This window comes from Capnocytophaga catalasegens (genome assembly GCF_026005215.1).
Lineage (GTDB): Bacteria > Bacteroidota > Bacteroidia > Flavobacteriales > Flavobacteriaceae > Capnocytophaga > Capnocytophaga catalasegens.
In genome coordinates, this window is sequence record NZ_BPMA01000016.1 from 102,242 (window position 1) to 159,912 (window position 57,671).

Annotated in this window: 49 protein-coding genes and 1 pseudogene (1 of these 50 cut by a window edge); 25 read left to right on the top strand and 25 right to left on the bottom strand. The window is 34.2% G+C overall.

Annotated elements, in window-relative coordinates; genetic code table 11:
* Positions 1 to 277: 277 nt before the first annotated feature.
* Positions 278 to 3,001 (bottom strand): sodium-translocating pyrophosphatase, encoded by a 2,724-nt coding sequence (locus OO775_RS04885; RefSeq protein ID WP_264845912.1) that lies wholly within the window; start codon positions 2,999 to 3,001, stop codon positions 278 to 280.
* A gap of 161 nt (positions 3,002 to 3,162) precedes the next feature.
* Here OO775_RS04885 and OO775_RS04890 point away from each other — a divergent pair, with 161 nt between their 5' ends.
* The 3 genes from OO775_RS04890 (at position 3,163) to recG (ending at position 6,843) form a co-directional block, all read left to right on the top strand.
* Complete coding sequence (locus OO775_RS04890; RefSeq protein WP_264845913.1) at positions 3,163 to 3,900, top strand: MlaE family ABC transporter permease; 738 nt, start codon at positions 3,163 to 3,165, stop codon at positions 3,898 to 3,900.
* Positions 3,901 to 4,668 (top strand): ABC transporter ATP-binding protein, encoded by a 768-nt coding sequence (locus OO775_RS04895; protein ID WP_264845914.1) that lies wholly within the window; start codon positions 3,901 to 3,903, stop codon positions 4,666 to 4,668.
* Positions 4,669 to 4,731: 63 nt separating this feature from the next.
* Entirely contained in the window at positions 4,732 to 6,843 is a 2,112-nt protein-coding gene (gene recG / locus OO775_RS04900; RefSeq protein ID WP_264845915.1) for an ATP-dependent DNA helicase RecG, read from the top strand.
* A gap of 81 nt (positions 6,844 to 6,924) precedes the next feature.
* On the opposite strand, the gene rpsU is transcribed toward recG, so the two are convergent.
* From rpsU to OO775_RS04940, 8 genes and pseudogenes are all read right to left on the bottom strand, one after another.
* Entirely contained in the window at positions 6,925 to 7,119 is a 195-nt protein-coding gene (rpsU, locus tag OO775_RS04905) for a 30S ribosomal protein S21 (protein ID WP_264845916.1), read from the bottom strand.
* A 229-nt stretch (positions 7,120 to 7,348) separates the two neighbouring features.
* Positions 7,349 to 7,726 (bottom strand): hypothetical protein, encoded by a 378-nt coding sequence (locus tag OO775_RS04910; RefSeq protein ID WP_264845918.1) that lies wholly within the window; start codon positions 7,724 to 7,726, stop codon positions 7,349 to 7,351.
* A gap of 115 nt (positions 7,727 to 7,841) precedes the next feature.
* Positions 7,842 to 8,675 carry an alpha/beta fold hydrolase gene (locus tag OO775_RS04915; protein ID WP_264845919.1) on the bottom strand — a complete coding sequence of 278 codons (834 nt, stop codon included), beginning with the start codon at positions 8,673 to 8,675 and terminating at the stop codon, positions 7,842 to 7,844.
* A gap of 18 nt (positions 8,676 to 8,693) precedes the next feature.
* Positions 8,694 to 8,921, bottom strand: a pseudogene (locus OO775_RS04920) (elongation factor 4); the annotation flags it as partial.
* A 136-nt stretch (positions 8,922 to 9,057) separates the two neighbouring features.
* Entirely contained in the window at positions 9,058 to 9,531 is a 474-nt protein-coding gene (locus OO775_RS04925; RefSeq protein ID WP_264845920.1) for a hypothetical protein, read from the bottom strand.
* 262 nt (positions 9,532 to 9,793) lie between these two features.
* Positions 9,794 to 10,432 (bottom strand): DUF7829 domain-containing protein, encoded by a 639-nt coding sequence (locus OO775_RS04930; protein ID WP_264845921.1) that lies wholly within the window; start codon positions 10,430 to 10,432, stop codon positions 9,794 to 9,796.
* A 257-nt stretch (positions 10,433 to 10,689) separates the two neighbouring features.
* The gene (locus OO775_RS04935) at positions 10,690 to 11,079 is read right to left on the bottom strand and encodes an HU family DNA-binding protein (RefSeq protein ID WP_264845922.1); all 390 of its coding nucleotides are present in this window, start codon (positions 11,077 to 11,079) and stop codon (positions 10,690 to 10,692) included.
* Positions 11,080 to 11,124: 45 nt separating this feature from the next.
* Positions 11,125 to 11,877: a DNA-methyltransferase gene (locus tag OO775_RS04940; protein ID WP_264845923.1), complete on the bottom strand. Its 753-nt coding sequence runs from the start codon at positions 11,875 to 11,877 to the stop codon at positions 11,125 to 11,127.
* An 87-nt stretch (positions 11,878 to 11,964) separates the two neighbouring features.
* Between OO775_RS04940 and OO775_RS04945 the strand changes: the two genes are divergently transcribed.
* Both OO775_RS04945 and OO775_RS04950 read left to right on the top strand, forming a co-directional pair.
* The gene (locus tag OO775_RS04945; protein WP_264845924.1) at positions 11,965 to 12,192 is read left to right on the top strand and encodes a helix-turn-helix domain-containing protein; all 228 of its coding nucleotides are present in this window, start codon (positions 11,965 to 11,967) and stop codon (positions 12,190 to 12,192) included.
* A complete protein-coding gene (locus OO775_RS04950) occupies positions 12,189 to 12,935 on the top strand; it encodes an MvaI/BcnI family restriction endonuclease (RefSeq protein WP_264845925.1) in 747 nt (248 codons plus the stop codon). The genes OO775_RS04945 and OO775_RS04950 overlap by 4 nt, the downstream gene beginning before the upstream one ends.
* 127 nt (positions 12,936 to 13,062) lie before the next feature.
* Here OO775_RS04950 and OO775_RS04955 read toward each other — a convergent pair whose 3' ends face one another.
* The 3 genes from OO775_RS04955 to lepA form a co-directional block, all read right to left on the bottom strand.
* The gene (locus tag OO775_RS04955; RefSeq protein ID WP_264845926.1) at positions 13,063 to 13,407 is read right to left on the bottom strand and encodes a hypothetical protein; all 345 of its coding nucleotides are present in this window, start codon (positions 13,405 to 13,407) and stop codon (positions 13,063 to 13,065) included.
* Positions 13,408 to 13,568: 161 nt separating this feature from the next.
* Positions 13,569 to 14,450 carry a hypothetical protein gene (locus tag OO775_RS04960; protein ID WP_264845927.1) on the bottom strand — a complete coding sequence of 294 codons (882 nt, stop codon included), beginning with the start codon at positions 14,448 to 14,450 and terminating at the stop codon, positions 13,569 to 13,571.
* A gap of 14 nt (positions 14,451 to 14,464) precedes the next feature.
* Positions 14,465 to 16,261: a translation elongation factor 4 gene (gene lepA / locus OO775_RS04965; protein WP_264845929.1), complete on the bottom strand. Its 1,797-nt coding sequence runs from the start codon at positions 16,259 to 16,261 to the stop codon at positions 14,465 to 14,467.
* Positions 16,262 to 16,397: 136 nt separating this feature from the next.
* Between lepA and OO775_RS04970 the strand changes: the two genes are divergently transcribed.
* From OO775_RS04970 to OO775_RS04995, 6 genes are all read left to right on the top strand, one after another.
* Positions 16,398 to 16,826, top strand: a complete 429-nt coding sequence (locus tag OO775_RS04970; RefSeq protein WP_264845931.1) for a SufE family protein — start codon at positions 16,398 to 16,400, stop codon at positions 16,824 to 16,826.
* Position 16,827: 1 nt separating this feature from the next.
* Positions 16,828 to 17,154, top strand: coding sequence for an SUF system Fe-S cluster assembly protein (locus OO775_RS04975; protein ID WP_264845932.1), 327 nt, complete (start codon positions 16,828 to 16,830; stop codon positions 17,152 to 17,154).
* 239 nt (positions 17,155 to 17,393) lie between these two features.
* Complete coding sequence (pdhA, locus tag OO775_RS04980; RefSeq protein WP_264845933.1) at positions 17,394 to 18,392, top strand: pyruvate dehydrogenase (acetyl-transferring) E1 component subunit alpha; 999 nt, start codon at positions 17,394 to 17,396, stop codon at positions 18,390 to 18,392.
* A 5-nt stretch (positions 18,393 to 18,397) separates the two neighbouring features.
* Positions 18,398 to 19,996 (top strand): dihydrolipoyl dehydrogenase family protein, encoded by a 1,599-nt coding sequence (locus tag OO775_RS14175; protein WP_264845934.1) that lies wholly within the window; start codon positions 18,398 to 18,400, stop codon positions 19,994 to 19,996.
* Between the two features lie 109 nt (positions 19,997 to 20,105).
* Positions 20,106 to 20,789: an SDR family NAD(P)-dependent oxidoreductase gene (locus OO775_RS04990; protein WP_264845935.1), complete on the top strand. Its 684-nt coding sequence runs from the start codon at positions 20,106 to 20,108 to the stop codon at positions 20,787 to 20,789.
* A gap of 26 nt (positions 20,790 to 20,815) precedes the next feature.
* Entirely contained in the window at positions 20,816 to 21,637 is an 822-nt protein-coding gene (locus tag OO775_RS04995; RefSeq protein WP_264845936.1) for an endonuclease/exonuclease/phosphatase family protein, read from the top strand.
* Positions 21,638 to 21,639: 2 nt separating this feature from the next.
* Here the strand turns inward: OO775_RS04995 and OO775_RS05000 are convergent, their stop codons facing one another.
* From OO775_RS05000 to OO775_RS05010, 3 genes are read right to left on the bottom strand one after another with little or no spacing between them, the layout of a single operon-like run.
* Positions 21,640 to 22,185 carry an RsmD family RNA methyltransferase gene (locus OO775_RS05000; protein WP_264845937.1) on the bottom strand — a complete coding sequence of 182 codons (546 nt, stop codon included), beginning with the start codon at positions 22,183 to 22,185 and terminating at the stop codon, positions 21,640 to 21,642.
* Between the two features lie 7 nt (positions 22,186 to 22,192).
* Positions 22,193 to 23,053, bottom strand: coding sequence for a DUF3822 family protein (locus OO775_RS05005; RefSeq protein WP_309297242.1), 861 nt, complete (start codon positions 23,051 to 23,053; stop codon positions 22,193 to 22,195).
* The gene (locus OO775_RS05010) at positions 22,998 to 23,663 is read right to left on the bottom strand and encodes a hypothetical protein (protein WP_264845938.1); all 666 of its coding nucleotides are present in this window, start codon (positions 23,661 to 23,663) and stop codon (positions 22,998 to 23,000) included. Before OO775_RS05010 ends, OO775_RS05005 begins: the two co-directional genes overlap by 56 nt.
* Positions 23,664 to 23,775: 112 nt before the next feature.
* On the opposite strand from OO775_RS05010, the gene OO775_RS05015 reads away from it, so the two are divergent.
* Positions 23,776 to 25,197 (top strand): ATP-dependent DNA helicase, encoded by a 1,422-nt coding sequence (locus tag OO775_RS05015; RefSeq protein WP_264845939.1) that lies wholly within the window; start codon positions 23,776 to 23,778, stop codon positions 25,195 to 25,197.
* 204 nt (positions 25,198 to 25,401) lie between these two features.
* Here OO775_RS05015 and OO775_RS05020 read toward each other — a convergent pair whose 3' ends face one another.
* Positions 25,402 to 26,538 carry a glycosyl hydrolase gene (locus OO775_RS05020; RefSeq protein ID WP_264845940.1) on the bottom strand — a complete coding sequence of 379 codons (1,137 nt, stop codon included), beginning with the start codon at positions 26,536 to 26,538 and terminating at the stop codon, positions 25,402 to 25,404.
* 330 nt (positions 26,539 to 26,868) lie between these two features.
* On the opposite strand from OO775_RS05020, the gene OO775_RS05025 reads away from it, so the two are divergent.
* On the top strand, positions 26,869 to 27,078 hold the full coding sequence (locus OO775_RS05025) for a hypothetical protein (RefSeq protein ID WP_264845941.1): 210 nt from the start codon (positions 26,869 to 26,871) through the stop codon (positions 27,076 to 27,078).
* Between the two features lie 170 nt (positions 27,079 to 27,248).
* On the opposite strand, the gene OO775_RS05030 is transcribed toward OO775_RS05025, so the two are convergent.
* The 8 genes from OO775_RS05030 to metG form a co-directional block, all read right to left on the bottom strand.
* The gene (locus OO775_RS05030) at positions 27,249 to 28,406 is read right to left on the bottom strand and encodes a hypothetical protein (protein ID WP_264845942.1); all 1,158 of its coding nucleotides are present in this window, start codon (positions 28,404 to 28,406) and stop codon (positions 27,249 to 27,251) included.
* A gap of 187 nt (positions 28,407 to 28,593) precedes the next feature.
* Positions 28,594 to 29,217 carry a WbqC family protein gene (locus tag OO775_RS05035; protein ID WP_264845943.1) on the bottom strand — a complete coding sequence of 208 codons (624 nt, stop codon included), beginning with the start codon at positions 29,215 to 29,217 and terminating at the stop codon, positions 28,594 to 28,596.
* A gap of 197 nt (positions 29,218 to 29,414) precedes the next feature.
* A complete protein-coding gene (locus tag OO775_RS05040) occupies positions 29,415 to 29,804 on the bottom strand; it encodes an HU family DNA-binding protein (protein ID WP_264845944.1) in 390 nt (129 codons plus the stop codon).
* A 211-nt stretch (positions 29,805 to 30,015) separates the two neighbouring features.
* A complete protein-coding gene (locus OO775_RS05045) occupies positions 30,016 to 30,465 on the bottom strand; it encodes a hypothetical protein (RefSeq protein ID WP_264845945.1) in 450 nt (149 codons plus the stop codon).
* A gap of 36 nt (positions 30,466 to 30,501) precedes the next feature.
* The gene (locus OO775_RS05050; protein WP_264845946.1) at positions 30,502 to 31,374 is read right to left on the bottom strand and encodes a GAG-binding domain-containing protein; all 873 of its coding nucleotides are present in this window, start codon (positions 31,372 to 31,374) and stop codon (positions 30,502 to 30,504) included.
* A 76-nt stretch (positions 31,375 to 31,450) separates the two neighbouring features.
* Positions 31,451 to 33,004 carry a signal peptidase I gene (lepB, locus tag OO775_RS05055; protein WP_264845948.1) on the bottom strand — a complete coding sequence of 518 codons (1,554 nt, stop codon included), beginning with the start codon at positions 33,002 to 33,004 and terminating at the stop codon, positions 31,451 to 31,453.
* 160 nt (positions 33,005 to 33,164) lie between these two features.
* Positions 33,165 to 33,581, bottom strand: a complete 417-nt coding sequence (locus OO775_RS05060; RefSeq protein ID WP_264845949.1) for a hypothetical protein — start codon at positions 33,579 to 33,581, stop codon at positions 33,165 to 33,167.
* 69 nt (positions 33,582 to 33,650) lie between these two features.
* Complete coding sequence (metG, locus tag OO775_RS05065) at positions 33,651 to 35,705, bottom strand: methionine--tRNA ligase (protein ID WP_264845950.1); 2,055 nt, start codon at positions 35,703 to 35,705, stop codon at positions 33,651 to 33,653.
* A gap of 282 nt (positions 35,706 to 35,987) precedes the next feature.
* Between metG and OO775_RS05070 the strand changes: the two genes are divergently transcribed.
* The 10 genes from OO775_RS05070 to OO775_RS05115 all read left to right on the top strand — a co-directional run bounded on the left by OO775_RS05070 (position 35,988) and on the right by OO775_RS05115 (position 54,280).
* Positions 35,988 to 36,521 (top strand): PAS domain-containing protein, encoded by a 534-nt coding sequence (locus OO775_RS05070; RefSeq protein WP_264845951.1) that lies wholly within the window; start codon positions 35,988 to 35,990, stop codon positions 36,519 to 36,521.
* 126 nt (positions 36,522 to 36,647) lie between these two features.
* Positions 36,648 to 37,163 (top strand): PAS domain-containing protein, encoded by a 516-nt coding sequence (locus tag OO775_RS05075; RefSeq protein ID WP_264845953.1) that lies wholly within the window; start codon positions 36,648 to 36,650, stop codon positions 37,161 to 37,163.
* Between the two features lie 144 nt (positions 37,164 to 37,307).
* Positions 37,308 to 38,591, top strand: coding sequence for a citrate synthase (locus OO775_RS05080; protein WP_264845954.1), 1,284 nt, complete (start codon positions 37,308 to 37,310; stop codon positions 38,589 to 38,591).
* Between the two features lie 146 nt (positions 38,592 to 38,737).
* The gene (topA, locus tag OO775_RS05085; RefSeq protein WP_264845955.1) at positions 38,738 to 41,242 is read left to right on the top strand and encodes a type I DNA topoisomerase; all 2,505 of its coding nucleotides are present in this window, start codon (positions 38,738 to 38,740) and stop codon (positions 41,240 to 41,242) included.
* 361 nt (positions 41,243 to 41,603) lie between these two features.
* Complete coding sequence (locus tag OO775_RS05090; RefSeq protein ID WP_264845957.1) at positions 41,604 to 42,566, top strand: HEAT repeat domain-containing protein; 963 nt, start codon at positions 41,604 to 41,606, stop codon at positions 42,564 to 42,566.
* A 1-nt stretch (position 42,567) separates the two neighbouring features.
* Positions 42,568 to 44,007: a glycosyltransferase family 2 protein gene (locus OO775_RS05095; protein WP_264845958.1), complete on the top strand. Its 1,440-nt coding sequence runs from the start codon at positions 42,568 to 42,570 to the stop codon at positions 44,005 to 44,007.
* Positions 44,008 to 44,019: 12 nt separating this feature from the next.
* Entirely contained in the window at positions 44,020 to 46,770 is a 2,751-nt protein-coding gene (locus OO775_RS05100; protein ID WP_264845959.1) for a tetratricopeptide repeat protein, read from the top strand.
* 31 nt (positions 46,771 to 46,801) lie between these two features.
* Positions 46,802 to 48,886, top strand: a complete 2,085-nt coding sequence (locus OO775_RS05105; protein WP_264845960.1) for a DUF4838 domain-containing protein — start codon at positions 46,802 to 46,804, stop codon at positions 48,884 to 48,886.
* An 11-nt stretch (positions 48,887 to 48,897) separates the two neighbouring features.
* On the top strand, positions 48,898 to 49,395 hold the full coding sequence (locus OO775_RS05110) for a DUF1573 domain-containing protein (RefSeq protein ID WP_264845961.1): 498 nt from the start codon (positions 48,898 to 48,900) through the stop codon (positions 49,393 to 49,395).
* Between the two features lie 244 nt (positions 49,396 to 49,639).
* Positions 49,640 to 54,280 (top strand): alpha-amylase family glycosyl hydrolase, encoded by a 4,641-nt coding sequence (locus OO775_RS05115; RefSeq protein ID WP_264845963.1) that lies wholly within the window; start codon positions 49,640 to 49,642, stop codon positions 54,278 to 54,280.
* Between the two features lie 236 nt (positions 54,281 to 54,516).
* Here the strand turns inward: OO775_RS05115 and OO775_RS05120 are convergent, their stop codons facing one another.
* Positions 54,517 to 54,909, bottom strand: coding sequence for a hypothetical protein (locus tag OO775_RS05120; RefSeq protein WP_264845964.1), 393 nt, complete (start codon positions 54,907 to 54,909; stop codon positions 54,517 to 54,519).
* A gap of 12 nt (positions 54,910 to 54,921) precedes the next feature.
* On the opposite strand from OO775_RS05120, the gene OO775_RS05125 reads away from it, so the two are divergent.
* Together OO775_RS05125 and OO775_RS05130 are read left to right on the top strand one after the other, a co-directional pair.
* Positions 54,922 to 55,596, top strand: coding sequence for a DUF6261 family protein (locus OO775_RS05125; RefSeq protein WP_264845965.1), 675 nt, complete (start codon positions 54,922 to 54,924; stop codon positions 55,594 to 55,596).
* Between the two features lie 88 nt (positions 55,597 to 55,684).
* On the top strand, positions 55,685 to 57,671 hold the 5' portion of the coding sequence (locus OO775_RS05130) for a glycoside hydrolase family 97 protein (protein ID WP_264845966.1). The gene runs 119 nt beyond the window's last position; 1,987 of the gene's 2,106 nt are visible here — the first part of the coding sequence; it begins with the start codon at positions 55,685 to 55,687; the stop codon falls past the right edge of the window.

Consider the following 57,671-nt stretch of genomic DNA (forward strand, 5'->3'; position numbering starts at 1 on the left):
ATTTGATAAATTGAGTATAAAACACCCAAGATACAGGTGTGAATTTGATAAACTAAGTATAAAACACCTAAGATACAGGTGTAAATTTGATAAACTGAGTATAAAACACTCAAGATACAGATGTCAATTTCTTCTTTTTATTAAAAAAATAAATAAAAATGTATAGAGATTTTTTAAGATAATTCTCTAATAATTCATAATATTCAAGAAAATAAAAAAATACGAGAGGATATTAAAATCCTCTCGTACATTATATCACAATAAAATCTATAAAAAGCTATTCGAATAAGCGAACATCTACACGGCGGTTTTTGGCACGGCATTCAGGTGTGTCATTCGCTTTACAAACTGGAAATTCTGCACCAAATCCTTCTGCTTTCAACCGCGAAGCATCAATTCCTAAGCTTATTAACTTGTTCATTACCGATTCGGCGCGTTGTTGCGACAAGGTTTTGTTGATTTCTTGCGAACCCGTGTTATCGGTATAGCCTCCCATTTTGAGTTTTACCTCTGGGAAGGCTTTCATTATCGATGCAATGTTCAAAAGTTGTTGTTCAGATTTTTCGGTAAGTTCATCGTTACCTGTTTTGAAATATACCCGATCAAGGGTTGTCCAAGTTGAGAACTTAGTCTCGGTATCTGTATTTCCGATAAGGCTAAGGATTTTCTTTTCCGAAGAAAATTCACCTACATTGAGTTTTTCTCCATTAGGAAGTATATATTCTGCCCATTCGCCCAAATCATAAACATAATTACCATCGGCATCCAATACTATTTTCTCTTCAATGAAAGTATTGGCTTTTTGGTCTTCTAAGAAAACTTGCTCTTCTACTTGTTGAATTTCTTTGGTATGTCCGCCTAAGATAGGCGCAATAACCAAACCAACCAAGCAAGTAAGTTTAATTAAGATATTCATAGAAGGACCTGAGGTGTCTTTAAAAGGGTCGCCCACCGTATCACCTGTAACAGCAGCTTTGTGAGCATCAGAACCTTTGTATGTCATTTGCCCGTTAATTTCAACACCTGCCTCGAACGATTTTTTGGCATTATCCCAAGCGCCTCCGGCATTGTTTTGGAAAATTGCCCAAAGTACTCCCGAAACAGCCACACCAGCCATATAAGCTCCGAGTGCTTCTGCACCCATTACAAACCCAATGATTATCGGAGTAATAATGGTTATTGCCCCAGGAAGCATCATCTCACGGAGTGCAGCTTTGGTCGATATATCTACGCATTTTCCGTACTCGGGCGTACCTGTTCCGTCCATAATTCCAGGTATTTCACGAAATTGACGACGAACCTCATTTACCATATCCATAGCTGCTTTCCCTACTGATTGCATAGCCAATGCCGAGAATACCACAGGAATCATTCCCCCAATGAAAAGAGCTGCCAGTACATCAGCTTTGAAAATATTGATTCCGTCAATTCCCGTGAAGGTTACATACGCCGCAAACAATGCCAAAGCCGTGAGCGCTGCCGAAGCAATAGCAAAACCTTTTCCTACGGCAGCAGTTGTATTGCCCACAGAGTCTAAAATATCAGTGCGTCCGCGTACTTCTTTGGGTAATTCACTCATTTCGGCAATACCCCCAGCATTATCCGAAATAGGACCAAAGGCATCAATAGCCAACTGCATTGCCGTAGTTGCCATCATTGCCGATGCAGCGATAGCAACTCCATAGAAACCTGCCAACACGTAAGAACCCCAAATAGCCACAGCAAACAAAAGTACTGATGAGAAAGTTGATTTCATACCCGTTGCCAATCCTGCGATGATATTGGTCGCCGCACCAGTTGATGAGTTGCGAACAATATTAAGCACCGGTTTTTTACCCAAAGCAGTGTAAAATTCTGTAAAAGCCGAAATTAAAAGCCCCACAGACAGCCCAACTACTGTTGCCCAGAATACATTGGTGTTTGAAATTTCTTTAACTCCTTCGCCAAAGAAATTCATTTGAAGTGTTGCTGGCAACATATAGTGAATTAAGAACCAAGATGCTACCAAAGTAAGCCCCAAAGCTACATAATTACCCAAGTTCAAAGAGGCTTGTACTTGCGCTTCTTTGGCGTCATTATTTTTTATTTTTACAAAGAAAGTCCCAACAATTGAGGCAATAATACCGATACCAGCAATCACCAAAGGAAGGAGAATGGGACCCATATTGCCAAAATTATCAGTAAAAGAACCATTAGCTTGTACCATATCTTTAATGATGTAATTCCCCAACACCATTGATGCTAATACCGTAGCTACATACGACCCGAAAAGGTCTGCTCCCATACCGGCTACATCTCCAACATTGTCTCCTACATTATCTGCAATTGTTGCCGGATTGCGAGGGTCGTCTTCGGGGATACCTGCTTCAACTTTTCCTACCAAATCAGCTCCCACATCAGCAGCTTTCGTATAAATACCACCGCCCACACGCGCAAATAATGCTATAGACTCTGCACCCAAAGAAAAACCTGCCAAAGCCTCTAAAACAATGGTCATTTCAGCATAAAAATCACTTTTGCCTGTAATGAACATCGTAACAAAAATAAGAAAGAATAAGCTCAATCCTAGTACAGCCAAGCCAGCAACACCCAGTCCCATAACTGTTCCTCCTCCAAAAGAAACTTTCAAAGCCTGTGGTAAGCTTGTTCGAGCTGCTTCAGTAGTACGAACGTTTGCTTTGGTAGCTATTCGCATACCAATATTTCCTGCCAAAGCAGAGAAAAATGCTCCACAAACAAAAGCAACAACAATGAGCCAGTGTGTAGTTTCAACAAACTGAGAAATAACAAAAAGAGCCACCGAAGCCAAAAGTACAAAAATAGCTAAGATGCGATATTCTGCGCTTAAAAAAGCCATCGCACCTTCTTGAATTTTGTCAGAAATACTTTGCATTCGCTCGTTTCCTGCATTTTGTTTTCCTATCCAAACGGATTTGCTAACCATTACTATTAGCCCAATAAGAGCTAATGCAATAGGTAAATAAATGAATATTTGTTCCATAAAAAATTATGATTAAATAATATGTTATAAATTAAAGGCGTAAAATTACAAAATTTAGACAAAAAAACATATCTTTTTTGCAGAAAATTGAAAAAATATTTTAATCAAAGATGTTCTTTCAGCAGAAAAGTTCTATCTTTGCCCCGAAAAAAAGCAGTTATATGAAACATATCGAAGCTATCGGAAGGTATTTTTTGATGATATATGAAGTGTTCCGAAAGCGTACAAAATGGTCAATGACCAAGAAGCTAATACTCAAAGAAATAGATGACCTTATGTATGGGTCATTAGGGATTGTGGCGTTTATTTCGATATTTGTTGGCGCAGTTATTGCGATTCAAATGGCACTTAATATTGATAATCCGCTTATTCCCAAGAGTTTAATCGGGTTTGCAACACGTCAAACGATTGTTTTGGAGTTTGCTCCTACATTTACCTCTATTATTGTCGCAGGGAAGGTCGGTTCGTTCATTACATCAAGCATCGGGACAATGCGAGTTACTGAGCAAATAGATGCATTAGATATTATGGGAGTCAATTCACTTAATTACCTGATTTTCCCTAAAATAATAGCTTTGCTTTTGTATCCATTCCTGATTTCAATGGCAATGGCTTTGGGTGTTTATGGAGGATATATAGCGGCAACGCTTGGCGGATATGCGACTTCGGCAGAGTTTCTGGAAGGACTTACACTAAATTTCCGAGCGTTTGATGTTTTTTATGCTTTTTTCAAAAGTTTAATATTTGCTTTTATTTTGGCAACAATTCCTTCGTATCATGGATATTATATGAAAGGCGGGGCGCTTGATGTGGGTAAAGCCAGTACGGTTTCGTTCGTTTGGACAAGTGTTGTTGTGATTATAATTGATTTTTTCATCACTCAAATAATGCTTACATAGATGATAGAAGTTCAAGACATAAAAAAATCATTTGATGGAACAGAGGTACTCAAAGGTATTTCAGCAACTTTTCATACAGGAAAAACCAATTTGATTATAGGGCAAAGTGGTTCGGGTAAAACAGTTTTCTTAAAAACACTTTTGGGATTACATATTCCCGATAGTGGAAATATTGTTTATGATGGAATTAAATATGCCGATATGACCAAAGACCAACGCCGTAGTTTGCGACAAGAAATGGGTATGGTTTTTCAAGGAAGCGCGCTATTTGATTCGATGACTGTTGAAGAAAATGTAATGTTTCCCTTGCAGATGTTTTCAAATCTGACGCAAGGTGAGATGAAAGATCGCGTTGATTTTGTTCTCGAAAAAGTAAATCTGGTAAATGCTCACAGCAAGAAACCTTCTGAAATATCAGGAGGCATGCAAAAACGTGTTGCCATTGCTCGTGCAGTGGTTAATTCGCCCAAGTATCTTTTCTGCGATGAACCCAACTCGGGACTTGACCCTAAAACGGCTATTGTAATTGATAATCTGATACATACTGTAACGCAAGACTTCAACATAACGACCATTGTCAATACGCACGATATGAATTCGGTAATGGAAATAGGGGAGCAGATTATCTTTTTGAAGAATGGTTATAAAGAATGGGAAGGCTCTAAAGAAACGATATTCAAAACGGATAATGAGGCGGTTACCGATTTTGTATATTCGTCCGAATTGTTCAAGAAAGTTCGACAAATGTATATTGAAGAGAGAGATTAGTTTGCCAAAATGCTGTAAATTATAATCAAATTTTTGTACTTTTGTCTCCAAAAGCAATTTTTGATGAATCCTGAAATATTACATACTCCCATTGAATATCTGAAAGGTGTAGGGACTCAGCGTGCCGAGTTGCTTAGGAATGAATTAGGAATTAACAATTTTCAAGATTTAATTCACTTATTTCCCAATCGATATATTGACCGAACAAAGTATTACAAAATAAATGAATTGCAACAAAGTAATTCTGATGTTCAAATTGTAGGTAAAATCATTCATTTGCGTACAGTTGAAGGTAAGAATAAAACTCAAAATCGGTTGGTAGCCACATTTGTTGATGAAACAGGACAAATGGAGCTTGTTTGGTTTCGGGGAGCTAAGTGGTTCAAAGACAATCTACAACTGAATGTTCCGTATGTGATTTTTGGTAAATGTAATTATTTTAATGGTGTATTTTCAATGCCACACCCCGAAATGGAAACCCAACAAGAGCATTCGCAAAATACCCAATCGGCAATTCAGCCTGTATATCCTTCAACTGAAAAACTTACCAAACGGGGAATTTCAAATCGTGTAATTCGCAAACTTGTACAAACGCTCTTTGCTGAGGTTGGCAAATCTTTTTACGAAACACTTCCCGAACATATTATATCGCACTTGCGTTTGATTTCCAAAGCCGATGCTTTACTTAATATTCATTTTCCACAATCGCAAGAGCTTTTAGCAAAAGCACAATTTCGATTGAAGTTTGAGGAACTTTTCTACATACAACTCCAATTAGTTCAGAAAAATTTGCTAAATAAACAACGAATAAAAGGTTTTTGTTTTAGCAAAGTAGGGAATTATTTTTCTGATTTTTATAATAATCATTTGCCTTTTGCTCTTACCGAAGCTCAAAAACGAGTTATTAAAGAAATTCGTACCGATATGGGGTCACATGCCCAAATGAATCGACTTCTACAAGGTGATGTAGGATCTGGAAAAACTATTGTAGCACTTATCAGTATGCTTTTGGCTTTGGATAATCAATATCAAGCCTGTTTGGTTGCTCCTACAGAAATTCTTGCTATTCAGCACTTTAACGGAATATCCGAATTGATAAAAGATATGAATATCAAAATAGCACTTCTGACAGGTTCTTCAAAAACTTCTGAACGAAAACAGATTCATGCAGATTTGGAAAATGGTGATTTGCAAATACTTATTGGAACACATGCGATTTTAGAAGATAAAGTTCAATTTAAAAATTTGGGACTTGCCATTATAGATGAGCAACATCGGTTTGGAGTAGCACAACGTTCTAAACTTTGGCATAAAAATCATATTCCACCTCATATTTTGATAATGTCGGCAACGCCGATTCCACGCACATTGGCTATGAGTTTGTATGGTGATTTGGATATTTCAGTAATTGATGAGCTACCTCCAGGACGCAAACCTATCCAAACGATACATCAATACGAAAACAAACGCTCACAAGTATATGATTTTCTTTATAAAGAAATAAAAAAAGGTCGTCAGGTATATGTAGTTTATCCTTTGATAGAGGAATCAGAAACGCTTGATTATAAAAATCTTACAGAAGGATTTAATCAGTTGGCAGCTTGTTTTCCTACACCGGAGTTTCATATTTCGATGGTTCATGGGCAAATGAAACCAGCTGAGAAAGAAATTGAAATGCAACGATTTGTAGAAGGGAAAACCCAGATTATGGTTGCTACAACAGTTATTGAAGTAGGTGTTAATGTTCCAAATGCTTCTGTTATGGTTATTGAGAGTGCTGAGCGCTTTGGTTTATCTCAATTGCATCAGTTGCGTGGGCGTGTTGGGCGAGGAGCAGAGCAGAGTTATTGTATTCTGATAACGGGAGTAAAACTTGGGTCGGATAGTCGTACGCGAATGGAGACGATGGTCGCTGCTAATGATGGTTTCCGGATTGCTGAAGTTGATTTGAGATTGAGAGGACCTGGTGATATGACAGGAACTCAACAAAGTGGAGTATTGACTCTTAAAATAGCTGATATTGTTAAGGATAGTGATATTCTGAAAACAGCACGTGCCTTTGCTATTGAATTGTTGAAAATAGACCCAAATCTTGTTCAAGAACAGTTTCGCAACGTAGCATACACACTTGCTCAACTGAGGAAACATAAAAATATTTGGAATTATATAAGTTAAGATAAAAGATAAATGAAACAAAAAAGGTTTCTTTATAAGAAACCCTTTTCCATAAAAATATGATAATCTCAAATGTAAAATTTATATTTCTTCTTGGTCTTTCAATCTTTGAATAAATTGAGCTCGTTGTACAACATTTCTTTTCACAACAGAAGGTTTTGTAAAATGTTGTTTGCTACGAAGTTGGCGTATAATGCCCACACGATCAAACTTTCGTTTGTAACGTTTGAGTGCTCTATCTATATTTTCTCCGTCTTTTACTGGTATTATTAGCATAATCTTACACCTCCTTTCATTTAGCGGGTGCAAAGATAACAATATATTTTTATTTTTGCAAATACTTTTCTAATTATTTTTCTGTAAAAATCGAAAAAGAGTGAAATGTTAAGTTCATAGGCTACTCTGATTTCATTGTCTATAAATGTTTGATGAAATAAATAAAGTTTTGTTATAATCAAAAAAAATAAAAAGCCTTAATATACATTAAGGCTTTTATGTTTTACATTTATCGCTTACAGTTTGCTTTCCAAGTGGCTCCTTCTTTTATAAAAAGAATAGTAAGATCACTTTTACTTATTGTAATGATACTTTGACTATCTCCACCGATAAGGTCAATTTTGTAAGCTTTTCCATCTTTAATTTCAACTCCTGTAATACTAGGAATATCATCAGAGAAAATAAAATTGTATTTATCGCCTACTTTTGCTATTGTAACTTTTCCATTGTCGTTACTTTTGCTGTCATTTCCTTTAATATAAGAAACAGAACCCTCATACGTTCCTACAAATAGGTCATTGTCGGTAGGGTCATCATTTTTGCTACATGCAATTAGTGTAAATACAACTAATGATAAAAAACTCAAAAATTTGATTGTTCGTTTCATATAAAATAAAATTTAAATTAATACTGCATATTTAATAACAAGAATTATGCCAAAAAAATATTTTTCACAAATAAAATATGATTATTAGCTATTTTTTTATGAATATTTTAGCTTTTTATTGATGGTTTATAAAATTTTCAATTTCATTTATATACCAATCGAAATTATCATACATTATATAATGAGTGCTTTTGGGTACATATACTAAAGTAGCTTGTTGGATATTTTTGTATTGTGAGTTCAGAATAGATTTGGCATATTTGAAATTGGTTTGTAAAAGAACAATTGTAGGAATTTTGATATTTTTTATTTTTTCACGAAGGTCGCTATTGGTTAATTCGCAATAGAGTTTAGCGAAAGTTTCTCTATCGGAAGCTAAGCTCCATTGTAGAATTTCGTTTATTTTCTCATTGTTTGAAGTCATTTTACAAATGGCTTTATATTGCTGATTTTCAAATTGTTTTTCTGGAATAGAAATAAATTTTTTGGTAAAAGACGAACAATTTTTTATTCGTTTGGAAGTAAAACTAAATATAGAAAATCCCGAAAAATAAGGAACAGCATCAATGATGATGAGTTTTTGAAACAATTCAGGATAATCAGAAGCTAAATTCATTGCTATAACGCCTCCAAGGCTATGCCCTACAAGGATTGGTTTTTGAATATTTTGTTCTTGTATATAGCGAGCTATTTGGTCTGTCCAAAACGAAATAGATGAATTAGGATTGGGTTTTTCTGTTGCAAAACCAGCCATTGTCAAAGAATAACAAGTGTAAGAATCGTGCAAATGTTCAATAGTTTCCCTCCATATATCAGCGGAATTGGCCAGTCCTGGGATAAAAACAATAGACTGCTGAGTGACACCAGCCTTACTGACACTAAAAGGAAAATTTTGCCCAATACTATTTTGAAAACAAATTAAAAAACAAAAGAAAAGCGTTTTTTTCATTTTATTTTATAAGAATTATCAATCATTCAACTTCAACACCGCCATAAACGCACTTTGTGGTACTTCTACGTTTCCGATTTGTCGCATACGTTTTTTCCCTTTTTTCTGTTTTTCAAGGAGTTTACGCTTACGCGAGATGTCTCCTCCGTAACATTTGGCGGTAACATCTTTACGGAGTGCTTTGATGGTCTCACAAGCGATGATTTTCGTCCCCATAGCCGCCTGAATAGGAATGTCAAACTGCCTTGCATGGGATTAGTTCAATACCGTTTTTGCACTTGCATAACACTTGGGCACCTTTTCGGGCTTTTGTGGGATTTCATAGCAAAGTCCTGTATTATCTTTTTCTTCATAGTGTGTTTTAAATTGACTTTTTTGTTTATTAATTTCGTCTATTGAAATGAAATAAGGGAATATCTTTCTTAAGATTATCTCCATCTCTTTGATAAACGGCAATTATAATAGGAGAATTGGTCAGTTTCTGCATATTGAGATGTTTGTCCACATCTTTGCATCTAAAACGAAAAATCAATTGTTCATTTATGTTATGAAAACTTCTACATTTTACATCAATCTCTATATTTCCGAAGTTTCGCACCAAAAAATCTCCTTGCTTTATAGCAAAATATTTATTTGTTAATAAGTATTGCTGAAAACTGCTTTTATCTTGATATAATTCCTCCAAAATAAATCCATTTTCTTTGGCTTGAATTTTAAAATATTCTTGAGCTTTCAATCCAGCACGAAAATAATCCTTACAATAGTTTTTGAATTCTGATTTTCCTACTTGTACAGGTGTCCAATGTTGTTCTCCTTGATAGATGATTGTATCTTCCGTAATGGTGCTAATATTCATTAAGTCTTTTGCAGTTGGAACATATTGGCTTTTGATACCTTCTTTATGTAATATTGATGATATGATACCCCATAATTTATACTATTTTAACTCAGGAAATATGATTTTTATAATTGAAGCAAGTTCTTCATTTTGAACAGGTTTATTATCTTGGTATTCTCGTGAAAACCTTTGAAATACCCCTTTTCTACTATTAAGTTTCAAAATTTCTTTTTCTCTATCATATACATCTATTGCCTTAAAAATGATATCAATAGAATTCTTAATAGTAAGAAAAAGCATTGTTCAACACTCCTAACAAGTTAGGAAATTTATAACCTATTGGTTTTCCTTTCTTTAAAGATAAAATAATAAATAACACTTTCCGGTTTTGCAAAGCTAAATTTATTTTTTCTTTGTCTTTCAATTTTTCTATAAATCTTAATAGAGACCATCTTTCAAAACCTTCTGTATTTTCATTGGCATAGATTTTATAGCTTTCCGTAATAAATGCTCTATCTTCTTCTTTCACAACATACCCATCATTGAATAATTTCTGGAATTGAACAGAAATTTCTGGCATATCAGCATCTTCATTTAAAAATGTTCTTGCCAGTCTGATAAAATCGGTGGTTTTTCTATCATCATATAATTCGTTAATATCGTAGAAGGCTATCTCATTGTTGTTCATAAACTTGAGTAGTTCTCTATAATCATTCAAGAATAGAGCTCTATTTCCCCATTCACTCTCTTCATTTTCTACTTTCGGATTTAAGAAATTTCCATTTTCAGAAATAAAGGACTTCAAATTTTCTAAACAAAGCTTGGAATGTTCCCAATCTTCCTCAAAAATAAGTTGAGTGCTATACATAAACCTATTAACAAGTTTCTCAAATAACTCTAAATCATATTTTTCCTTCATTGTATGAGTATTTAATATTATTTTAGATTTTTAGAAAAAATTACTTGAATATGGTAGCTCTCCGCTAATCATTCAGCTTCAACACCGCCATAAACACACTTTTGCATCGCTACCACCAGCTTGCTCAAAAAGCACTTTCAACGCAAGCGTACGCGTGAACCAATGGGAGCGCTCCCGTGCTTGAATGCGACCGCTCCCGTTCGTTCACCGAAGCGTACCTATGCAAATCCCCGTAAAATCAGGTGTTTCCAAAGGGGTTACTTGCTGTACTTTTCGTACTTAACGGTTGCCAACATTTCTCTTAAATCGGCACCGGGTCGAAACTGAATTTTGTTGCCTGTGATGTTTGCTGCCGTGAATTTCTTTTCGTCGTCCACGCCTTCGCTACTTAGCGTGATTTGGAAATTTCCAAAGTCGCCAAACTTCACGATTTTGCCTTCCGACAGGTGTTTGATAAGAATTTTAGTAAACTCATTGAGCGTTGCCAACACATCGGTATCGGACACGGTGGTCGAGCCTCCCGCGATTTCTTTGGCAATGGTTTTTAGGTTGATTTCGCCATCGGCTTTGGCATTGGCGTAAAACTTGGGTGCTTCCGTAGGTTTTTGCGGATTTTTTCTACCTACTACATTGTACTTTACTGGCATAACGTAAAAAATTAAATGGTTAATTATTCGGTTTATTTTATTAATCTATGAATGAAAAACTATCTGATATTTAATTTCAGAGAGTCTTTTATTAGCAATATCAAAGTATTTAGGTGTCAATTCACTTCCTAAATAATTTCGATTTAGTTTTTTTGCAACAAGGGCAGTTGTCCCTGTTCCCATAAAAGGATCATATATAATATCTCCTTCATCAGAAAAATTTTCTATAATTGTTTTTACTAATTCCTCAGGAAATACAGCAGAATGTGTATCAGTTACTTTTTTACCTCGTTTGATAAGCCATAAATCATCTAATCGTCCTCTTTGAAAATTTGCTTTTTTAAATTGTCTGCTAATAGCATCATTAGCATCAAATATAAGTATTAGTTCTGTTCTTCGATTAAATACTTTTTGAGCCATTGCAGGTTGTGCGTAACCTTTATCCCATACAATAATATCTTTCAAATAATCTGATAAATCTCCTATTATTTTAAATATGGCTCTTTTGCTACCAGTTACTATTTGAATATTATAAAAGATAATACTTGACGTTCTTAAAAGCTCTTTCAATACTTTTAAATGAAATTCATAATATTTCTCAATAGGTAAATTATCATCAAAACCTTCATATTTAGTACTAAATTCTTTCACTATTTGTCGTGAACAGTATTTACCATTTCGGATTCTCAAATTCATATTGTAGGGAGGAGAGGTAATGACTAAATCAATTGAGTTATCAGGAATACGACTGAGTGTATCTAAACAATCCTCATTATATATTTTATTAATTTCTATCATAAATATAAAAAAAAACTTACCTATAAGTAGGTGTGCAAAAGTACAAAATTTTGGACTTTTGTACAAATTTATTTTTTACGATACAATATGCTTACTGAAATTGAACGCTTTGTAATTGATCGAGTGAGAAAATTACGCGTAGAAAAAAATATCTCACAGGCTGAATTAGCTTTATCTATTGGTGTATCTATTGGATTTATAGGTAAAGTAGAGAGCCTAAAATATAATTCCAAATACAATTTGAATCATATTAATAATATAGCGAAAGCTCTAAACATAAGCCCAAAACAATTATTACCTGACAAAAGTCTATGAAAAACATTGAAAAATTAAAAAATGAATTTAGTCGAATAAAGGCTATGGGATTTACCCCAAATACAAGACCTAATAATAAAGACGGAGGTATTGGAAATACTTTTGAAGATTTATTAGGAGTTGAAGAAAATAATAAAAAAGAGGCTGATTTTGAAGGAATCGAAATCAAAACTCAAAGATTTTTAACAGGATCTTCGGTGTCTCTTTTTTCAAAATCACCTGATTTTCCTAAAAAAGCGAACAACTATCTAAGAGACACGTATGGTGAGATACGTCAAGAGGAACATTCTGATAAAAAAATTTTGTTTGCTTCTGTATATGGAAATAGAGAAGGAGAAGTTTATTCAAAGTATAAAATGAAATTAAATGTTAATAGAGAAGCTCAGAGGATAGAGTTACTTATAAAAAACCTTGAAGGAAATTTATTAGAAACTATTTATTGGAATTTCTCTACAATTAAAAAGGCCTCTCATAAGTTAGATACTCTATTTTTAGTTTTTGCTGACACTAAGATAGTTGATGGAAAGAAATTTTGTCATTTTACTAAAGGAGAACTTTATCATAAATTTGACTTTGAAAAATTCTTAATTGAAGTAGAAAAAGGAACTATACAATTTGATATAAGAATAGGTGTTTATAATTCTGGTAAAAACTATGGCAAGACACACGATCACGGAAGTGGCTTCAGAATAAAACCACAACATTTTAGTGCGTTGTATACTTCTTTTGAAAAAATACAGTAAGTAGTAAAGGAGAGTTATTTTAAACAAAACTCTCCTTTTTATTTTCTCAATCATTCAACTTTAACACTGCCATAAACGCACTTTGTGGTACTTCCACATTTCCGATTTCGCGCATACGTTTTTAGCTTTAAAAAAAACTAAAATATAAAAAAGATATATTTCTTATATTTAAAAACATTATATGTAAAACAAGATATACTATGAACAAACCTAAACATAAAACAATACACGTATCAAATAATTCCCCTATTGGAAGTAAATATCCAAAAAGGCAAAAAATAATTACAAAAAAAGCTATAAGGATAGAATATGATATGTATATATAAAGTTCTTGGTATAAACTAATTTTCTTTCCTCCTATTTCTTTTTTTGTAGAAATTTCTTTTAATTTATCTATATTTTTATTTGAAGCAGAAATCAAAATAGATATAGCTGTGGTATTAAATCCTGCTAAAATACTTAATAAAATCATTATTTGTCCTAAAAAAGTGTCATTAAATACAATATAACTTTTTGAGTAACAAATAAATATAAAAGATATTATGAAAGGTAAAATAATATCGAAAAATCTATATTTTTTCGATATTACATAATAATCAGATATCAAAATAAAAAATTCTCTAAAAAACATTTTTATATTAAATTAATCATTTCTTTTTTAATATCGTCTCTAACAATAGCTCCAGAATTTGGGTCTATTGTTACTTCTATATAATTTGATTTGATAATTTTTTCAATAAAAAATTTAGTTTCATTATTATTATTATCTTTTCCTCTAACCCAGATTCTAAAAATTCTGGTATCTTGAGTTAAATTTTGAAGAACATCGCGAACATATTCTCTAATACTTTGATTAAATTCAGCCTTTGCTCCAATGATAAGTTCATTTTTTACGTTCAAAGTTCTTTGGGAAAGATTTAGGAATTCCGAACCTAATACTTCCTTATCCATATAAACCTTACATTCAACTATTCTGTGTATTCGATCTATAATTTCTTCTGGATTATTTATAATAATATCTCCTATTTCGGTATCGAATGATTGTTCAACATTTAATGATAACATATATTTATATATCATTTTATCAAGATAATCTTTAAATTGATGTGCATTTATTCCTAAATGTACATTTTGGTATATTATTTCAAATTCAGAATTCCTGTTAAATGCTAAAATAAAATAATTTTGTTCTTTTTCTCCTTCAGTCAATAATTTAGGATTATTTCTTTCACTATTTGTTGTATGATCCAATAAATTTTTTCTTGTACCAAAAGGAGCAGACTTGATACAGCCAAAAAAACACTTTTGTCTACCTTGAAAGTTTCGTTGATGCAAGGTACTTATAAATTCTACTGAGCAAAATTTTGATTCATTTATGTAATATTTCTTTTCATTTTCATTCAATCCATTTAAATAATTTACAAAATTATCAAAATCAAAATCTTCAAAATTATTATCTGTGTTTCTCTGATAAAATCTGAATATGTGATATGTTACTTTTCTTTTATTTCTCATAGAAAAAATATTTATTAGTCATTCAACTTCAACACTGCCATAAACGCACTTTGTGGTACTTCCACATTTCCGATTTGGCGCATACGTTTTTTTCCTTTTTTCTGTTTTTCAAGGAGTTTACGCTTACGGGAAATATCGCCTCCGTAACATTTGGCGGTAACATCTTTGCGGAGGGCTTTAATGGTTTCGCGGGCAATAATTTTCGCTCCAATCGCTGCCTGAATCGGAATGTCAAACTGCTGACGCGGAATGAGTTCACGCAGTTTTTCGCACATTTTCTTTCCGATGTTATACGCATTGTCGGCGTGGATAAGAGCCGAAAGTGCGTCAACCGAATTGGCGTTGATAAGCACATCGACTTTCACCAAATTCGAGGCTCGCATTCCGATAGGCGAATAATCAAACGAAGCGTATCCTTTTGACACGGTTTTCAATCGGTCGTAAAAATCAAACACGATTTCCGCTAGTGGCATATCAAAATTCAGTTCCACACGCTCGGGAGTAAGGTACGTCTGATTGGTAATTTGTCCACGTTTTTCGATACAAAGCGACATCACTTGTCCCACAAAATCCGCTTTGGTAATTACCGATGCTTTGATGTATGGCTCTTCCACTCGGTCCAATTTCGATAGGTCAGGAAGGTCAGACGGATTATTTACAACGATAGGCGTTTCAGGGTCTTTCTTCGTGTACGCCAGATAACTAACGTTCGGAACAGTAGTAATTACTGTCATATCGAACTCGCGTTCCAATCGCTCTTGAATGATTTCCAAGTGCAACATTCCGAGGAAACCACAACGGAAGCCAAAGCCCAATGCCGCTGAACTTTCAGGAGTGAAAACCAGCGAAGCATCGTTCAGTTGAAGTTTTTCCATTGAAGCCCGAAGTTCTTCATAATCCTCTGTGTCAACGGGATAGATTCCAGCGAAAACCATTGGCTTTACATCTTCAAATCCATCGATGATTTCGGTACAGCCATTCACTGCCGAAGTAATGGTATCGCCCACTTTCACCTCACGAGCATCTTTAATTCCTGTGATGAGATAGCCCACATCGCCCGTTTTTACGGACTGTTTGGCTACTTGATTGAGTTTAAGCGTCCCCACTTCGTCAGCATCGTAGATTTTTCCAGTGGACATAAATTTGATTTTCTGTCCTTTGGTAATTTCGCCATTCATCACACGGAAATACGTTTCTACTCCACGGAACGGATTGTAAACCGAGTCGAAAATCAACGCCTGTAAAGGAGCGTCGGGGTCGCCTTTTGGGGCAGGAATACGCTCCACGATGGCTTCCAAAATTTTATCCACACCCAGTCCTGTTTTTCCAGAAGCAGGGATAATATCATCGGGAGAGCAACCCAGCAAATCGACGATATCGTCTTTCACTTCTTCGGGATTTGCCGAAGGAAGGTCGATTTTATTGAGGATTGGAATAATTTCCAAATCGTTTTCCAAAGCCAAATAAAGGTTGGAAATAGTCTGAGCCTGAATGCTTTGAGCCGCATCGATAATCAGCAAAGCTCCCTCACACGCAGCAATGGAACGCGACACTTCGTACGAGAAATCCACGTGACCAGGCGTGTCGATAAGGTTTAAGATGTATTTTTCACCCTTGTATTCGTATTCCATCTGAATGGCGTGCGATTTGATGGTGATACCGCGTTCGCGTTCCAAGTCCATATTGTCAAGGAGTTGGTCTTGTTTTTCGCGTTCGGTAACGGTTTTGGTAAAGTCCAAAAGTCTATCGGCAAGCGTACTTTTGCCGTGGTCTATGTGTGCGATAATGCAGAAATTGCGTATGTTTTTCATTATCTTTTTCAAATTGATGTAAAAATGCAAAGATACAATCTATTCGAAGAAAATATACAAATTATAAAAAATATTTTATAAAAAAAACTTTTTTTTCAATAGAAGTGCTTATTTTTGTCCTCAAAATAAATCATAAATGACCATACAAGAAATTCAAAATGAAATTGTAGCCGATTTTTCTCTGTTTGACAATTGGGAAGAACGCTACAATTATATGATTGATTTAGGTAAATCATTACCTCTGATTGACTCCAAATACAAAGACGAACAACATCTTATAAAAGGTTGTCAAAGCCAGGTTTGGCTACATGCTGAACTTAAAGATACAAAAGTGATACTTACTGCCGATAGTGATGCTATTATTACCAAAGGAATTATCGCTATTCTAATACGGATATTTTCAGGACAAACTCCCGAAGATATTCTCTCTGTTGATATGCAATTCATTGATACCATTGGACTAAAAGAACATCTCTCACCCACACGAGCCAACGGACTTGTCAGTATGATTCAGCAAATAAAACTCTATGCGAAAGCCTTTCAAACACTTAATAATTCAAAATAATATGCAAGAAAATACTATTGATACAGAACAAATTGGAGAAAAAATAGTCGAAGTACTACGTACTATTTATGACCCTGAAATTCCTGTTGATATATACGAATTAGGGCTTATATATGATGTTTTTATCAACGAAAATTATGATGTAAAAATACTAATGACTCTCACAACACCTAATTGTCCAGTGGCAGAGGTGCTTCCGCAAGAGGTTCAAGAGAAAGTTCGTAGCATTGACCAAATTAATAATGTGGAAATAGAGCTAACCTTCGATCCGCCCTGGAATCAAGATATGATGAGTGAAGAAGCAAAATTAGAATTAGGATTTTTGTAATCTACTCAAAAGCCCAATTATATCAACTCATACCTTTTCTATAATGAAATTGTTATAGTTTCATTGTCAAAACAAAAAGATATTTAATTCTCAATATTATCAAACTTTGTTTTAATGTCTAATTTTTTATACGATGACTTACAAAAATATTCAATTAAAGTTTTTTTGTATAAATAAAAATCCGTACCTTAGCGCCCTCAAACACAAAAAGAATAATTATCATTTTATAATATAAAGAAATGAAAAAAATTGATAAGAAAGTGTACCTAAAATGGTACGAAGATATGCTCTTTTGGAGAAAGTTTGAAGATAAATTGGCAGCAGTTTATATTCAACAAAAAGTCAGAGGTTTTTTGCATTTGTACAACGGACAAGAAGCAATAGTTGCGGGTTGTATGCATGTTATTGACCCGACCAAAGACAAAATGATTACTGCGTACAGAAATCACGTACATCCAATTGCTTTGGGGGTTGACCCACGAAGAATTATGGCAGAATTGTACGGAAAACAAACAGGAACTTCACACGGATTGGGTGGTTCGATGCATATTTTCTCCAAAGAACACAATTTCTATGGAGGACACGGAATAGTTGGAGGACAAATACCGTTGGGTGCAGGACTTGCTTTTGCAGACAAATATTTTGGCAGAGATGCAGTAACGCTTACTTTTATGGGAGATGGTGCTACACGTCAAGGGTCTTTACATGAAACATTCAATATGGCTATGAACTGGAAACTTCCTGTAGTTTTCATTTGTGAGAATAACCATTATGCTATGGGAACTTCTGTTGAAAGAACTGCTAATCACCCTGATATTTGGAAACTTGGATTAGGTTACGAAATGCCTTGTGCTCCTGTCGATGGAATGAATCCTGCAAGTGTTGCAGAAGCTGTTTTTGAAGCTGTTGAAAGAGCTCGAAGAGGTGATGGTCCTACGTTTCTTGATATTCGTACTTATCGATATAGAGGACATTCTATGTCCGATGCTCAGCATTATCGTACCAAAGAAGAAGTAGAAGAATACAAAAAAATAGATCCAATTACACAAGTTCTTGATGTGATTAAAGCTAAAAAATATGCTACAGATGCTGAAATTGAAGCTATTGACGAGCGTGTGAAAGAGAGAGTGGCAGAATGTGAAAAATTTGCCGAAGAGTCACCTTTCCCTACCAAAGAAGTAATGTACGATGTAGTGTATCAACAAAATAATTATCCTTTTTTACCTCATAAATTATAATAAAAATGGCAGAAATTGTTAATATGCCGCGACTAAGCGACACAATGGAAGAAGGAGTCGTTGCCAAATGGCTCAAAAAAGTAGGAGACAAAGTAAATGAAGGCGATATTTTGGCAGAAATTGAAACTGACAAAGCCACAATGGAATTTGAATCTTTCCATTCAGGAATATTATTATATATAGGGCTAAAAGAAGGAGAAACTGCTCCTGTAGATTCACTTTTAGCAATTATCGGAAAAGAAGGAGAAGATATTTCGGCTCTAATAGGAGGTTCTGCATCTTCTGCACCAAAAGTTGAAACTTTACCAACAGAAACACTCGCAAAAGAAGAAAAATTGGATCAATCTGTTGCTGCTCCTGCTGGCGTTGAAATAGTTACAATGCCACGATTAAGCGATACAATGACCGAAGGAACTGTAGCTACTTGGCTTAAAAAAGTAGGAGACAAAGTAAATGAAGGTGATATTCTGGCAGAAATTGAAACTGACAAAGCCACAATGGAATTTGAATCATTTCATTCAGGAACATTGTTATATATAGGTATCAAAGAAGGAGAATCGGCTCCTGTTGATTCGCTTTTGGCTATTATAGGTCCTGCAGGAACTGATGTAAGTGCATTGGTAGCTGGTGGGGCAAAACCAGTTGCTACACCTGTTTCTTCCGAAGTAAAAACGGAAACTAAGCAAGAATCTACATCTGTTGCTACCCCAATAAATGATGTGAACGGACGTGTTTTTGCTTCGCCTTTGGCAAAAAAAATAGCCCAAGATAAAGGTATAAATCTATCACAAATAAAAGGAACAGGCGAAAACGGACGTATTACTAAAAAAGATGTTGAAGGCTTTACCCCTTCTGTAAGTGCTTCTGTATCAGTAGAGAGTAAAACTTCCGCAGTAGTAACTCCTTTTGTACCTACTGGACAAGAGGCTATTCAAGAAGTGAAAAATTCGCAAATGCGTAAAACGATTGCTAAACGCCTTTCGGAATCCAAATTTACAGCACCACATTATTATCTTACTATTGAAATTGATATGGACAACGCAATGGCATCACGTACTCAAATTAACAATTTGCCCGATACCAAAATTTCGTTCAATGATATGGTTGTGAAGGCTTGTGCAATGGCTTTGAAAAAACATCCGCAAGTGAATACTTCTTGGAAAGGAGATATTACTCTTTACAATCAGCACGTACATATTGGAGTGGCTGTGGCAGTAGAAGATGGCTTAGTAGTGCCTGTGTTACGTTTTACGGATGCTATGAGTTTAACTCAAATAGGAACACAAGTGAAAGATTTGGCAGGTCGAGCTCGAAACAAAAAACTAACTCCTGCTGAAATGGAAGGAAGTACATTCACGGTGTCTAATTTAGGAATGTTTGGAATTGAAGAATTTACATCAATTATCAATCAACCTAACTCTGCTATCTTGTCTGTGGGAGCTATCGTAGAGAAACCCGTAGTAAAACAAGGACAAATTGTGATAGGACATACAATGAAAGTTACTTTGGCGTGCGATCATCGTACTGTTGATGGAGCAACAGGAGCTCAATTCTTACAAACACTCAAATCTTTTGTCGAAAATCCTGTTACAATGTTGGCGTAATTGGAATAGTTAAATTTTTTATATGATATTAAAACTCTCTAAGTTAAAATATACTTGGGGAGTTTTTGTTTTCTAAAAAAATCGTATCTTTGTTATTCATTTTTAACTGATGAAAAAAAATATTATTATAACAGGGACAAGTAGAGGAATAGGTTTTTGTACAGCAGAATTATTAGCAAAAATGGGGCATAACCTGCTTTGTTTATCTCGAAATATTATTTCTACAGAGCTTTTGAAACTTCCTAATGTTATGTCTTTACAAGTAGATTTGTCTTGTGATAAAGATTTTGAGAAAATCACACATTTTGTTAAACATAATTGGAATAAAGTAGATGTACTTATTAACAACGCAGGAATATTGATAAATAAACCTTTTTCTGAACTTTCACCGGAAGATTTTGTAAAAACATATCAAGTCAATGTTTTTGCAGTAGCAAGACTTGTACAGATAGTTTTACCCTTTATGAAAAAAGATGCTAATGTGCTGAATATTAGCAGTATGGGAGGAGTGCAAGGAAGTGTGAAATTTGCGGGTTTAGCAGCATATTCTTCATCAAAAGGAGCTTTGATTACTTTGACAGAATTATTAGCTGAGGAATATAAAGAACAAGATATTACCTTTAATGTATTAGCTTTGGGAGCTGTACAAACTCAAATGCTTCAAGAGGCTTTTCCTTCTTTGCAAGTTCAAACTAAGCCTGAACAAATAGCAGCCTACATAACCGATTTTGTTCTTGAAAAATATAAATTGTTTAATGGAAAAATATTGCAAGTAGCTAATTCTACTCCGTAAAAAATTAGAATAAAAAAATAGTAATTATGAAACGTATTGTGTTTATTTTTAGTTTGTTATCTGTGATATGTTCTGCACAAGAATTTGTTGTAATGACATATAATATTCGTTGTGATACTCCGCAAGATGGTGTTAATTCGTGGTCAGAAGGTAATAGAAAAGAAAGGGCTCTTACCTTAATTACTGAGCAACAACCTGCTATTTTGGGTGTACAAGAAGCTTTGTATAATCAGGTAGAAGATTTAGAAACTAAACTTGCTGAATATCAGCGAATAGGAGTGGGGAGAGATGATGGTAACAAAAAAGGAGAACATATGGCTCTGTTTTTTAGAAAAGATATGTTTAAACTACTTGATAGTGGAAATTTTTGGCTTTCTCAAACTCCCGAAATTCCTTCAAAAGGCTGGGATGCGACTTGTTGTAATCGGATATGTACATGGGTAAAATTACAATATGCAGGTCGAGAATTTTTCGTATTCAATACACATTTTGATCACGAAGGGCAGCAAGCACAACAGCAAAGTGCTAAACTAATTCTTCAAAAAATAAAAGAAATTGCTAAGAAAAAACCCGTAATTCTGATGGGAGATTTCAATATGACACCTGATAATCTTTCGGTTCAGTTGATTGCTAAAAAGCTATACGATACTCGCTATGTAGCTTCAGAAGAAATAAAAAACAAAGGAACTTTCAATGCTTTTCGCACCAACGAACCACTCAAAGGACATATAGACTATATTTTTACAACTCCTGATATAAAAACAATTCACTACCAAATAATAGATAAGTTAATAGATAAGTTGTACCCATCAGACCATTTGCCTGTGGTTGTTACTTTGAAATTGTAATTTTATTGTGACTGATTCTTGAAAAAACTAAGTATACATCCTCCATACTTTTTACAATAGGAAAAATTAGGGACATCTGAAAGGTCTGTATGTATAGAATGTTCTACAATTAACATACCTTCATCTTCTAATAAATTACGTTTGAATATAAGAGAAATTATTTTTGAAAATAATTCCATAGAAAATTCATATGGAGGATCTGCAAAAATAATATCGTATTGCGCATTTGTTTTTTCCAAAAAAATATAAACATCGGCTTTAACAGCTTGAATATCAAAATCTAATTCGTTTGCTGTTTTTTGGATAAATTTGATACAAGAGATATCTGAGTCAACAGAAGTAATATGAGTTGTACCACGACTGGCAAATTCGTAGCTGATATTGCCTGTTCCAGCAAATAAATCTAAAACACAAATGTCATCAAAGAAAAAATGATTATTCAAAATATTGAATAATGCTTCTTTGGCAAAATCAGTTGTAGGTCTTACGGGGAGTTTGGACGGAGCTATAATTCTTTTTCCTTTGTTTTTACCAGAAATAATTCTCATAATATCATTAAAATGAGTGAGTTAATATAAAGTTTTGTCTAGCAAGTGTAGTGTCCATATTTTGGCAAAACGGATTGTTTTTCTGTGGAGGCAAAAAATAAATATATCGGATGTAGTTATAAATAACGCGATATTTATCAGAATTTCGTATAATATCTCCCAATAAATAAATTGGAATAGTTTCGGTGTCAATTTCATATTGTTCCAATGAAAAAAGGAGATAATACAACATATCCATTTCGGTTTCAAACATAAATCGATTGAAAAAAACTAATTTTTGTTGTTGAAAAATAATTAAATGAAAAGCATTTTTTTCAAAATGTGCATATATGGCTTCTTTTTTCAAACTATTATGCATTAACAATACACGAAGTAGTTGGGTTGTAAAGTGTTGATACTCAAATATCCCATAAGTTTCTCGCAGAATATTATTGATAGGTGTATTTGGAATATATACATTGACGGAATTTAGGTCAGCAAATTCGTCATGGCTAATAATTTCGTTGTTATAGGTTTTAATATTGAATTTAAGGTATTGAACCAAATTATTTGTACCAAACAGAATCTTAGGAATGAAAGCAAAATCAGGATTATTATGTAAAACTTGAATTGTATCAAAATCTTGTCGAAGCCCATTTTCTTCTCGCAAGAATTTTTTAATTTCTTCCTGAATAATAATTGTAGGCATAGACGGATTTAACGATAAACTATATATTGATTCAATACAGCTTAACGCAGGATTAAAGATGCAAAAAGAAAGCCCATCCAAGTTTATTTGAATGGACAGTCTCTTGAAATTGATAGATAAAGAATTATTTTTTGTTATCTTTGTTGATTTTTGCATCGTAAATAGTTGGCCAATTTCCATTGTTAGATACTTCTGTAAGTGATCCCACAGAAATATATTCTCCTTTTACGTCATTCACACCTGTCTTTTTTAGCTCGTTAGTTACTTGATCTTTATCAAGGTCGTGAAGAACAATACTTTTATTTACTTTTACCATATAAACAGGCGTTTTATAATTTCCTTTTTCAAGAACAGTTGTCTGCATTTCAAAAGTTTGATTTGGATCTTTGGCAAAAGGAACTAACTTCATGGTTTTATATCTGTCAGAGTTTTTGAACAAAGAGTCTTTGACAGGAATATATCCTAATGTATCTACAACAACCCCTTGTTTCATAACATCAATACGATAAGTTTTGTCGTATTCAACCCAACTGGTATCTCGCTGAGTAGTAATGGTAAATTTTCCGTTTTCAACAAAGTTTTCTAAATCATTGTAGGTCTTTGCATAATCTCCTTTCACTGCAAAGTGAGCGTCTTGTACATCACGAATATCTTTCAGTTTTTCAATTACCTTTGCAAAGCGGTCTTGCTTTATTCTTTCGAAACGGATAGGTCCTGTAATGGAATCGTAGATGAAATAAGCCATTACTAGGCTTGCCACCCATAGTGCAATTTGTAGAATTTTTTTCATTATCACTTAAATTTTATTCGACTTAAAATGTTGAGCAAATTTACAAAGTTTTTTTTTGTTTGAAAACTTTTTTTGAAAAAAAATTTATATTTTTGAAAAAATATTATTTCTGATGAATCAAAACGATTTTTTTCAAATATTTATTAAAGCACTTTTGTATAAACCTACTTCAACTCAATATATTGTTTTACAAGCGATTTCAGAATTTTTATTAGAGAAAAAATACCAAGAATCTATTTTTGTTCTTAAAGGATTTGCAGGAACAGGTAAAACGACTATCATTGGTGCATTGGTAAGTATATTGCAAAAGACTTCGCTCAAAGTAATACTTTTGGCACCTACTGGGCGTGCAGCTAAAGTCATTACTGAGTATTCGGGACATAAAGCATATACAATTCATAAGCATATTTATTATTCAAGATCACAGAATTCTGATGTCAATTTTGTGTTGAAAACTAACAAAAGTATCAATACTTTATATATTGTTGATGAAGCATCAATGATTTCTAATGCAACAATACTTGGCGAAAATTCGGTTTTAGATGATTTGGTTCGGTATGTATATTCGGGTACAAATTGTCGCTTGATGCTTGTGGGTGATACGGCACAACTTCCACCAGTTCATCTGGAAGAAAGTCCTGCTTTAGATTCGCAATTTCTTTCGATAGAATATCGTCGCGAGGTGAATAGTTACGAACTTACTCAAGTGGTTCGACAGAAGAAAAATTCGGGTATTTTGTACAATGCAACGCAAATTCGAGAGCAATTAACCGCCTATTTTTTTGATGATTTTACATTTGAATTGAATGGTTTTGATGATATTATTCGTTTAATTTCAGGAATTGAAATACAAGAAGCCTTAGAAACGGCATATTCTCAGTATGGAATAGAACAAACGACTTTTATTGTTCGTTCCAATAAACGAGCCTCTTTGTACAATAAACAAATACGTAAAGTAATTTTAGGACAAGAAGAAGAACTTTCTATTGGCGATTTGCTTATGGTGGTTAAGAATAATTATTTCTGGCTTGATGCTCAATCTGAGGCAGGATTTATAGCCAATGGAGATACGATAGAAGTGCTTGATATATATCGTTTTGAACAGCTATATGGATTTGAATTTGCCGAAGTAAAGGTGCAAATGATAGATTATCCTAATCAAGAACCTTTTGATACGATTTTGCTTTTAGATGTGATTAATTCGCAGTCACCTTCACTTACTTATGAGCAGAACAATCAACTCTATCAAGCCATTATGGAAGAATATCAGAATGAAACCTCTGGATATCGTAAGTATTTGAAAATTAAGAATAATCCTTATTTTAATGCATTACAAATAAAATATTCGTATGCTGTTACTTGCCATAAAAGTCAAGGCGGGCAATGGGATATTGTTTTTATAGAAAAACCTTACCTGCCCGAAGGGATTACTATGGGCTATTTGCGTTGGCTTTATACAGCTATTACAAGAGCTAAAAAGAAAGTTTTTTTAATCAATTTTGAAAATCAAGATTTCCAAGAAGATGATTTTTAGTAAGAATCTTTGAATTTTCTTGAACATCTATATAGCCAATGTTTTTAGAGGTGAAATAACAAAAATGATAAATCTCATAGAAAAACAAAATCCAATAATTTTATCTTCACAACTACTGATTTTTTATAAAACAGAATATCTTATGAGTGTCTATAGTTACAATTAGCAAGCTAAATTAGGATTACTATCTGTTTTTCGTTATTGTCATTTTTTGTATGTTACTTCTGAAAAATATTTTCTAACATCATCTCTGTTTAACACATAGTTTCTTGACATTGCATCTATCCAAAAGTCATCACTACACATTAGGTTAATTGATGAAGTTCCTCGATTAAAATCATAGTCATACCAAGGCATAAAGTACAGCCATCTTGCTCCTTTACTATTCCATTGTTCCTCTATATAGCTTTGTTTACTTATAATTTTGTTGCTCTCAACTAAATTACCACATTCACTAAGGCTTACCATTTTTTGACTATATCGGTCAGAAATTTGCTTCCATTGATTATAACTATATGTAGCGTTTTTTCCGTAAAGATCTCGTCCTACGATATCTACATACTTATCACCTGGATACCAAGCATCATCATCTCCTTCGGTAGTCCATACCCAAATCAGGTTATGGATGCCTTTATGTTGCATTTGATCATAGAGTAATTTCCAAAGACGAACGTAATCTTCACTACTTCCGCTTCCCCACCAGAACCATTTTCCTGATGCCTCGTGAAAAGGTCGCCAAAGTGCAGAAATGTTAGACTCCTGCAGTTTTAGTAATACATCACAAACATTGTTCAGTTGTTCATAAAAGAACTTGCTTTCCCAAGAATTTTCAATAAAAATATTTGAGATTTGAAATGTGGTTTTATCAGCATAAAAAACGTGATGACCAGCACCTTCTTTTTCAGGAACAGCAAAATGCCACATCAAGAAAACGATTCCTCCTTGCTCTGCCCAATTTTTGACAGGACTAATATCTAAATAATTTATCCAACTATCTGGATATGAATGATGTATATGAATAAAATCGAAACAATTCATCGCAGGATATTTTTTTGTCAAATTATATACGTGAGCCACTTCTTGTGTATTCCAAGCTACATTCGCCATTGTTGAAGAAAAAGTTTTTTTCCCATAAACTGACTTCAAATAAGTATATAACTTTTTTGTAGATTCGGTAGCTTGGACATCAACCGGAGTAAGTAATTCCACTTCTTTTACAGGTGGGTTTTCATTATTAGTATTGTTATTATTGGGAGGTGTAAGTTCCAGCTCATCCTTAGAACAAGCGACAAACGCCAAAGGGAATATGCCCCATATACAATGTTTTAGTATTTTCATCATAAAGATTTATATTTCACAATTTGAAAATGGCATAATAAATATTTTTTAATAAAACCAGTATAAACTTTTCTAAAAAGTAAGAATTCCATCAAAAAGAGTATTTTTTTGTTGAGATAGAATGTCAAATTTCACAAATTTTGAGCAAAGATACAATTAAAAAATGGATTTTTTCCTTGATTTGAGAATAGGAAAAAGTAGATTTAAGACAAAATATGATTTGTTACTAATTTATGTACTGATAATCAGGTGGTTAAAAACAGATTGCCAATAGCGTGTGTTTCACATAGAAGTGTATTTTAAGAGAGTAAAAATTGTGTATTATTACTTCTTATGAATGAAGTTATTTTATATCTTTTAAAAGAAGCCAAATTTGATCGCAAAAGTTTATTTTTAAGTACTCGTGTAGATTTTGGTAGTCAAAAATTTAGAAAAATCTTGGCAGATAAACAAATCATTACCAATATTAAACAAAATCCGAGAAATGATAAGAATAAAGTGCTTACTTTGATAGAAATTTATATGAAAATTGTTTTAAAGTAGAGCGAAATTTTACTTGATGTCGAGATTTAAAGGTTTGATTAGAAGATATGAAACCCTAAACACAACTTGCAAAGCAATGTTGTATTTAGGGATTATGATGAAGTTTGTTAGGAATGTTTATAAAAAAACTACTCATAGAGCTATGAGTAGTTTTTTTATTTTCAGTTTTTTTATTCTGCTTTGATTATAATTACACCATTTTTTCCTTTGTCTTTAAAATCTTCAGTTCGTTGGTGTCCTTTTTTGAAAAAAGTGGTCGAATTTATCTTTTTAATTTTTATAAGTTCTGCCGAAGAAAGTTCTGTAATATCTTTATAATTAACAAGTACAAGCGGATAGGCTTCGGTACGTTTTTTGTTTTTGGCTATATAGTTAAGATAATCGGGGAGTGATTTTTTTATTCTGCTTTGTAACACGCCATCAAGTAGCTTTTCGCCTCCAGTAAGTTGTGAGGATTTTTTTGAAGCAGTTGCCGAGGCAATGTTGCCTCCAGAGGAACTTAAAGAGGCTGTTTGTTCTGCAAGTTCTATATTCTGAATTTTTTGTCCGGTACGGAATTCTTCGGATTTTCGTATTCTTTCAGCTTCTTTGGCTTTTCTTTCAGCTTCTTTTTGCGCATTGTATTCGGCTAATTCCTTAGCATATTTTTGTTTTCTTTCTTCTTCTGCTTTCTTTTTGGCTTCTTCCTCTGCTTTTCGGCGTTCAAGTCCTTTTTTTAGTTCTTCTTTACGTTCAAGTTCAGCTTTTTTTGCTTCTTCTTCTTTTTGTTTAGCAAGGGCTTGTGCTTTTTCGTATTCTTCTTTTTTTTGTTGTTTGGCTTGTATTTGTTGTTGTTGTTTTTCTTTTTTTTCTTTTTCGGCTTTTAGTTGTGCTGCCAAAACTTCTTCGTAATTTGAGTCAAGAATTTGTTTTCCTTCTGCTTTGCCGAAGTTATAGTTAAAAAATAATAAAGGTTTAGACGCTTTGGAAGGCATTGATTTACCAAAATAAGCGCACCAATTGGCATTAAGACGTAAATAATACCCCCAACCATCGAAGAAGCGAGTGTAATTGTAATTTTTAAAATCATGAAAGCGTGTTGATAACGAGTAGTTTTCAACCTTAAAGGTTGTGCTACGTGTTTCGACATATACTACTTTGTCAGATTTATCTACACCTATATAGTATAATACTTTGTTGACTGACTGAGTTTCTTTGTTAAGAAAACCTAAAGGGGTTTCAAGTGTTTCACCAGATTTGCCTCCTTTCCAATCTTGTCCTAACTTGGGTTGAGCAACTGACAAGAAACTTCCTAAAAAGAATAACGTACCAAAAATAATTTTGTTCATAATCAAACGTTTTTTAGTGTCTATACTTGTGTTGTTTGTCTAAGATTAAAATAAAATGTGAATTTAATCGGGACAAAGATACAATAACAAATAAAAATAGCAAAATTTTTACCAAAAAAAACTAATTTCAACCTTAAATTGTTAAGAAATAGTTTTTTGGCAAATATCATTCTTTTGAGGGGGATTTTTATATTTTTATAGCATTTATCAGATAATTCTCGGTGTGTGTACCTTCGTGAAATAGCAAATCGAGTGTGCTAAGATTAGGCAGAAATCCGTGTTTTTCTGAGAAGATTTGATAATAAGTCTGTTGAGAAACATCATAAGGTTTTTTGGACGAAGTCAGAAATCGGTAATCTTCTAATTCCGGATAAGTTTCTTGATATTGAGAAGTAGTACTCCATTGAATATCAATTTGCATACAAGTACAGAGTATTTCTATGGTTTTGAAGTTTAAATCGATTAGAAATTCAAATTTTTCTGTAAAAACCTGTCGGATATCATCTTCGTAATATTCAAAATAAGGCGAAGTTCGATAGGCTGTTTCTAAAGTTTTCCAATGAATTTTTTGCCAAGACACATTGTTGTCTATGCGTACATTTTTGAAGAGTTGCCTGCCTGTTTCGCTGCCGCTGTGTAGTATTGGAGCAGTTAAGAGTTGCTTTCCATTAGCTCCATAGATATATGCTCTGTTGCGATATGTCTGTTTCTGATAATTATCTGAAATTTCGAATTTGCAAGGACGAGATACCAACAAATGAAATTGTGCAACGCTTGGAAAATATGTCGGATGAATAAGTGCTTGATTCATTTTATATAGTATGACTTTTATTTTAATGCTAAAAAATATAAAAGAATATATTTTTTATTAAAAACAGATGTATATAGTGGAACTTATAGATGTATATCTGTCGATAGAAAGATATATATATCTGTTGGTTGTTCGGTGTATATGTGTAAGGAAAAAGGTATATATCTGCAACGTAAAAGATATATACCTTTGAAACATTATTTGCTGTACTTTTCGTATTTTACTGTTTTGAGCATATCGCGAAGGTCTGCTCCGGGACGAAACTGAATCTTGTTTCCTTTGATGTGTGATGCATTGAATTTCTCGGCAGTTTCTGCTCCTTCGCTATTAACAGTAATTTGAAAATTTCCAAAATCACCCAATTTTACAATTTTCCCATCGGAAAGATGTTTGGTAAGAATTTTAATCAAATCGTTCAAAACTGCTAATACATCGGTATCAGACACTGTTGATGATGCGTTCGAAATTTCTTTTGAAATAGCTTTTAGATTTATTTCTCCATCGGCTTTGGCGCTGGCATAAAATTTTGAAGCTGCTTGTTTGTCAAGCAAGTTTTTGCGCTCTACTACATTGTATTTTACTGGCATATTATTGAATTTTTAGTTAAAAAAATAAATAAATAGGCTTAAGATTTTGAACAAATGAACTTATAAGGGATTCAAAATAAGTCTTTATTTCAAAAAATTTATTAGGTAGCAAAGATAAAAAAAATATTTTTATATTCTATTCTTTGGGAATAAAATATAAAAATATTTTCGAGAAGAAATTATACCATATATATACTATGGTATAGATATGCTAAAATCCTATTTTAAGGCGTTCATAGTATTTTGAGTCTTTTCGTACAGCGATGTTGATTTGCGCACCGAAGGTTATTCCTTCGAAATACTTTTGCGGATGTATCGGTATGGCATACCCTGTGTTTAGCGTAATGACATTTAGCGCATTGATTTGTAACTGAGGTTCTATGGCATATGGAGTAACCGACACGCCTCCTTCGAGAAACAGACCATATTCGATATTAAACTGCGGAAGTACCTTGCCTTTTCCCTCAATATCTGTATAGAATGCCTTTGCTCCCACGTTGAAGGTTAGGGCGTCTTTCTGAGGCAAGCGGTATTCAAACCCTAAGCCCCCTACGTGTCGCCCCAAGTAACGATACTCGGTACTGATGGCAAGCCTATCCAAGAATTGTGCTTGTGCCGAAGTTAACAAGAATAAACTTGTCAGTATGCAAATTATTTTCATCACAATTATGAATTAAAGATTTCTCTATTTCAATAGTTAGAATTTAGCATTTAATTCATTCACAAATTTAACAATTTCATTATATTTGGGTAGTGTTTCTTTATTGAACCCACTTACCAAATCTTGTCCTTCTTGTGAGCTATGTAGCCCATCAAATGTTTTTGAAATAAGGTCTCGTATATGTGATTCATTAGGGTATTGTTTGCGGAATTGCTCTGCTTTACGAGCCATTAGTTCGATTGTTTGAAAAACGATACCATAAGAGAAGAAATCGTCGTATGCTTTTTTGATTATTTCGTCAGTAGGATTATTTTTAAAACTCACTTCAAGATCTTTTAAAAATTTTGTTATAGGTTCTTGTGTTCGTTTGTGAGCTTTGTACAATTCATCAGTTAATTCTGGTAGCTTGTTTATTTCTACTTCAAGGGCTTTATATTGTTGATAATACTCCTCTGCTTTCTTTTTTATATCTTCAATACTTAATCTATCGGGAGACATATAATCAGCTATTCTTTCTTGCTCGGGTATTTTAGGGATAAAGACTGTAATAGAGATAGTCTGCATAGTCTGTTTTTTTGTATCAGTAACTGTAGCAATAATCCTTCCTTTACTAATGCCTTTTACTATAAAAGCTTGTTTGTCTTCAGAAAGAACGATTTGGGCAACTTTATCACCATTTTCAGAAAAGGCAATAGTATATATTCCATTACCTGAAAGAATTTTTACTTTAACACTTTGTCCTATATATAATTGGACAGCGTCTTTTTCTAATTTGAAATCTCGTAGCTTTTCTTCTTTTTGGGAGTCAATTTTCCCATTGTCAGGATTTAATACATTGTCATTTTTTTTACAGTGCATTGTCATCAAAACCAGTAGAGCAAATACAGTAGTTTTAAATATATTTTTCATGTGATTAAAAATTTAATTATGATTAAAAATTTAATTATGATTAAAAATTGTTATTATATTTTTCTAAAATTGCTATTTATTTGAGTTGTTTTTTTCGTTTTCGGGAATAAAACTCATATCCACCCCATACCAATATAATGATTGCAAAGGCATAATAACGATACGAAACAGGTTCTCCTTTACCATTGACCGTAGTAAAGAGTCTATTCCAACGAATTTTATCCAAACCAGAGGCGTTGCCATCAATACTCATCCATATAAGTACAGGTTTGCCAACAATATGGTCAAAGGGTACAAATCCCCAAAATCGGCTGTCTTCCGAATTATGGCGATTATCTCCCATCATCCAATAATAATCTTGTTTGAAAGTGTATGAAGTGCTTTTCTTTCCGTTTATGAAAATATCTGTCCCTTTTACTTCTAACAAATTGTTCTCATACACTTGAATAATGCGCTTGTAAAGAGGTAAGTTTTCCAAAGATAATGTAACGCTTTGCCCTTTGGCAGGAATATTAATAGGACCATAATTGTCTTCATTCCAAGCAAAATGAACATTGTGAGGAAATACAAACTGGTTATATTCTCCTTGCGGAGAAACTACTTTTTGAATTTTCTCAACCTCAGGCAATGAAGCCAATTTCTGTGCAACATCATCGGTCAAAGCTCTGATAAGAAACACATTCTCTGGCAAAGGTTGCATGCCGTCCGTTATTCCGTATTGGCGATATAACCATTCGGGAGTAAGAGTAACTCCGTCCTTCATTTTTACAAAATACGAATATTGTAATTTCGCCCTTACAGGGTATATTTCTTTCTTACCATTTATATAAACATCACCATCTTTTATCTCGAATCGATCACCAGCGACCGCCACTGCACGTTTTACATAGTTTGATTTCTTATCAATCGGTTTATAAAAGTGCATACCCGAGTTATCACGAAAGAAACGTACTGTATCGGTAGGCCAGTTAAACACTACAATATCATTGCGCTTAACTTTCTGTAAGGCGGGTAGTCGCATATACGGAAGTTCTATCTTATTCAGATACGATTTTACCCCAACAACTGGTATGGTGTCATGAACCATAGGCATAGAAACAGGTGTCATAGGCATACGCACACCATAATGAAACTTACTTACAAAAAGAAAATCGCCTACCAAAAGCGTTTTTTCAAGTGAAGAAGTGGGAATCGTATAAGGTTGAATGAAATACGTATGAATGGCCGACGCTGCCACCACAGCAAAAATTACAGCACTTATCCACGCAGGTACATTCTTTTTGATAATATGCTCGTCTCTACCTACGTACTTAGTTTCAGGTAAGTACATTACATAAGCCAAATACCCTCCTAAGGTAAGTATCGTAAAAAGGGTATATCGTTTCTTTTGGTAACCAAATACGTGCAACCATTCGTACACCATTGCAATTACCATAATATTCCCAATTACAGGCAAATAAACTAAGAATACCCACCACCATGGGCGTTTAATTATTTTCAAAGCAATAATCATATTCCATATAGGAACGAACGCTTTCCACCCTTTATAACCTGCTTTTACATATCCTTTCCAAAGGAAAAGCCCCTGCAAGAGTTGCACTATCAAAAATATTAGTAAATACGTTGTCATATGTTTTTTTATATTACAAATTGTTGCAAATATAGAAAAGATTTGGTAAATAGACAATAATTCCGTCCAAACTTTTTAGCAAAGCAAACGTTTAAATGGATTTATTATTTAACTTTATGAGTATAAACCTTTATTCTCACATAAGTAAAGATACTCTTATTTAATTGCCCTGAATTTTTAAAATGGTCAAAGAGTTTTGTTTAAAAGTCTTTCCTGTCGGAAGGTGTATTGTAGTTTGGGCATAATGCGTATTTCCAAACCAATGTTCACCAAATGTACCACTACCGTAATCATCTAAAACCTGTCCATCGGTTGTTCTTGCCTGCAAATAGACTTTTCCACTTTGAGTAGCTTCTGAATTCTGTTTCGTCAATTCTATCGTTACATACAGCACACTCCCATTAAATCTCCAATCTTCTTTTGTTATTTTGGCGGTTATTCCATTTTGAGTTAGCTCTCTGGTGCCTTCTGGCGCTTCATTATTATTACTTTCATTATCATCTTTTTTACAAGAAACTAATGTAGCTCCGGAACTCATTACTAATAATGCGAACATTATACGGATTATTTTTTTCATCGATTATATAATTTTATGGTTAATTGGGCAAATGTATGTATTTGTCTTTTTAATATATTATTGAAAAATCTAACTTACTTGGCTTCCGTTAGTAATTTGTTCTGCATCAGGATTTATGAAAACATGATTACCATCTGGCGAAGTAGTCATTAGAATCATTCCTTGACTTTCTACTCCACGTAGTGTTCGCGGAGCCAAGTTGGCAAGTATAGTAACTTTTCTACCTACAATTTCTTCAGCGGAAAAACTCTGAGCAATTCCAGAGACAATAGTACGAATATCAATGCCCGTATCTACTTTAAGAATAAGTAGCTTGTCTGCTTTGGGCATTTTTTGAGCTTCCAGAATCGTTCCAATACGAATATCCATTTTAGCAAAATCATCATACGTAATGAGTTCTTTCTGTGGAGCAATTACGCTATCAGATTGTTTATTGTGTTGCTTCGTTGCTTCTAATCGGTTGAGTTGTTTTTCAATAGCATCATCTTCTATTTTAGTGAAAAGAAGTTCCGAAGGATTGATTAGATGTCCTTGCAAAAGCCGATTCTCTGAAACATTTTCCCACGAAAGATTTGTTTTCAGAGCAGAAAAATTCAACATTTTTTTGAGTTTTTCCGAAGTAAAAGGCAAGAAAGGTTCGCTCAAAATAGCTAATTCTGCTGCGATTTGTAAAGCTACAAAAATGATAGTTTTTACCCGTTCTGGGTCGGTTTTAATGAGTTTCCAAGGCTCTTCATCAGCCAAATATTTATTTCCTAAACGGGCTAAATTCATAAATTCTTGCAAGGCTTCACGAAAGCGATATTTCTCTATGGATTTTTCAATAATAGAAGCATAGCTACGCATTTCGTTAATAGTTTGATTATCAATATCTGTAAATGCGTTAGGAGAAGGAATAATTCCATTATAATATTTGTGTGTTAGAACGACAACTCGGTTGATAAAATTCCCAAAAACGGCTACCAATTCGTTGTTGTTTCGAGCCTGAAAATCTTTCCAAGTAAAATCATTATCTTTGGTTTCAGGAGCATTTGCTGTTAGTACATAACGAAGTACATCTTGCTGGTTTTCAAAGTCTTCTAAATATTCGTGTAACCAAACAGCCCAATTTTTAGATGTGGAGAGTTTATTTCCTTCTAAGTTCAAAAATTCATTGGCAGGTACATTATCTGGCAAAATATAACTTCCTTCAGCTTTAAGCATAGCAGGGAAAATTACGCAGTGAAACACGATATTATCCTTCCCGATAAAATGAACCAATTTTGTTTCATTATCTTTCCAATAAGGTTTCCAGTCTTTTCCCTGTCGTAACGCCCATTCTTTGGTTGATGAAATATATCCAATAGGGGCATCAAACCAAACGTACAGCACTTTGCCTTCTGCTCCTTGTACAGGTACAGGTATTCCCCAATCAAGGTCGCGCGTAACAGCTCGCGGTTTCAATCCATCATCAAGCCATGATTTTACTTGCCCATATACGTTGGGTTTCCAATCATTTTTATGACCATCCAGAATCCATTTTCGCAAAAAAGCATCGTATCTTTCCAAAGGCAAAAACCAATGTTTAGTTTCTTTAAGCGTTGGTGTTGAGCCAGTTATTGTTGATTTTGGATTTATTAAATCAGTGGCATTGAGTGAAGTCCCACATTTTTCGCATTGGTCGCCATAGGCTTCCTCATTTCCACATTTTGGACATGTTCCGATAACGAATCGGTCAGCTAAAAATTGTCCTGCTTTTTCGTCAAAAAGTTGTTCGGTCGTCTCTTCAATAAAATCTCCATTTTCATAAAGTTTTTTAAAAAATTCGGAAGCTGTTTCATAATGAATAGGCAAGGAAGTTCTTGAATAGTTGTCAAACGAAATACCAAAATTTTCAAATGATTTTCGGATAATACCATCGTACTTATCAATAACTTGTTGAGGTGTAATCCCTTCTTTTTTAGCTTTCATTGAAATGGCAACCCCGTGTTCATCACTTCCACAGATGAAGGCTACATCATTTCCTTTCAATCGCTGAAAACGAGCGTAAATATCGGCAGGTATATATACACCCGCCAAATGCCCAATGTGTATAGGACCATTTGTATAAGGTAAAGCTGCTGTTATGGTGTATCTTTTAGACATTTTTTATGAAAAAAATTAAATTAGAGAGCACAAAAATACATTATTTTTTAGAATTATCTTGAATACAAGATTGAAAATTGACTTCAAAAAAAATAAATTATTCTAAAACTAAATGTAAAATGATAATTATTAGTGTTTTATACAATTTTTTTCCTTTTGAAATGGGAATAAAATAAATTTTACGAAATAGATTTAGTGAAAATTACACATTTTTTAAAGAAAAATTTTTTTTTATAAAAAAATAAATATTACATTTGTGGCATTCAAAAAATCCTTAAAATTATGAGTAATCAACGTCCAACACCCATTGATAAGGAAGTGCAATGGGACAAAACAAAAACTATTATGAGTCGTACAGATGCAGCTGGTACGATTGATTATGCTAATCAGGTGTTTGTTGATGTTTGTGGGTATTCACAAGAAGAGTTAATAGGGCAACCACACAACATCATTCGACATCCTGATATGCCTAAGATAATTTTTAAAGTTTTATGGGATAATATTCAACAAGGCAAAAATTTTCATGCGGTAGCTAAAAACTTAGCTAAATCAGGAGAATATTATTGGGTAGTTACTGACTTTGATATTATCAAGGATCCTATGGGACGAATTGTTAGTTATTTAGCTCGCCGAACTTCTGTTCCAACTGAAAGTGTTCAAAAATATATAGCACCACTATATCAAAAACTTTTACAAGCAGAACAAGTAGGAGGTATGGAAGCAAGTGCTAAATATTTGGAGCAGTTCTTGAAAGAAAATAATTTTTATGATTATATTGATTTTATAGAACATGCTATATTAGAATTTAAAAAATAAATTTTATTTTATTCTGAAAATAATTCTACAAAATAAAATGTTAAATTTAAAATAAAAACATTTTTTATTTTGTAGAATTAATTTTTATACATATATTTGCAACCAAATAATATAAAATATATTTTTATGAGCACACCTATAAATAAAGAAGTTGCTTGGGATAAATCCAAAACAATTATGAGTAAAACTGATGCTGCGGGTAATATTGAGTATGTAAATCAAGTATTTATGGACGTATCAGGTTATACAGAGGCAGAGTTGATTGGAAAGCCTCACAATGTAATTCGTCACCCCGATATGCCAAAGACAATCTTTAAAATATTATGGGATAATATCAAACAAGGTATAAATTTCCACGCAATTGTTAAGAATATGGCAAAATCAGGGGAATACTATTGGGTTATTACTGATTTTGATATTATCAAAGATCCAACAGGACGTATCATTAGTTATATGGGACGTAGAACTTCTGTTCCTACGCAAACTATTGAAAAATATATAACACCTTTGTACCAAAAGATAATCCAAGTAGAACAAGCAGGAGGTATTGAAGCAGGTGAAAAGTTCTTTGAACAATTCTTAAAAGAACAAGGTAAAGATTATCTAACTTATATAGAAGATGTTATCTTAGAATTCAAATAAAAGGGATATTTTTTTTAAAATTTATTTTATTCTCAAAGTTGCCTAAAAAAGCAACTTTGATTGTTTTTATAAATCAACGAAAAAAAATTTGTTAGTTTCAAAATAAAATTATATCTTAGCCGGACTGATATTAAATATTTTTTTATGGATGAAAAAGCAAAATTAATTGTTGATGGTAAACAATATGAATTTCCGATTATTATAGGAAGTGAAGGAGAAAAAGGGATTGATATTGACAAATTGAGATCTTTAACAGGTTATATTACACTCGATTCTGGATATAAAAATACAGGAGCTTGCCAGAGTAAAATTACTTTTTTAGATGGTGAAAAAGGAATTTTAAGATATAGAGGGTATAATATTGAAGATTTAGCACAAAAAGCAACATTTTTAGAAGTAGCATATTTGCTTATTTTTGGAGAGTTACCTAATCGAACAGAGTTAGAGAAATTTGAAAATACGATTCGCAAATACTCTCTTGTACACGAAGAAATGAAAACCATTTTAGATGGATTTCCTAAATCGGCGCATCCGATGGGAGTTTTGGCTTCGCTTACAAGTGCATTAACTGCTTTTAATCCTAAATCGGTTGATGTAACGTGCGAAAAAGATGTGTATGAATCTGTTTGTAAAGCCATGGGTAAGTTTTTAGTATTGGCTACGTGGGTTTATCGTAAGAGGGAAGGTTTCCCACTTAATTATTATGATAATTCGATAGGGTATATTGAAAATTTCTTACGATTAATGTTTGAAATTCCTACTGAAAAATATAGAATGAATCCTAAGATGGTTAGCGCTCTTAATAAATTGCTTATTTTACATGGAGATCACGAGCAGAATTGTTCTACATCTACCGTAAGATTAGTGGGGTCTTCACATGCTGGTTTGTTCGCAACCATTTCTACGGGTGTATCTGCACTTTGGGGACGTCTTCATGGAGGCGCTAATCAAGCTGTTATTGAAATGTTAGAGGACATCTATGCTGATGGGGGAGATGTACAAAAATATGTTCGTAAAGCAAAGGACAAAGATGATCCATTCCGACTTATGGGATTTGGGCATAGAGTATATAAAAATTTTGACCCAAGAGCGACAATTATTAAACAAGCAGCTGATGATGTTTTACATTCGTTAGGAATAGATGATCCGATATTCAACATAGCTAAACAATTGGAAAAAGTTGCTTTGGAAGACCCTTATTTTATTGAAAAAAAATTGTATCCAAATGTTGATTTTTATTCAGGAATTATTTATAGAGCATTTGGTGTTCAGTTAGAAATGTTTACCGTGATGTTTGCTGTGGGACGTCTTCCTGGTTGGATAGCACAATGGAAAGAAATGCGTCAAAGTAATGAACCAATAGGTCGTCCAAGACAAATATACACAGGAGCTTCATATCGTCCTTATGTTGATTTAGATAAACGATAAATGTATTCTGAATTCTTTAAAGTCCTATTTTAAGATAGGACTTTTTTATTGCTAATAATTTAAATTAGATATATTTTGCCTATTTTAATAATAAACTGATAATCTTTTTAAAAAAAATTGTACTTTTGCCCCCAAATCAAAATACAATGGCAAAGAATTTAGTAATTGTAGAGTCGCCCGCTAAGGCTAAAACTATCGAAAAATTTTTAGGGAAAGATTTTAAAGTAATGTCAAGTTATGGACATATATCAGACCTACCCACTCGAGAATTGGGAGTTGATATTGAGAATGATTTCAAACCTAAATATCAGATTTCTTCGGACAAAAAAGAATTAGTAAAAACGTTAAAAGAAGAAGTTAAAAAAGTTGATACCGTTTGGCTTGCTTCTGATGAGGACCGAGAAGGAGAAGCCATTTCTTGGCATTTGGCAGAAGCATTGAAATTGGACAAAAATAAAACCAAACGCATTGTTTTTAATTCGATTACTAAATCGGCAATAGACAAAGCAATTGCCAATCCGCGTACGATAGATTATAACTTAGTAAATGCTCAACAAGCTCGACGCGTACTAGACCGATTGGTAGGATATGAACTTTCGCCTGTACTTTGGAAAAAAGTTAAAAAAGGGCTTTCGGCAGGTCGTGTACAGTCTGTTTCGGTACGACTTATTGTAGAAAGAGAGCGCGAAATACAAGATTTTAAAACCGAATCATCTTATAAAATAACAGCAGATTTTGTTAATTCCCAAGGAAAAATAATCAAAACTAAACTTGTTAAATCATTTGCAACGAAAGAAGAGGCTGAAAAATTTTTATCCAAAAATATGGGAGCTACATTCTCAGTAGCAGATTTAGAAACAAAACCTGCAAAAAAATCGCCCGCACCTCCATTTACAACCTCTACATTGCAACAAGAGGCTTCACGCAAGTTATATTTTTCGGTAAGTAAGACAATGCAAATGGCTCAGCGTTTGTATGAATCAGGATTGATAACTTATATGCGTACTGATAGTGTAAATCTTTCGCAAGAAGCTATTGATTCGGCACAAAAGGAAATCATCTCTTCATATGGAAAAGAATTTAGCAAACCTCGTCAATTCACAGCCAATGCCAAAGGAGCTCAAGAGGCTCACGAAGCTATTCGTCCAACAGATATGTCTGTAAGCTCTGTGAAAATTGACCGAGATCAGGCTCGATTGTATGAATTGATTTGGAAACGAACTATTGCTTCACAAATGAGTGATGCTGAGCTTGAACGAACACAAGCTAAAATAAAAGCAGATAAACATTCTGAGCAATTTGTTGCCAATGGAGAAATTATTAAGTTTGAAGGGTTCTTGAAGGTATATCTTGAAAGTTTTGATGATGATGAAGAGGAACAAGAGGGTATTTTACCTACGCTTTTTGTAGGTGAAAGTATGACTAATAAGAATATTACAGCCACAGAGCGTTTTACTCGCCCACCATTTCGTTATACAGAAGCTTCATTGGTTAAAAAATTAGAAGAATTGGGCATAGGGAGACCTTCGACCTATGCGCCTACTATTTCTACGATTCAAAACAGAGGTTATGTGGAACGAAGTAATATTGAGGGTGAAAATCGTCTGTATAATCAATTGATTTTGAGCAATAATCAAATAAAAGAAAAAACTTTGTCTGAAACTACAGGTACAGACAAAGGTAAGTTGATACCTACAGATATAGGTATGGTAGTGAATGATTTTTTGATGGCAAATTTTGATAATATAATGGATTATCATTTTACAGCAAAAGTCGAAGAATCGTTTGATGATATTGCTACAGGAAAAGAAAATTGGACAGATATGATGCGTAATTTTTATACGCATTTTCATCCTACAGTACTTGATGTAGAGAAAAATGCAGAACGTGAGACTGGAGAACGCTTTTTGGGTACAGACCCTACAACAGGTAAACCGATAAGTGTACGTTTGGGGCGTTTTGGAGCAATGGTACAAATAGGGTCAGTCGATGATGAAGAAAAACCTCGTTTTGCAAGCCTTCCTCAAGGATTTTCTATTGAGACCATTACATTTGAAGAAGCAATAAAGCTATTTGAACTTCCTAAAAAACTGGGTGTTTATCATGGAAAAGAAGTAGAGTCTAACGTAGGGAGGTATGGTCCCTATATTCGCTTTGGGGAAAGTTTTATTTCTATCGGAAAAGATAAAGATGTTTTTGCCATAACATTAGATGAGGCAAAACAATTTATAGACGAAAAACTTAGAGCTGAAGCACCAATAGCCATTTACCAAGGAAAAGAAGTAACCAAGGGGAAAGGAAGGTTTGGACCTTTTATCAAGTGGAATGACACATATATCAATGTGAATAAAAAATATGATTTTGATACACTTTCGCAAGCCGATGTTATAGAATTGATAGAAGAAAAACTCAAAAAAGAGTCGGAAAAAGTTGTAAAAGAATGGGTTAATGAAGATATTCGGATAGAAAAAGCTCGTTGGGGCAGATATCATCTTATAAAAGGAAAGACCAAAGTAGAACTTGGCAAAGAAACTGATATTGAATCTTTTACGTTAGAAGAAGCACAAAATTTACTTCTACCTAAAAAATCTACAACCAAAAGTACTTCAAAAAAAATATCAACAAAGAAAAAGGTGTCGACAAAAAAATAGTAAAAAATCACTCGTAAAGAGTGATTTTTTTATTAAAAAAATTCAGTAAAATAGAATGATATTATTTGGATTTTCAAACTATTGGCATTGATAATTAAAGTTTAACAAAAATAAAACATTTTAGATATAACTTTCTTGAATATAAAAAGTATTTTTGCACCCGAAATAGAAATTTGGGCTAATTATGACTGATATTATTGCATATATTCAATATTATTTAGATAAAATAGGGCTATACCCATCTTCGCTTGGCGAAATTTTTATATTTAATCTTCTGTTTTTACTTTTATTCATATTTAATTTTATATTTTTAGTTCTGAAATGGCATAAAAGAAGAAAAACAGCTAAAAGAAAATTATATTTGCGAAAAGAATATGCCGAACGAATAACGCAAATATTACTTACCAAGCGCGATTTGGACAAAACAGAAATGTCTGATTACTTAGCAATGAATGCAGTTGATGGAAATTATAAAGAATTATTAACCAATTTGTTACTTGAAATTCTTGATCAATATAAAGTTATAAATAGAAGTAATTATAAAATGCTTTTGGAACGATTAAAACTTAAAAAATATTGGGAAGATAAACTTCAATATGGTTCAAAGAAAATACGTGATAGAGCGCTTCGTAAAATAGGCGGTTTGAATATGGAAATTTCAGAATCTATTCTAATTCCTATTACGACAGTTAAAGATTCTATTTTGCGTAAAAGAGCTAGGAGTTTGTACTTATACATTAGTAAAAATAACCCGTTTAAGTTTTTTGATGAAGATTTTGATAGTCAGTTTTCACAATGGGATAGTATAGAAATTCATAGTATTTTGCAAAAAAAACCACGTAATACGATTCCTAATTTTATTCAATGGGTACAAGAACATAGTATTAGTGATGGGTTGAAATCATTTTTGGTATATGAAATAGCTCACTATCATCAAAAAGATTCTTTAGATAATTTGTTAAAAATGCTTGAAGGTAGTGAGGTAAAATTACGACAAAGTATTATTGATGCATTTGGGGTGTTTGGTTATCAGAAAGCGATCCCTGTATTATCTGCAATGTATAACACTCAACCTTCTTCTATACAGCAAGCTATTTTGAGAGCTTTTGGTAATTTTAAACGAGAAGATGAATTATCTTTTATACAAAATGCTATTGAAACAGCGCATGATATGGATACACGCTTACAAGGATTGGAATCTTTGTACAATTATGGAAAAAGAGGAAGAGAAATATTCTATTTTTTGAAAGAAAAAGCACAAAATGAACAAGAACTATTACCTTTTTTACATATTGAACATCCGTTGAACCAGAAAAAAAATTAAAATGACTTTTATTGATATTTTTGAAATATTTATAATTACATATTCAATAATAATTTTGCTAAACTATACGGTTTTAACTATATTGGCTTGGCATAATTTTTATGTTAGCAAACGAAAATATACTGATTTAGACCTTGTTACACTCAAAAATTCTCCATTGGCTCCTGGTATTTCTATTGTCGCCCCAGCATATAATGAAGAAAAAACGATAATTTCTAATGTAAACTCTCTACTATCACTTAATTATCCTAATTATGAAGTAGTTATTGTAAATGATGGGAGTAAGGACAAAACACTTGATTTGTTGATAGAAGAATACCAGTTGGAAGAAGTTCCTTATTCGTTTGTTATCAAAATTCCATCAAAACCTATCAAACGCATTTTCAAATCGACTAATCCGTTGTATAACAAATTGACTATCGTTGATAAGGAAAATGGAGGAACAAAAGCCGATGCAGTTAATGCTGGGATAAATATTTGTAAATATCCCTATTTACTCAATACTGATGTGGATTGTGTTCTTGCCAAAGACGCTTTGCTTATGATGATTTTGCCTGTTTTGAAATCATCTGTACGGGTAATTGGTATAGGAGCTACCCTGCGTATGCTTAATAATTGTGATATAGAAAATGGAGAAATAGTTCGAGTTCGTCCACCCAAGACTTTTTTCCCATTAGTACAAGAAGTGGAATATCTTCGTTCATATTTGGTTGGAAAGATGGGCTGGTCTGTAATCAATAGTATTCCCAATATTTCGGGAGGATTAGGCTTGTTTGATATTGAAATCTTAATCAATGCAGGAGGGTATGACCCAGAGTCGTTTGCAGAAGATATGGATATGACCACACGAATGGTAGCCTATATGCGAGATATAAATAGAGATTTTCGTATTATTCAAATACCTGACACATGTTGTTGGACAGAAGGACCTCCCAATTTTAAGATTATGCAAAAGCAACGTACTCGCTGGGCAAGAGGTCTGTTTCAGTTTTTTGTCGTTCATCGTAAATATTTGTTTAATCGTAGGTATGGACGACTTGGAATGATTACGATGCCTTATATGTTTTTTTGTGAATTTATTGCTCCTATTATCGAATTTGTAGGAATATTAGTTACGTTATATTTAGTTTTTGTTGTAGGAGTCAAATTTAATATACTTAGCTTTTTAGGTGTATTTTTTGCCATTTATATTTTTGGATTAACAATTTCGATTACTTCTATTTTGATGGATTTTCTAAAAAAACAACACTATAAAAGATTAAGAGAATATTTTAGACTTATAGGAATTACGCTGGTCGAAGTATTTTTATACCATCCTTTGATTGTCTTTTTTAGTTTGAGAGGATATTTTGATTTCCTTTCTAAAAAGAATTTTACTTGGGGAGAAATGACTCGACAAGGAGTAAACAAAAAAACACAAACTATTAAGATAGATAATTAACATATTTTACGAATGATTTTTTTAATAAGAAAATATAGTTTTACTTTCCTTTTATTTTGGGCAATGTCTTGGCAAGCAAGTGCACAAGAGGAAAAAATTGTTAGGCAGGTTTCACAGCATTTTTCTAAAAAAGAATATGATTCTGCCAAAAAATTATTGGACAAAGCATTGATAGAATCACCTAATGATGCAGATCTGTTGGCTCTTTTGGGTATATATTATTATCAAAAACAAATGTATGATAAAGCACGTTTTAATCTACTCAAATCTATCGAAATAAATCCTACCAACGAAGAAGCAAAACAAGTACTTACCAATATCGAAATTGCGACTAAGAACTATTCGAGTGCAATTTGTTACATCAATGAATTACTTGAAATAAGTCCTTATGACCCAGAGCTTTGGCGTAAAAAAATCGCAGTGTATCGAGAGCAAGGTAATGATATAGAGGCTCTGAGATTACTTAAACGTGTAAGAATTATTTATCCGCAAGATGAGCAATTTAAAAAAGATTATCTGTATTCACTACAAGAACTTTCTGTTCAAGAAAAGAAAAAAGGAAATATAGATCAAGCAGTCAAGATGGATGAAGAAACTATTAAAATCAATCCGAAAGATGAACAAGGATATGTAAGACTTATCAATAATTATCTGATGGCAGGTGATAGAGAAAAAGCACTTTTATATGTAAATCGAGGATTAGAAAATCTTCCTCATAACAAGAATTTGGTCAATCGAAAAATAGGCATTCTTACTGAAATGAATCGATATGTTGAGGCGGTTGATTTTATTCAAAAGGAAATGAAAAAAGGAAATGTTTCTTCTGAAATGGTACTTAACTATAATGATATTCTTAGTCAAGCTGCTCAATATCAAAATCAGAACGATCCTTATGTATTGTATGGCAAATTGTTTGAAAATAATCCTTTGAATAATGAAGCATTAGATTATCTTATAAGTAACTCTATATCAAAAGGTTATTATCAAGAAGCTTTGGTTTATATAGATAAAGGTATGCTACTTAAGGGACGCACCAAAGAACTTTTAGTTAAAAAATATTTGGTTTATAAGTTGCTTAATCGTGAAGGACAAGCTATAAATCTTTTAGAAGAATTGTACAAAGAATATCCTACTGATATAGACATTAAGAATGATTATTTGCAATATCGCTACCAAAGAGGAAAAGAATTGGCACAAGAGGCAATGTGTGATGAGGCAATCATTGATTTTGAATTTGTAGCTTATCAAAATGATAATGAATGGCAAGAAAATGCAATGAAATCATTATTTAATTGTTATTTTCAAAAGAAAAAATATGATAAAGCACTACAAATAGCAGAAGTTTTAGGGCAAAAATATCCGCAAGAAGGTGAAGTAAAAAAAGCAGCAATTTATCACGTTCAAGGAGAATATGAAAAGGCCCTTGCCATATACAATAAGTTGATTGAGACTCAAAAAAATGAAAAATTTGTTGATGGATATGAAGAAATAGCCATAGAATACATAAAACAACTGAATGCTGCAGGAAACACTATCAAAGCCTATGAACAATCTAAAAAATTAGTTGAATTAAAACCAACCAGTAATCAAGGGCTTAAATACCTTATCGTTGTGGCATCTACACTAAATAAATCTGACGAAGCTTTATCTTATATAAAAAAAGGAGCAGAATTGTATCCTCATGATTTGTTTTTTGTGATAAAACAAGCACAAGAATATACTAAAAATGATAATCCTGATAAAGCCATTACCTTTTTAGACCCTTATTTAGAAAAATATCCACATAATCAAGATTTGGTAAGAGCTTATTCAGAAGCTGTTCAAAAGCAAGCACAACACTTGAGTCGTCAAAATCAACTTGATTTGGCACAAGATTTACTTCGTAAGGCAACCAAATACGACCCAAAGAATAACGAATTAAACTATCAACATGGGCTTATTTTTGAAAAACAACATCAATACGATAGCGCATACGTATATCAACGCAAGTATCAACCTTCTGTTTTGGAGATATCAGAATTTAGAAAACAGCTTAACTGGCTAAAACACAAATTATATCGAAATGAAGCTCGCTTTATGTATCAACGAAATGATATCGACGATAAACGCATTCCTGGAATTTTTGAAGCATCTTATGTTCGTTATGCTAATAAAAATACATATACTCTTGGGCTAACAAGTTCTGGACGAACAGATAAGCGTGCTTATATGGTACAAGGCGAATGGGCGCATACGCTTTCCCCTAAGTGGTATTTTACAATAGGAGGTGGCGCTTCAGGACATTTTTTTCCTAAATATATAGGCAATATGACTATTTATAGAACTTTGCCACGTGATTGGGAAGCTGAACTCTCGGTTGGATATAAAGAACTCCGTTCTGTCGATGCGTCACAATTATTCCAATTACAAGTGGGAGCAACTAAGCATTTAGACAGATTTCGCTTGAATGCAAAATTGGTAGGAATTTCGTTAGCAAGCCAATTTTATTATAATACTTTGGGAAGAATACAATATAATTTGGACAACGAACGAACGTTCTTGGCTATCTACGGAGGCATAGGCTCTGCACCTGTTGATGAGATCTTAAATTATCAGTATTATAGTTCTTTTTCAACAACAAATGCTAATTTTGGAGGAATAGCACAATATATGCTTTCAGATATTATAACACTTGGTATATCAGGCACTTGGTACGAATATACCGATAGTATAGATAGGTCTAATTTGTATAATTTAAGTTTTTATTTGAATGTTTCGTTTTAGTATATTGATAATTAGTTTACTTGGATTTGGAATGTGCAATTCAAATGCGGAACAACCTACCCAAAAATCTATTTCACTCAAAGGTGAAGGTTACGTGATTTCTACAACCGAAAATCCATCTGATGAAGAAATAAAATGGGCTGAATATTTTTATAATCATTTGAAAAAGAGAACAAATGATAAAAATAAAATCCTTCTACAAAAAGAAAATCCAAAATATATAACGTTTGTTTTGCATCTTAATCCAAAAGCTACTTACGATTATTGCTTGAAAAAGGAAAGTAAAAATTGGAAACTAATAGTAAAAAATGAACAAATAATGATATGGGCTATCTATCAGATAATCAAGCGTATAAGTGAAGATAATACAACGTTAGTACAAGCTCCCGATTTGAACCCGTCTATTATTAGTTGGGATAAAGAATGTGTCAATTTCGATTTTTCGTATCGAGAACCTCATTTTTTGCCTAATCTGAACATAGATTATAATGCTATCAATGCTACAAATAACATTGAAATTGATTGGGGAATATGGGGACATAATCTTACTAAGATTATGAAAAATTCAACTAAAAATATTTTTGCTCAAATTGATGGAAAAACCAATACAAATCAGTTAGATTTTTCCTCTGACCAATTATTTGAAGAGGTAGAAAATTATATTATTGATAATTTTGGTACTGAAATACCAACCAAGTTTGTCATTATGCCTAGTGATAATACATTGGTTAGCACTTCTGCCAAAGGTGTAGAACTTGGAAACACTTCTGACAATGCAACTCCTTCGGTCAGTTATTTTATTGAACGTTTGGCAAAACGCTTCCCAAATCATACGTTTTTTGCTTCTAGTTATTTAACAACGAAAACACCTCCAAAAACAAAGCTACCTACCAATACAGGAGTTATTATAAGCACGATAGATTTACCCAAAGCCGTTACACTTGATATGGATAAAAATATAGCTTTTCGAGAAAATATACGAATGTGGAGACAGAAAGTAAAAGACGTTTATTTGTGGGATTATGTATCTAATTTTGATGATTATTTGTCTCCATTTCCAATACTGAAAGGATTTCAAAAACAACTACAAGTGTTTAAAAAAGAGGGGGTTACAGGTGTTTTTTTAAATGGAAGCGGATATGACTATACGTCTTTTCAAGATGTCCAAACCTTTGTACTCTCTTCTCTTTTGATTGATGAAACGCTTTCGGTAGATGATTTAGTTACCCGATTTTATAAACAGAAATATCCTATTTTTGGTGAGCAACTTGCTCAATATTATTTGTCGTTGGAAAACAAAGTACAGAAAAATGGAAAATCTTTAAATATTTATAGTAGTTTTAATACTGCTGTACAAACTTTTTTAGACATTGATTCATTTGTTAATTTTTATCAAGAATTGGAACAAATTATTCCAAAAACAAAAGACGAAGAGCGTGTTAATTTGAACAAAATGTATATTGCTCTGACTTTTACAAGATTGCAATTAGCTTATTATCAATCAGATAAAAAATATGGTTTTCTTGATTATAGCCAAAATAAAAATGTAGTGAAGCCTTATATTCAAAAGATGCTTAGAATACTCAAAGAACATTCAAAGTACAAAGAAATGGCAAATTATAAAGAAGACGAAGGCTCGCTTCAAAGCTATATATCTCAATGGGAAAATTTGCTTACAGAGAATAATTTTCAAAATTTCCTTTTGGGCGAAAAATTAGTTGCAAAAACTATGTTAGATGAAGATTATCAAGACCTTACAATTCTTACTGATGGTGTCGATGGTTTCCCTTACGAGTACCATAATGGCTGGATTCTCAATTCGATAGACCACCTAAATGTAAGTATTCCAATAGAAAAAGCCAAGAAAGGCAAAGAGCTATCATTAACTTTTTTAAAAAATGAAGTAAAACGTTTTTTTCTCCCAGAAAAAATCGAAATTTATAAAAATAACAAATTGTATAAAACGATAATTCCTTCATCACAACAAGTTGGTTTAGTTCATATTAACGAAAAAATAAACTTTACTGATGCAGAAAGTATCGAATTGAAGATTTATAGAAACATTTCTCAAAAACGTAATTTATTAGCAACTTCTGAAATACGATTATTGCCTTAAAATATTTTATTATGAATAAACAAATCATACTTATTCTTTTTGTGGGGTTGATATGTAGTTGTACGCAACAAAAAGAAACAAAAAAGCTCACATCAATTGAGTTTATAGACCCAAATCGACATTATTATCCTGTGGTACAAGGGGAAGAGTTTGAGATTATAATTCCTATCAAAAATACAGGAGACAATTTCTTAAAAATTACCGATATTCATACCTCTTGTGGTTGTGTGGTGGTTGATAAATCAGCTTATGTTCCACTAAAAGCAGGTGAAGAAAGGGAAATTAGAATCAAGAATGATAGTAAGAAAAATATTGGTTATGTTAAGCACTACGTAAAATTATACGGAAATATTCTTCCTGCAGGAGAAGCAGAAATTGTTTTCGATTATCATGTAGTTCCTGATGCTCTTTATACACCCGATTATGAGGAAATTTATAGTAAATCAAATAATTTTAAAAGAATAACTCATCGAAAAGGTTATTATATAGATAAAGATTCGATTGATTAGTTATTTTACTTTTCTGTTTTAAAAAAAGATTTCTTGAATTTTTCAGGAAATCTTTTTTTAGGTTTTTATCAACATTATAACGTTTGAGTGGTACGAAAATACTTTATAAAGTAAGTAAAACATTCATTTTTTGAAAAGAAAATCGTAACTTGCACGAAATATAAAATTTCATTGAGAGTTTTGTCATTTCCAAATTGAAATTAAGGCAATAACTTGATATATCAAAATATAATCTGTTGTAACTATGAAAAATCTACTTTTGTTATTTTCATTTTTCCTATGGCAATTTGCTAATGCCGATACAGGAATTTATGGTTCTTTTGTCATTGCCGATGTGGGGCAAGGAGGAGTAACCTATTATGATTGTCTGGGTAATACATCGAACCCAGACTTTGAAAATTTAGGCAACTTTAAGGCAGGAATGTCTCTTATGCTCAAAGGTGCTGAAATTAAAACTTGGAAGAATGGCTCAGGTAATATCACAGGGGCGTTTATGTACTATCGGGTGTATAAGGCAGGAGAAAGCCCCTTGCATTTTACAGAAATTCCACTCGCTTGGGTAGAAGATGGTACAGACGGAAATCCTACTAATCAGAAATGGGCAGAGACCAGTAAAAATATTAACTTATTATCGGGGTTGGGTATTGGAAGTTATGTTATAGAGGTGTATTTTAAAGCGACTACTAATGAAGGTGATAAATATGACTCGAATAATAGTGCCAATTACAAAGCAACTTTTGAGATAATCGAAGGGAAAACAATCTTAAATGGTAAGGTAACTGTTATCCCCGAAAAACCATCGCGTACTGAACCAGTAACTATTACTCTTGATGCTTCAGGTACGGCATTATCAACGGCAACACAAGTGTATTTGCACTCGGGAGTAGGCACCGATAAGCCTAACTCTTATGCATTTGATCATACGATTGGAAACTGGGGTGCTGATGATGGTATCGGTAAAATGACTTCGTTGGGTAATAACAAATGGCAGATTATTTTGTCTTCCATTGATGATTACTATAAATTAACTTCCGAAGATGATGCCTTTGCTCTTAATTTTCTTTTTCGAAGTGCTGATGGAACTCAAAAAGAAGATAACAATGGACAGAATTATCACTTAAACATTGATGCAGGAAACTATTTTTTGGTGCAAAAACCCAATGTTTCTCCATTTTTGACACAATCAGGGCAGACTTTTGAAATAAAAGCAGAAGCAAATCGTTCTGTAAATTGGATTTTAGAGGAGCTTAACGCCGATGGTTCAGTAAGAACGCCACATCTCAACACACAGAGTAATAAAAATTATGCGTATCATCATACCATTTCCGATACGGATATACTACACACCTACCGAATTACTGCTGATTTTTCAGGAGGAATTACAAAACAAAAAACATTTCAAATACAAGCCTATACGACTCCAATTACTCAAACAATGCCTACAGGAGCTAAGAAAGGAGTGAATTATAATTTCCCTAATATTGGCGAAGTAACTTTCGTATTGCATACACCAACACGTACGCAGTATAAGTATTATGATAGTAATAATTGTGTAGGAACTACTTCTACGGCTTCTACGGCACCTAAAAAAGTAATCCATTTGATAGGTGATTTTAATAATTGGCAAATATCTGATGCATTTTCGTTGAAGAAAGATGGTGATTACTGGTGGATAACCTTAGATACGGCTTCGCTTTCGCCTGTTCAGAACGAATATGTGTATCAGTATTTGGTTGATGGAGCAATTCGTATTGGTGACCCGTATGCTCATAAAGTCTCCGACCCTGACGACCAGTATATTTCGGCAAGCATTTATCCGAATCTTATTGCTTATCCGCAGGGAAAAACTACGGGACGGGCTTCGGTATTGGAACTCAATAAAGAAGTATATCATTGGCAAGTGCCTACTTTTGTCCGTACCAAAGAACGCAATGAACTAAATGTGTATGAGTTACATTTTCGGGACTTTACTCCTGAGGGAACTTATAAAGCTGCTATTGCAAAGTTAGATTACCTCAAAGACTTAGGAATTACGTGTATTCACGTGATGCCAGTTTCTGAATTTGAAGGGAATGATAGCTGGGGATACAATCCGAATTACTATTTTGCGGCGGATAAAGCCTACGGAACTGAAAACGATTTGAAAGAATTTATTGACCAGGCGCACAAACGAGGCATTGCCGTAGTGAATGACTTGGTGCTTAACCACGCCTTTTACAGCAATCCTAATGCGATGCTGTACTGGGACAAACAGCACAATCGCCCTGCGGCAGATAATCCTTGGTTTAATGCCGAGCATAAAGGAGTGTATGACCAAGCGGGACATTGGGGCGCTGATTGGAATCACGCCAGCGAACACACTCGCCAGATGGTCGATGATATTATCCACTATTGGATGGATGAGTTTAAGTTTGATGGCTTTCGTTTTGACTTTACCAAAGGCTTTACTCAGAAAAACCCCAATCCGTCTGACCCTTGGGCGAGTAATTACGATAATTGCCGAATTGAAATCCTCAAGAATATGGCACAAATGGTTTGGAAAAACACAGCTGGGGTGGGCAAAGCTCCGTATGTCATTTTTGAACATTTGGCGAATGATAGCGAAGACAAAGCATTAGCCGATAGCGGCATACTGATGTGGTCAGGGGCAGGTCCTCAAAACTCGTACATGGAGATGGCTATGGGGTATCATCAGTTGAGTTTTATGGGAAGTGTATATAGTTCGCGTGGGTTTGCCAATGCCAACTATATGAGTTATATAGAAAGCCACGATGAGGAGCGTATCGGGTACAAAGTGAAAATGTGGGGAAAAGACAAACCTACCGACCCCGATGCATATGCTAACTATTTTAGTAATCGGACAAAACTCGCAGCGGCTTTCAATATGCTACTTCCTGGCCCGCGTATGGTATGGCAGTTTGGCGAATTGGGATACGATATATCAATAGATGAAAACGGACGTACTGGACGCAAACCCAATGCTTGGAACTTGAACTATCACACCCAAGAAGAGCGTCAAGAAATCTATCGATTGTATGCACTAATGTTTCGGTTGCGCAACACTTATAATTTGTATGAAGATGTCGATTATCGCAACATAGGAAGTACCACCGAATGGCAACGCACTTTTTCCTTGAAAGATACCACTCGAAACATACAAGTAATAGCAGTAGGCAATTTTGATACCACCAATACACATCAGGTAGTGCCTGATTATTCCCAAGTAGGAATGTGGTTCAAGTATAATGGCGACCCTACTATTGACGGAATGCCTTTTGTTGTTTCAACAACTGCTGACTCATATACGCTACCGGTAACTGACCCCGTGTATATTTTGACTAATGCCGATATGATTGCCCCTAAAATTAGCCCGAAAACCATAGAAATTTCAACAGAATATACAAATGGATATATGATTTCGGATACTTCATATGACTTTCAGCAAGAAACTTTTTCAAATATCTCGGCTACTCCCGCCCAAGGATTCGCTTCGGATAATAGCGACAAAGTACATCTGTATGTAGTTTCTATAAATGGAACAGCGGTAACTGAAACTTTCACCCTGAACGGACAAACCGTTACAGGGATACGCACATTAAAACAACAGAAACTACCTTTGGGTGAGAACAAAATACGCTGGGTCGCAATGGATAATTTCTCAAATCGGGCAGAGACAACACAAACTATCAAGGTGATTTTAGTTCCTGATGCACGAGTTAGTGCTGTTACGCCTCGCATATGTCCGTCTGCTACTGCTACTTTTGAAATTTCGGGAACACCTGCCTCAAAAGTAACCTACACACTCAACGGAATTGCTGATATGAAAACGCTTTCTTCCGAAGGAAAAGTCATTGTTTCGGTAGCTGCTACCACAAGGCAAGAGTTGATACTTACAGGTATTTCGCATCCGTTGGCAACTCAACAACAGCGATTGCTAACACGCTCGGCAGTTATTGAGGTTATTTCGGTTGATGCCCCGACTATCTCGGTAGATAATCAGTGTGGGAAAACGATACTGACCGCTTCAAACTATACAGGAGCGTTAAAGTGGAGTACAGGCGAGACTACCGCGACCATCGAAGTAACACAGAGTGGAAACTATTCCGTAAGTCAAAAGATAGGCAATTGCGAAAGTACACCAGCTACGCAATTGGTAACAATACAATCTGTTCCGATAGCCCCGACTATTTCGGTAGATAATCAGTGCGGGAAAACGCTACTGACCGCTTCAAACTATACGGGAGCGTTAAAGTGGAGTACAGGCGAGACTACCGCGACCATTGAAGTAAGGCAGGGAGGAACATATTCCGTAAGTCAAAAGATAGGCGATTGCGAAAGTGCGCCAGCTACGCAATTGGTAACAATACAATCTGTTCCGATAGCTCCGACTGTTTCGGTAGATAATCAATTTGGGAAAACGATACTGACCGCTACAAACTATACGGGAGCGTTAAAGTGGAGTACAGGCGAGACTACTGCGACCATCGAAGTAACGCAAAACGGAACATATTCTGTAAGTCAAAAGATAGGCGATTGCGAAAGCCCCGAAGCAAGTGAGCAGATTTTCATAAAGGAAAAAGAAAACACTACGAACAATGAACTTGTTTTTTATAACGCAATTTCTGCCAATGGCGATGGAGTGAATGACATACTCCAAATACAAGGTGTTGAAAACTATCCGAACAATACGATTAAGATATTCAATGAGCTGGGACAATTGGTATTCCAAATGCAAGGGTATAACAACCGTGATAAAGTTTTCCGCGGATATGCCAATGTGGGCAGTGGAGGTAGACTTCCCTCGCATACCTATTTTTATGTTTTTGAGTATATAGACCAACAAGGGAATATACAACGGAAAATGCACTGGTTATATCTTAAATAAAATGAGTTGTTAGCCAATGAAGTTCATAAATTTATTTTTCACTTAGCAAAAACTAATCAGAAAAAGAGGAGATAGGAAGTTTATATAATTGGTTTTGTTCTATTTTATTAAAACAATAATGTGTATAGAATTGACACGCGGTGTTTTGATTGAAATTATTATCAAAAATTTTGTGCGTGGTCAAAAATGTAGGTGCTTTGTTCTTAATTTCAAAATAATTTTGTATCTTCACGGCGTCAATTGCTAATTAGCAAAAATTTATAATAGGGTTCAGTAGCACAAAAAAGTGTAAAACCAGTTGGTTTGATAAAGTTTTGCCCGCATGAAAGTGTAAAACCAATCGGTTTGATAGAGTTTTGCCCCCATGAAAGTGTAAAACCAATCGGTTTGATGAAGTTTTGCCCCCATGAAAGTGTAAAACCAATCGGTTTGATGAAGTTTTGCCCACATGAAAGTATAAAACCAATCGGTTTGATAGAGTTTTGCCCGCATGAAAGTGCAAAACCAATCGGTTTGATAAAGTTTTGCCCCCATGAAAGTGTAAAACCAATCAGTTTGATACAATTTTGCCCCCCAGAAAAAGAATTTATATTAAGAAATATACAAACAAAAGGAATAATAACAATCAAAAATTAAAATGTATGATTAAGAAATATGACCTCAGAAAGGTTCGCCTAATGGAATTTGCCCAAGTAATGGCGAATATCAAGAGTTTTTTAGAAAAAGAAAACCTTGCTGACTTAGAGCTTGAAACCCTCAAGGCGGAGTTTGACAAGAGTTTTAATGCCTTTGAAGAATCGCTAAAACCCTTGCGGAAGAGCGAACACACTGAGAAACTCATCGAATTAGATAACAAGCGCGATATTCTTCTGGTAGGATATATTAGTCATTGTAAGGTATTTACCAATTTTCCTGTAAAAGAAAAAGCCGAAGCAGCGAAGAAATTGGTGTTAATCAACGAAAAATATGGCAAATCGCCCCAAAAGCAATCGTTCCGTGAAGAAACGGCTATTATTCGCAATCTGTTAGACGACTTAGCTCCTTCTGAAATTAAAGCAATGGTAACGCTTATCGGAGCTCAGAAGTGGATAGAACACTTAGCAGAAGCGAATGAAGCCTTTGCGACCCTCCACACTGACCGCACCCAAGAGCAGGGAGCTGTTGAGGTAGGCAAAACCAAAGTAACCCGTAGCGAAATGCAAGCTACTTTCTCAAAACTCGTTACCCTGATTAACGGATTAGTAGTTGTCAAAGGGGTAAGTGCATACCAAAATTTGGTAAATTCAATCAATCAAGAGATTAAGCGAGTACAATAATGTAAGGATAAGGCACATTTTATTTACATATTGAAATATGCCTTATCTGTGTAGTAAAGTTATTTTCAATTTATTAAATAATAAAAGAATGAAGCAATTAGCTATTTTATGTTGTCTTATAGTAGGACAATCGTACGCACAGCACGTGCAGTCCTCGCCCGATGGAAATATGAAGGTTTCCTTTGGGCTGAATCAGTCGGGCAAACCTTTCTATAAGGTTTCGTACAAGAATCAAGAGGTCATCAAAGAGAGTTTTATGGGGTTAGAACTCAAAAATACCATTGACCTTATCGCTGATTTTGAGGTAGTAAAGGAAAACAAATCCTCGTTTGACGAAACGTGGAAACCCGTATGGGGCGAGGAGAGCGAAATTCGTAATCATTACAACGAACTCCTCGTATCGCTTCGACAAAAAACCTCCGATAGGCTGATGAATATCCGTTTTAGGGTGTATAATGACGGAGTGGGCTTCCGTTATGAGTTCCCACAGCAGAAGCATCTGACCTATTTCACTGTGGTGGAAGAATGGACGGAGTTCGCAATGACGGGTGACCATACCGCTTGGTGGATAGTCGGCGATTATGACACCCAAGAGTACGATTATACCGAGTCGCGATTGTCTGAAATCCGCTTACTAAACCAAGGAGCCATCAATGACAATGCCTCACAAACGCCCTTCTCTCGCACAGGCGTACAAACCTCGCTGATGATGAAAACTGACAGCGGATTGTACATCAACCTGCACGAAGCAGCACTGAAAGACTATTCGTGTATGCACCTGAACCTGAATGACTCGAACTTCGTATTCCAATCGCACTTAACTCCCGATGCTACAGGCGATAAAGCACACTTACAAGCTCCTTGTCACACGCCTTGGCGTACTATTATGGTAAGCGATGACGCTCGTAACATTTTGGCTTCAAGATTGATACTAAATCTGAACGACCCGTGTGCCTATGAAGACACTTCGTGGATAAAACCCGTGAAATATATCGGCGTTTGGTGGGAAATGATTTCAGGAAAATCCTCGTGGGCATACACCGATGAGCTGCCGTCCATTCAGCTTGACAAAGTAGATTATTCCAAACTAAAAACAAACGGCAGACACGCAGCAAACAACGAAAATGTACGCAAATACATTGATTTTGCAGCCAAACACGGCTTTGACCAAGTATTAGTAGAAGGTTGGAATGTAGGTTGGGAAGATTGGTTTGGGCATTCCAAAGATTATGTATTCGATTTTGTAACGCCTTACCCCGATTTTGATATCAAAGCACTCAATGAATATGCCCATTCCAAAGGTGTAAAACTGATGATGCACCACGAAACTTCTTCTTCTGTAAGAAATTACGAGCGTCATATGGAAAAAGCCTACCAACTGATGAACGATTATGGCTATAATGCCGTAAAAAGCGGTTATGTGGGCAATATCGTGCCACGCGGAGAGCATCATTACGGGCAATGGTTAGTAAATCATTATTTGTATGCCGTAACGGAGGCTGCCAAGCATAAAATAATGGTCAATGCACACGAAGCGGTGCGTCCTACGGGGCTTTGTCGCACGTATCCGAACCTCATCGGCAACGAATCGGCTCGTGGGACGGAGTTTGAATCCTTCGGAGGGAACAAACCTTTCCACACCACCGTATTGCCATTCACCCGTTTGCAAGGAGGACCAATGGACTACACGCCGGGGATTTTCGAAACCCAAGTATGGAACGTAAACCCCGACAACAGAAGCTACGCTCGTAGTACGCTGGCAAAACAATTGGGATTGTATCTGACAATGTACAGTCCGCTACAAATGGCAGCCGACTTGCCCGAGAATTATAACAAATATTTGGACGCATTCCAGTTCATCAAAGACGTGCCAGTGGATTGGCAAAAGAGCATCTATCTAGAAGCCGAGCCCGGCAGATATATTACCGTAGCCAGAAAGGACAAACATAGCAACGATTGGTACATCGGTTGCACCGCCAACGAAAACGGACATACATCGCATCTGAAACTTAACTTTTTAGACAAGAATAAGAAGTACGAAGCGACCATTTATGCCGATGCCAAAAACGCACACT

What these genes read in the sequence shown, in the direction of transcription:
- OO775_RS05110 (WP_264845961.1), top strand. Translation starts at nt 48,898, where the DNA reads ATGAATAAACAAATCATACTTATTCTTTTTGTGGGGTTGATATGTAGT.
- OO775_RS04950 (WP_264845925.1), top strand. Translation starts at nt 12,189, where the DNA reads ATGAAAAACATTGAAAAATTAAAAAATGAATTTAGTCGAATAAAGGCT.
- OO775_RS04970 (WP_264845931.1), top strand. Translation starts at nt 16,398, where the DNA reads ATGACCATACAAGAAATTCAAAATGAAATTGTAGCCGATTTTTCTCTG.
- OO775_RS05000 (WP_264845937.1), bottom strand. Translation starts at nt 22,185, where the DNA reads ATGAGAATTATTTCTGGTAAAAACAAAGGAAAAAGAATTATAGCTCCG.
- OO775_RS05015 (WP_264845939.1), top strand. Translation starts at nt 23,776, where the DNA reads ATGAATCAAAACGATTTTTTTCAAATATTTATTAAAGCACTTTTGTAT.
- OO775_RS05020 (WP_264845940.1), bottom strand. Translation starts at nt 26,538, where the DNA reads ATGATGAAAATACTAAAACATTGTATATGGGGCATATTCCCTTTGGCG.
- OO775_RS05095 (WP_264845958.1), top strand. Translation starts at nt 42,568, where the DNA reads ATGACTTTTATTGATATTTTTGAAATATTTATAATTACATATTCAATA.
- OO775_RS04925 (WP_264845920.1), bottom strand. Translation starts at nt 9,531, where the DNA reads ATGAATATTAGCACCATTACGGAAGATACAATCATCTATCAAGGAGAA.
- OO775_RS05030 (WP_264845942.1), bottom strand. Translation starts at nt 28,406, where the DNA reads ATGAACAAAATTATTTTTGGTACGTTATTCTTTTTAGGAAGTTTCTTG.
- OO775_RS04940 (WP_264845923.1), bottom strand. Translation starts at nt 11,877, where the DNA reads ATGATAGAAATTAATAAAATATATAATGAGGATTGTTTAGATACACTC.
- topA (WP_264845955.1), top strand. Translation starts at nt 38,738, where the DNA reads ATGGCAAAGAATTTAGTAATTGTAGAGTCGCCCGCTAAGGCTAAAACT.
- OO775_RS05115 (WP_264845963.1), top strand. Translation starts at nt 49,640, where the DNA reads ATGAAAAATCTACTTTTGTTATTTTCATTTTTCCTATGGCAATTTGCT.
- lepB (WP_264845948.1), bottom strand. Translation starts at nt 33,004, where the DNA reads ATGACAACGTATTTACTAATATTTTTGATAGTGCAACTCTTGCAGGGG.
- OO775_RS05125 (WP_264845965.1), top strand. Translation starts at nt 54,922, where the DNA reads ATGATTAAGAAATATGACCTCAGAAAGGTTCGCCTAATGGAATTTGCC.
- OO775_RS04955 (WP_264845926.1), bottom strand. Translation starts at nt 13,407, where the DNA reads ATGATTTTATTAAGTATTTTAGCAGGATTTAATACCACAGCTATATCT.
- OO775_RS04910 (WP_264845918.1), bottom strand. Translation starts at nt 7,726, where the DNA reads ATGAAACGAACAATCAAATTTTTGAGTTTTTTATCATTAGTTGTATTT.
- OO775_RS05035 (WP_264845943.1), bottom strand. Translation starts at nt 29,217, where the DNA reads ATGAATCAAGCACTTATTCATCCGACATATTTTCCAAGCGTTGCACAA.
- OO775_RS04935 (WP_264845922.1), bottom strand. Translation starts at nt 11,079, where the DNA reads ATGCCAGTAAAGTACAATGTAGTAGGTAGAAAAAATCCGCAAAAACCT.
- OO775_RS05075 (WP_264845953.1), top strand. Translation starts at nt 36,648, where the DNA reads ATGAGCACACCTATAAATAAAGAAGTTGCTTGGGATAAATCCAAAACA.
- OO775_RS05045 (WP_264845945.1), bottom strand. Translation starts at nt 30,465, where the DNA reads ATGAAAATAATTTGCATACTGACAAGTTTATTCTTGTTAACTTCGGCA.
- OO775_RS14175 (WP_264845934.1), top strand. Translation starts at nt 18,398, where the DNA reads ATGGCAGAAATTGTTAATATGCCGCGACTAAGCGACACAATGGAAGAA.
- OO775_RS05010 (WP_264845938.1), bottom strand. Translation starts at nt 23,663, where the DNA reads ATGAAAAAAATTCTACAAATTGCACTATGGGTGGCAAGCCTAGTAATG.
- OO775_RS05060 (WP_264845949.1), bottom strand. Translation starts at nt 33,581, where the DNA reads ATGAAAAAAATAATCCGTATAATGTTCGCATTATTAGTAATGAGTTCC.
- metG (WP_264845950.1), bottom strand. Translation starts at nt 35,705, where the DNA reads ATGTCTAAAAGATACACCATAACAGCAGCTTTACCTTATACAAATGGT.
- OO775_RS04995 (WP_264845936.1), top strand. Translation starts at nt 20,816, where the DNA reads ATGAAACGTATTGTGTTTATTTTTAGTTTGTTATCTGTGATATGTTCT.
- OO775_RS04915 (WP_264845919.1), bottom strand. Translation starts at nt 8,675, where the DNA reads ATGAAAAAAACGCTTTTCTTTTGTTTTTTAATTTGTTTTCAAAATAGT.
- pdhA (WP_264845933.1), top strand. Translation starts at nt 17,394, where the DNA reads ATGAAAAAAATTGATAAGAAAGTGTACCTAAAATGGTACGAAGATATG.
- recG (WP_264845915.1), top strand. Translation starts at nt 4,732, where the DNA reads ATGAATCCTGAAATATTACATACTCCCATTGAATATCTGAAAGGTGTA.
- OO775_RS04945 (WP_264845924.1), top strand. Translation starts at nt 11,965, where the DNA reads ATGCTTACTGAAATTGAACGCTTTGTAATTGATCGAGTGAGAAAATTA.
- OO775_RS05080 (WP_264845954.1), top strand. Translation starts at nt 37,308, where the DNA reads ATGGATGAAAAAGCAAAATTAATTGTTGATGGTAAACAATATGAATTT.
- OO775_RS05050 (WP_264845946.1), bottom strand. Translation starts at nt 31,374, where the DNA reads ATGAAAAATATATTTAAAACTACTGTATTTGCTCTACTGGTTTTGATG.
- OO775_RS04895 (WP_264845914.1), top strand. Translation starts at nt 3,901, where the DNA reads ATGATAGAAGTTCAAGACATAAAAAAATCATTTGATGGAACAGAGGTA.
- OO775_RS04960 (WP_264845927.1), bottom strand. Translation starts at nt 14,450, where the DNA reads ATGAGAAATAAAAGAAAAGTAACATATCACATATTCAGATTTTATCAG.
- OO775_RS05100 (WP_264845959.1), top strand. Translation starts at nt 44,020, where the DNA reads ATGATTTTTTTAATAAGAAAATATAGTTTTACTTTCCTTTTATTTTGG.
- OO775_RS05005 (WP_309297242.1), bottom strand. Translation starts at nt 23,053, where the DNA reads ATGGAAATTGGCCAACTATTTACGATGCAAAAATCAACAAAGATAACA.
- OO775_RS05040 (WP_264845944.1), bottom strand. Translation starts at nt 29,804, where the DNA reads ATGCCAGTAAAATACAATGTAGTAGAGCGCAAAAACTTGCTTGACAAA.
- OO775_RS05105 (WP_264845960.1), top strand. Translation starts at nt 46,802, where the DNA reads ATGTGCAATTCAAATGCGGAACAACCTACCCAAAAATCTATTTCACTC.
- lepA (WP_264845929.1), bottom strand. Translation starts at nt 16,261, where the DNA reads ATGAAAAACATACGCAATTTCTGCATTATCGCACACATAGACCACGGC.
- rpsU (WP_264845916.1), bottom strand. Translation starts at nt 7,119, where the DNA reads ATGCTAATAATACCAGTAAAAGACGGAGAAAATATAGATAGAGCACTC.
- OO775_RS04885 (WP_264845912.1), bottom strand. Translation starts at nt 3,001, where the DNA reads ATGGAACAAATATTCATTTATTTACCTATTGCATTAGCTCTTATTGGG.
- OO775_RS04930 (WP_264845921.1), bottom strand. Translation starts at nt 10,432, where the DNA reads ATGAAGGAAAAATATGATTTAGAGTTATTTGAGAAACTTGTTAATAGG.
- OO775_RS05025 (WP_264845941.1), top strand. Translation starts at nt 26,869, where the DNA reads ATGAATGAAGTTATTTTATATCTTTTAAAAGAAGCCAAATTTGATCGC.
- OO775_RS04975 (WP_264845932.1), top strand. Translation starts at nt 16,828, where the DNA reads ATGCAAGAAAATACTATTGATACAGAACAAATTGGAGAAAAAATAGTC.
- OO775_RS04990 (WP_264845935.1), top strand. Translation starts at nt 20,106, where the DNA reads ATGAAAAAAAATATTATTATAACAGGGACAAGTAGAGGAATAGGTTTT.
- OO775_RS05070 (WP_264845951.1), top strand. Translation starts at nt 35,988, where the DNA reads ATGAGTAATCAACGTCCAACACCCATTGATAAGGAAGTGCAATGGGAC.
- OO775_RS04890 (WP_264845913.1), top strand. Translation starts at nt 3,163, where the DNA reads ATGAAACATATCGAAGCTATCGGAAGGTATTTTTTGATGATATATGAA.